A 56265-nucleotide genomic window follows, 5' to 3' on the forward strand; every position below is an offset into this window, starting at 1 on the left:
GCTGGTGACCCTGGAGGACCGGCTGCGCAACCGCTTCGAGTGGGGCCTGATCACCGACGTCCAGCCGCCCGAGCTGGAGACCAGGATCGCGATTCTGCGCAAGAAGGCGGTCCAGGAGCAGCTGAACGCGCCGCCGGAGGTGCTGGAGTTCATCGCCTCCCGCATCTCGCGCAACATCCGCGAGCTGGAGGGGGCGCTGATCCGCGTGACGGCCTTCGCCTCCCTCAACCGCCAGCCGGTGGACCTGGGCCTGACCGAGATCGTCCTGAAGGACCTGATCCCGGGCGGCGAGGACGCGGCCCCCGAGATCACCGCGACCGCCATCATGGCGGCGACCGCGGACTACTTCGGCCTGACCGTGGACGACCTGTGCGGATCCTCGCGCAGCCGCGTCCTGGTGACGGCCCGGCAGATCGCGATGTACCTGTGCCGCGAGCTGACGGACCTTTCGCTGCCGAAGATCGGGGCGCAGTTCGGCGGCCGCGACCATACGACGGTGATGCACGCGGACCGCAAGATCCGGGCGCTGATGGCGGAACGGCGGTCCATCTACAACCAGGTGACCGAGCTGACGAACCGCATCAAGAACGGCTGACGCGGGCTCAGCCAGGGGCTGGCCAGAGCTTTTGAGGGCGCCCCGGGACGTACGTGCTCCCGGGGCGCCCTTCGTCGTTCTGCGGGCTCCGTGCGCCGTACGGGACGGCCCGCGCTACCGGCACCGCCCTGAATTCTTCGCCCAGACGCTCCAGAACGCTGCGACTCCGTCCCTCGACCGCCTCGAAACCCGCCTCCAAATCCGCTCCGGAACCCGCCCCGAACCCCCACCGGACCGTCCCGAAACCCGTCCCGCCCGCATCCCAAGCCTGTGGAAGCCCCCGGCTCTGTTCGATTCCGAGTCAGGTCACGGCCACACTCCACAGATTGGCCAAGATTCTTCCGTCCACATGCTGGGGACTGGGAAGTTATCCCGGTGGCTTCCACAGGCAGACCGGTCGACGGGACATCTGCCGAGGTCAGCGGGGTGTGGATTTGTGGCAAACAGTGATCCACAGGCTGTGGACAAAGCATTCGTCCACAACGGGCGGGACGCGTTGTCCACTGCCCGCCCACAGGTGGCCCGCCCTTGTCCCCAACTTCTCCACACCCCTGTCCACTGTTCGGCAAGGCAACACCCGGCCTCACCGGGGCGAGTGAAAGGCGTCACACCAAGGTGCCGGATTGGGCTGTGGGGAACCGGGGTAAAGCTGGGGACAGGACTGGGGAGAAGTAGGGGTCCCCTGTGCATCGGGTGTGCATGAATCCCGGCGGTCCACAGATACGGCCGGTTGTCCACGGCTGCCGCCCACAGGCCCGGTGGACAAAAAAACCGCGTTGACCTGCGCTGATTCAGTTGTCCACGGTTTCCACAGGCCCTACTACTACGACCACAGATAGCTACCGGGGAACTCGTTTCGAATCGGGTGCTGTGCACAACTTGGGGATCGGTCGTCCGGCGCCTCTCGATCCGACTTGACCCCGAGCCGCACCGACTGTCGGTGGCGTGCGTCAGACTGGTCTCCGGCGACCCAGCCGACGAAGAAGGCCAGCAGGGCGAAAGCCAGCAACAGCAGGAGGCGGTTTCCGGTGAAGATCCGGGTGGAGCGCGATGTACTCGCGGAGGCAGTGGCCTGGGCGGCCAAGAGCCTCCCGGCCCGTCCGCCGGTGCCCGTCCTCGCGGGCCTGCTGCTCAAGGCGGAGGAAGGCAGCCTGAGCCTCTCCGGCTTCGACTACGAGGTCTCGGCGCGGGTCTCCGTCGACGCGGATGTGGAGGAGGAAGGCACCGTCCTGGTCTCCGGCCGCCTGCTGGCCGACATCTGCCGCGCCCTCCCCAACCGCCCGGTGGAGATTTCCACCGACGGTGTACGGGTGACCGTCGTCTGCGGCTCCTCCCGGTTCACACTCCACACCCTTCCTGTGGAGGAGTACCCGGCACTGCCGCAGATGCCGACCGCCACCGGCACGGTGCCCGGCGAGGTCTTCGCCTCGGCCGCCGCCCAGGTCGCCATCGCCGCCGGCCGTGACGACACCCTCCCGGTGCTCACGGGCGTACGGATCGAGATCGAGGGCGACACCGTCACGCTCGCCTCCACCGACCGCTACCGCTTCGCCGTGCGCGAGTTCCTGTGGAAGCCGGAGAGCCCGGACGCCTCCGCGGTGGCGCTGGTGCCCGCCAAGACGCTCCTGGACACCGCCAAGTCGCTCAGCAGCGGCGACAGCGTCACCCTGGCGCTGTCCGGCTCGGGCGCCGGTGAAGGCCTGATCGGTTTCGAGGGCGCGGGCCGCCGTACGACCACGCGCCTGCTGGAGGGCGACCTCCCCAAGTACCGCACGCTCTTCCCCACCGAGTTCAACTCGGTCGCCGTGATCGAGACCGCCCCGTTCGTCGAGGCCGTCAAGCGTGTGGCCCTGGTGGCCGAGCGGAACACCCCGGTGCGCCTGAGCTTCGAGCAGGGCGTGCTGATCCTGGAGGCCGGTTCCAGCGACGACGCACAGGCTGTGGAGCGGGTGGACGCGGACCTGGAGGGCGACGACATCTCCATCGCCTTCAACCCGGGCTTCCTCCTGGAGGGCCTGTCGGCGATCGACTCCCCGGTGGCCCAGCTGTCCTTCACCACCTCGACCAAGCCGGCGCTGCTCAGCGGCCGCCCGGCCAAGGACGCCGAGGCGGACGACACGTACAAGTACCTGATCATGCCGGTGCGCCTGTCCGGCTGACCTGCCCACACCGTCCCCTGTCGCGGGTCTCACGGGTGCGCCGCCGGCGTGCCGCGCGGGGCCCGCGACCGGCTGGTGCGCCTGTGCGGCTGAACCGGTTGCCCGGTCGGCCGATGAGCGCTTGAGCCCACAGTTGTGCACGCACCGGCGGGCGTAGGCTCGGAGACAGGTCAGGCATGGAAACGAACGACTAGGTGCAAAGAGGGTCTCTGATGGAGCTCGGTCTCGTCGGTCTCGGCAAGATGGGCGGCAACATGCGCGAGCGCATCCGCCGCGCAGGCCACACCGTCATTGGATACGACCGCAACCCGGACCTGGCTGATGTCCACAGCCTCAAGGAACTGGTGGACGGGCTCAAGGGCCCGCGCGTCGTGTGGGTCATGGTGCCCGCAGGCGAGGCGACCCAGGCGACGATCGACGAGCTGGGCGAGCTGCTGTCCGCCGGCGACGTCGTGGTGGACGGCGGGAACTCCCGCTGGACCGACGACGAGAAGCACGCCGAGGAGCTGCGCGCCAAGGGCATCGGCTTCGTGGACTGCGGCGTCTCGGGCGGCGTCTGGGGCCTGGAGAACGGCTACGCGCTGATGTACGGCGGCTCCGCGGAGGACGTCGCCAAGGTGCAGCCGGTCTTCGACGCGCTCAAGCCCGAGGGCGAGTACGGCTCCGTGCACGCCGGCAAGGTCGGCGCGGGCCACTTCGCGAAGATGGTCCACAACGGCATCGAGTACGCCATGATGCAGGCCTACGCCGAGGGCTGGGAGCTGCTGGAGAAGGTCGACTCCGTCACCGACGTGCGCGAGGTCTTCCGCTCCTGGCAGGAGGGCACGGTCATCCGTTCCTGGCTGCTGGACCTGGCGGTCAACGCGCTGGACGACGACGAGCACCTGGACAAGCTGCGGGGCTTCGCCGCCGACTCCGGCGAGGGCCGCTGGACCGTCGAGGCCGCGATCGACAACGCCGTACCGCTGCCCGCGATCACGGCGTCGCTCTTCGCGCGCTTCGCCTCGCGCCAGGACGACTCGCCGCAGATGAAGATGATCGCCGCGCTGCGCAACCAGTTCGGTGGCCACGCGGTCGAGAACTCGAAGAAGTAAGTAAGCAAGCAAGCCAGGTAGCCGGGGGAGGTCGGCGCGCCACATGCACGTATCGCATCTCTCGCTCGCCGACTTCCGCTCGTACGCCCGGGCCGAGGTTCCGCTCGACCCGGGCGTCACGGCTTTCGTCGGTCCCAACGGGCAGGGCAAGACCAACCTCGTCGAGGCGGTCGGCTATCTGGCCACCCTGGGCAGCCACCGGGTCTCCTCCGACGCCCCGCTGGTGCGGATGGGCGCCGAGCGGGCGATCGTGCGGGCCGCGGTCGTGCAGGGCGAGCGGCAGCAGCTGGTCGAGCTGGAGCTGAACCCCGGCAAGGCCAACCGTGCCCGTATCAACAGGTCCTCGCAGGTCAGGCCGCGTGACGTGCTGGGGATCGTACGGACGGTGCTGTTCGCGCCGGAGGACCTGGCGCTGGTCAAGGGCGATCCGGGCGAGCGCCGCCGCTTCCTGGACGAGCTGATCACCGCCCGGTCGCCGCGGATGGCGGGCGTGCGCTCGGACTACGACCGGGTGCTCAAGCAGCGCAACACGCTCCTGAAGAGCGCGGCGCTGGCCCGGCGCCACGGCGGCAGGCAGATGGACCTGTCGACCCTCGACGTGTGGGACCAGCATCTGGCCCGGGTCGGCGCGGAGCTGCTCGCCCAGCGCTTGGATCTGATCGCCGCGCTCCAGCCGCTGGCCGACAAGGCGTACGAGCAGCTGGCGCCGGGCGGCGGCCCGCTGGCGCTGGAGTACCGCGGCTCGGCCGGCGACGGCATGGGCGGCGCCACGACACGGGAAGAGCTGTACGGGCTGCTGACCGAGGCGCTCGGCGCCGCCCGCAAGAACGAAATCGAGCGCGGGGTGACGCTGGTCGGCCCGCACCGCGACGACCTGCAGCTCAAGCTGGGGCAGCTGCCCGCCAAGGGGTACGCGAGCCACGGGGAGTCCTGGTCGTACGCGCTGGCGCTGCGGCTGGCCTCGTACGACCTGCTGCGCGGCGAGGGCAACGAACCGGTGCTGGTGCTCGACGACGTCTTCGCTGAGCTGGACGCCCGGCGTCGGGAGCGGCTGGCGGAGCTGGTGGCGCCCGGCGAGCAGGTGCTGGTGACGGCGGCGGTGGAGGACGACGTGCCGGGCGTGCTGTCCGGGGCCCGCTTCGCGGTGGCGGAGGGCGTCGCGGAGAAGGTACGGCCGTGAGCGGGCGACGGAGCCGGTGATGAGCGGCGAGCAACCGGGACCGCCCTCCGAGGAGCCCTCGGAGCGGCCGGCCGGCGCCGACCAGCCGAAACCCCCTGAGCTGTCCGGTATCGACCTGGCCCGGCAGGCGCTGGTCGCCGCCAAGGAGCAGGCGAAGGCGCGGGGCGCCGCCGCGCAGCAGAAGAAGCAGGCGCGCCGCGGCGGCCTGCGCTCGGGCGCGCGCGCCGACGGCCGCGACCCGCTGCCGCTGGGTGCGGCGATCAACCGGCTCATCACGGAGCGCGGCTGGGAGACCCCGGCCGCGGTCGGCGGCGTCATGGGGCGCTGGCCGCAGCTGGTGGGTCCGGAGGTGGCGCAGCACTGCGAGCCGCAGAAGTACGACGAGGACGCGCGGGTGCTGACGGTGCAGTGCGACTCGACGGTGTGGGCGACGCAGCTGCGGCTGCTGGCACCGCAGCTCGTGGCCCGTCTGAACCAGGACCTGGGCCAGGGCACGGTAAAGCTGATCAAGGTGCTGGGTCCGGGCGGTCCGGCCCGGCGGTACGGGCCGCTGCGGGCGCCCGGCAGCAAAGGTCCCGGGGACACGTACGGCTGAGACGTACGGGTGGTACGGGTGAGACTCCGCTCACCGTAGCCGGAGGTTGACAGCCCGAAGCGCTGAACGCCCCTTAGAGCGTCCTGGGGGCCCACCGCAGATATGGGGAGTCGGCCAACGGCATCTCAGGGCGGCACATGACGACTCAGGCGCCCGCAAACCCCCATTAGTGTCGGCGCTACCGGTAGACTGGTAGCAATCCCGCCCACTCGCGGAACATGTCGAACGACGCAGCCGCCCTGCTTCTGATGGAGGCGGCTCGTGCTGTGCCAGAAAGGGCGCTTCGTGGCCGACTCCGGCGACCTCAACGAGAACAACACGGCTTCTACTGAAGAGGGGGTTCCTGCCGGCGCCAGTGGCGACTCTCCGGAAGAGAAGTCGTACGACGCCAGCGCGATCACCGTCCTCGAAGGTCTGGACGCGGTCCGCAAGCGTCCGGGCATGTACATCGGCTCGACCGGCGAGCGTGGTCTGCACCACCTGGTGCAAGAGGTCGTCGACAACTCGGTCGACGAAGCGATGGCCGGGCACGCGGACACCATCGATGTGACGATCCTGCCGGACGGCGGCGTGCGCGTCGTCGACAACGGCCGCGGCATCCCCGTCGGCATCGTCCCGTCGGAGAACAAGCCGGCCGTCGAGGTCGTGCTGACGGTGCTGCACGCGGGCGGCAAGTTCGGCGGCGGCGGTTACGCGGTCTCCGGCGGTCTGCACGGCGTGGGTGTCTCCGTCGTCAACGCGCTGTCGCAGAAGGTCGCCGTCGAGGTCAAGACGGACGGCTACCGCTGGACGCAGGATTACAAGCTGGGCGTGCCGACGGCGCCGCTGGCCCGCAACGAGGCCACCGAGGAGACCGGCACGTCGGTCACCTTCTGGGCCGACGGCGACATCTTCGAGACGACCGAGTACAGCTTCGAGACGCTCTCGCGCCGCTTCCAGGAGATGGCGTTCCTCAACAAGGGCCTGACGATCACGCTCACCGACGAGCGCGCGGCCCATGTGGACGAGGAGGGCAAGCCGCTCTCGGTCCGGTACCACTACGAAGGCGGCATCGTCGACTTCGTGACGTACCTGAACTCGCGCAAGGGCGAGGCCATCCACCCCACGGTCATCGACATCGAGGCCGAGGACAAGGAGCGCCTGCTCTCCGTCGAGGTCGCGATGCAGTGGAACACCCAGTACACCGAGGGGATCTACAGCTTCGCGAACACCATCCACACGCACGAGGGTGGTACGCACGAGGAGGGCTTCCGCTCGGCGCTGACGGGTCTGATCAACCGTTACGCCCGGGACAAGAAGCTGCTGCGGGAGAAGGACGACAACCTCACGGGTGAGGACATCCGCGAGGGTCTGACGGCGATCATCTCCGTCAAGCTGGGCGAGCCGCAGTTCGAGGGCCAGACCAAGACGAAGCTGGGCAACACGGAGGCCAAGACCTTCGTCCAGAAGGTGGTCCACGAGCACCTGTCGGACTGGCTCGACCGCAACCCGAACGAGGCCTCGGACATCATCCGCAAGGGCATCCAGGCGGCGACGGCCCGCGTGGCGGCCCGCAAGGCCCGCGACCTGACCCGCCGCAAGGGCCTGCTGGAGACGGCGTCGCTGCCCGGCAAGCTCTCGGACTGCCAGTCGAACGACCCCACCAAGTGCGAGATCTTCATCGTCGAGGGTGACTCCGCCGGCGGTTCGGCCAAGTCGGGTCGCGACCCGCAGTACCAGGCCATCCTGCCGATCCGCGGCAAGATCCTGAACGTGGAGAAGGCGCGGATCGACAAGATCCTGCACAACAACGAGGTGCAGGCGCTGATCTCGGCTTTCGGTACCGGTGTCCACGAGGACTTCGACATCGAGAAGCTGCGCTACCACAAGATCATCCTGATGGCGGACGCCGACGTCGACGGCCAGCACATCAACACCCTGCTGCTCACCTTCCTCTTCCGCTTCATGCGGCCGCTGGTGGAGGCCGGGCACGTCTACCTCTCCCGCCCGCCGCTCTACAAGATCAAGTGGGGCCGCGACGACCACGAGTACGCGTACTCGGACCGGGAGCGCAACGCCCTGATCGAGCTCGGCAAGCAGAACGGCAAGCGGATCAAGGACGACTCCGTCCAGCGGTTCAAGGGTCTGGGCGAGATGAACGCCGAGGAACTGCGGGTGACGACGATGGACGTCGACAGCCGGGTGCTCGGCCAGGTCTCGCTGGACGACGCGGCGCGCGCCGACGACCTGTTCTCGGTGCTGATGGGGGAGGACGTCGAGGCCCGGCGCTCCTTCATCCAGCGCAACGCCAAGGACGTCCGCTTCCTCGACATCTGAGCCCTGTCGGCCCTCCCCCGCCCGGTGCGGGGCCCCAGCAGCCGCAGCTCGAAAGGATTTTGAACAGCAATGGCCGACGAGAACCCCCCTGTGACCCCGGACGGCGTGACCGCCGAGGGCGCGGCCCCCGCCATCGAAGGCGTGGGCATGCGCGTCGAGCCCGTCGGGCTCGAAACGGAGATGCAGCGCTCCTACCTCGACTACGCGATGTCCGTCATCGTCTCGCGCGCGCTGCCGGACGTGCGGGACGGCCTCAAGCCGGTGCACCGCCGCGTCCTGTACGCGATGTACGACGGCGGGTACCGCCCCGAGAAGGGCTTCTACAAGTGCGCCCGCGTCGTCGGCGACGTCATGGGTACGTACCACCCGCACGGTGACTCCTCCATCTACGACGCGCTGGTCCGCCTGGCCCAGCCGTGGTCGATGCGGATGCCGCTGGTGGACTCCAACGGCAACTTCGGCTCGCCGGGCAACGACCCGGCCGCGGCCATGCGGTACACCGAGTGCAAGATGAAGCAGCTCTCCATGGAGATGCTGCGGGACATCGACGAGGAGACCGTCGATTTCCAGGACAACTACGACGGCCGCAACCAGGAGCCGACGGTCCTGCCGGCGCGCTTCCCGAACCTGCTGATCAACGGCAGCGCCGGCATCGCGGTCGGCATGGCGACCAACATCCCGCCGCACAACCTGCGCGAGGTGGCCGCCGGTGCCCAGTGGGCGCTGGAGAACCCCGAGGCGTCCAACGAGGAGCTGCTGGACGCGCTCATCGAGCGCATCAAGGGCCCGGACTTCCCCACCGGCGCGCTGGTGGTGGGCCGCAAGGGCATCGAGGACGCGTACCGCACGGGCCGCGGCTCCATCACGATGCGCGCGGTGGTCGAGGTCGAGGAGATCCAGAACCGCCAGTGCCTGGTGGTCACGGAGCTGCCGTACCAGGTCAACCCGGACAACCTCGCGCAGAAGATCGCCGACCTGGTGAAGGACGGCAAGATCGGCGGCATCGCCGACGTCCGTGACGAGACCTCCTCGCGTACGGGCCAGCGCCTGGTCATCGTCCTCAAGCGGGACGCCGTCGCCAAGGTCGTGCTGAACAACCTCTACAAGCACACCGACCTGCAGACGAACTTCGGCGCGAACATGCTGGCGCTGGTGGACGGCGTGCCGCGCACCCTGTCGCTGGACGCGTTCATCCGCAACTGGGTCAGCCACCAGGTCGAGGTCATCGTCCGGCGTACCAAGTTCCGGCTGCGCAAGGCCGAGGAGCGGGCCCACATCCTGCGCGGTCTGCTCAAGGCGCTGGACGCGATCGACGAGGTCATCGCCCTCATCCGGCGCAGCGACACGGTCGAGGTGGCGCGCGAGGGCCTGATGGGCCTGCTGACCATCGACGAGATCCAGGCCAACGCGATCCTGGAGATGCAGCTGCGCCGGCTGGCCGCCCTGGAGCGCCAGAAGATCACCGCCGAGCACGACGAGCTCCAGGCGAAGATCAACGAGTACAACGCGATCCTCGCCTCGCCGGAGCGCCAGCGCCAGATCATCAGCGAGGAGCTGGCGGCGATCGTCGAGAAGTTCGGCGACGACCGGCGTTCGAAGCTGGTGCCCTTCGAGGGCGACATGTCCGTCGAGGACCTGATCGCCGAGGAGGACATCGTCGTCACGATCACCCGTGGCGGCTATGTGAAGCGGACGAAGACCGACGACTACCGGTCGCAGAAGCGCGGCGGCAAGGGCGTGCGCGGTACGAAGCTGAAGGAAGACGACATCGTCGACCACTTCTTCGTCTCCACCACCCACCACTGGCTGCTGTTCTTCACCAACAAGGGCCGGGTCTACCGGGCCAAGGCGTACGAGCTGCCGGACGCCGGCCGGGACGCGCGCGGCCAGCACGTCGCCAACCTGCTCGCGTTCCAGCCGGACGAGCAGATCGCGCAGATCCTGGCGATCCGCGACTACGAGGCCACTCCGTACCTGGTGCTCGCCACCAAGGGCGGCCTGGTGAAGAAGACGCCGCTCAAGGACTACGACTCGCCGCGTTCGGGTGGTGTCATCGCCATCAACCTCCGCGAGACGGAGGAGGGCGCGGACGACGAGCTGATCGGCGCCGAGCTGGTCTCCGGCGAGGACGACCTGCTGCTGATCAGCAAGAAGGCGCAGTCGATCCGGTTCACCGCCACGGATGAAGCGCTGCGTCCGATGGGACGCGCGACCTCGGGTGTCAAGGGCATGAGTTTCCGCGAAGGCGATGAACTGCTCTCGATGAATGTGGTGCGGGCCGGTACGTTCGTCTTCACCGCCACCGACGGCGGCTACGCCAAGCGCACCTCGGTGGACGACTACCGGGTGCAGGGTCGCGGCGGCCTCGGCATCAAGGCCGCCAAGATCGTGGAGGACCGGGGTGAGCTGGTCGGCGCCCTGGTGGTCGAGGAGACGGATGAAATTCTCGCCATCACGCTCGGCGGTGGCGTGATCCGTACGCGGGTCAGCGAGGTCAGGGAGACGGGCCGTGACACCATGGGCGTCCAACTGATCAACCTGGGCAAGCGCGATGCCGTGGTCGGCATCGCACGTAACGCCGAGGCCGGACGCGAGGCCGAAGAGGTCGACGGGGTCGAGGAGACCGAATCGGCCGACGAGGCGGCGGGTACCGAGTCCGCGGTGGCCGAGGGCGGCGAGCCCGCGGCGGAGTAACGCGAGGAGTAGGTCGTGAGTGGAGCCACGGGCGCTGCGGCGGGTGGGTCGGGGAACAAGAGAGGTTCCCGGTCCGGACCCGCGACCGTGACGGAAGACAGCGCTCGTGGCTCCGCCACTGACGCCGGCACCACGTCCGAGGGCTCCTACCAGGGGGGAACCGTGACCGACACGCGTCAGCCGCATCCGCAGAAGCCGCAGTCCGCGTCCCAGCCGCAGCCCCAGCAGAAGAAGGCGCCCGGCGCTCAGGGCGGCGGCACCCAGGGCGGGCAGCAGCCGTATCAGCCGCCCCAGGCGTACCGTTCGGGAGCGGGGCAGGGCGCGGGGGCGCAGCAGGGTGTGCGCCGGCCGCGTACGGGAGCCCGTACGACGCCGCGTACGCGCAAGGCCCGGCTGCGCGTCGCCCGCGCCGACCCGTGGTCGGTGATGAAGGTCAGCTTCCTGCTCTCCATCGCGCTGGGCATCTGCACCATCGTGGCCGTCGCGGTGCTGTGGATGGTGATGGACGCGATGGGCGTCTTCACCACCGTCGGCGGCACGATCAGCGAGGCGACGGGCTCGGGCGACGGCGGCGGCTTCGATCTCCAGACGTTCCTGTCGCTGCCGCGGGTCCTGCTCTTCACATCGGTCATCGCGGTGATCGACGTGGTGCTCGCGACGGCGCTGGCCACGCTCGGCGCCTTCATCTACAACATCTCGGCCGGGTTCGTGGGCGGCGTCGAGCTGACCCTCGCCGAGGACGAGTGACGGTCGCGGGCGTCCTGGAGGGGGCCGTGCCGCGGCCCCTCCCGGGAGGTTCTCCCAGGCTCCGGGGGGACGATTTTGGGAACGCCTCTGAAGTGCGCTAATCTTTCGGTGCAGCGCGGGGCTATAGCTCAGACGGTTAGAGCGCTTCCCTGATAAGGAAGAGGCCACAGGTTCAAGTCCTGTTAGCCCCACCAGCGCGAAGAGGTCCTACTGATACCAGTAGGACCTCTTTCGCGTTCCGGGGTGGTGCGCAGGTGTTCGGGGTCGGCCGGGCAGGCGGTCGCATTGGTCGGGCCCTAGGTCACCGATCGGTATCGGCCGGTGTGTATCATCGGCCCTCAGAGGTCCCCTACGTCAACGAAAGACGAGGTCGCGCGGTGAAGAAGCTCCTCCTGGTCGCACTGGCCGCCATCGGCGGGCTCCTCGTGTACCGCCAGATCCAGGCGGATCGCGCCGAGCAGGATCTGTGGACGGAGGCGACCGACTCCGTGCCCGCAGGTTCGGGTGTGTGAGACGCAGAGCAGTTCGTAATCCAACGTACGTACCCCGGCCACCGCGCGACGGTGACCGGGGTTTCGTGCGTCCGGGGGCGGGAGGCCGCGCGGCGCGGCCGTCCCTGCGGGTTTGCCATAGCACATAAATAGCTTGCAAAAGCAAATGTGGTGAGAGGTGGCTCGTGGTGAGGGGGCTTGGGCGCTCTCTTGGGCGCACGACGACGGGCGGGTTCGCCGGGCGGCTGGCTTCCGTACTGGTGCCCGTACAGCTGTCCGTGCTGGTGTGGTCGGCGGCCGCGTGGGCGGCGCCACCGGGGCCGTCCGGGTCTGCGGGGCCCTCCGGGCCGACGGCGGGTTTACCGGGCGACCTGCCCGCATACAGAACGGCGGCCGGCGCCCGGGCCGTACAGGGCACGCCCGGCCCCGCGAACGCGCCCCGGATCGGGCCCGGGACGTACACCGACACCCTCGCCCGCGGCGACGAGAGGTTCTACGCCGTGCGCCTGGACGGTGAGTCCAGCGCCTACTTCTCGGCCGTGGCCGCGCCGCGTCCCGGTACCGAAGTCGCGGACCACACCGACAGTTTGAAGGTCGTCCTTCAGGACGCCGACGGCAGCACGTGTGCGCCGGGCGGCAGTACCTCCTTCCGCGGCCGCGGCATGGCGTACCCGATCGCCGACTACGCCACCCGCCGTATCGACGGCCCGCGGGCCAACTGCCGACAGGCGGGCACGTACTACCTGGTGGTCAAGCGGACGGGCCGGGTGCAGACCGGCGGAGCGGCCCGCTGGCCCGTCGAACTGCGCGTCCAGCGCGAACCCGGCCTCACCGGCTCCCCGCCCGCGCAACCCGGCCCCCGCACCTGGTCCACCGCGACACCCGTGCCGCTCACCGGTGGCACCACGAAGGAAGCCCGGGGCGGCACCGGCTTCAACGACGCGGGGGCGGTCGGCAAGGGCGTGTGGCGCGACCGGATCAGGCCGGGGGAGACACGGTTCTACCGGGTGCCGCTGGACTGGGGGCAGCAGCTCAACGTCAGCGCCGAACTGCCACAGGCAGCGCTGTCCGGCAGCGGCACGGGTGTGGCGGGGCGCGGGGTCGCGGGCTCGCGCCTGGTGGCGAGCGCGCTGGGGCTGGGCGTCTACAACCCGGCGCGCGGCCCGGTCAGCGACACCCGGTTCGTGCCGTACGACGGAAAACCGGCCGCGGCCAAGTTCCTCACCGCTCCTGTGGACTACGGGAACCGCTACAACGCCACCGCCCCGGTGAACGCGATGCGCTTCGCCGGCTCGTACTACCTCGCGGTCTCGCTCCACCCGGACGCCGCTAAGTACTTCGAGCACGGCGCGCAGTTCACGCTGCGGGTGGACCCGCTGGGCCGGCCGCAGCGGGCGCCCGGCTACCGCGAGAACGCCGCCGAGTTCTCCGTCACGCCACAGGAACGGGTGGCGGCCGACGCGGGCATGACGCCGCAACAGGCCACGCACAACGGCACCTTGCGGCTGGTGGGGTACGGAGGCATCAGCACGGGGACGGTGTTGCTGCTGGCACTGGGGGTGTGGACGGTGGTGGCGCGGCGCGGCGGCGGCCGGGGCGCGGGACGTGGCGGGCCCGACGGGCCGGCCCGACCGGTCAGCTGACGGACAAGGCCCAGACGCCGACCGCGATACACAGCAGCGCCACGAGGACCACCGGCACCGCGACCTGCGGCGGCGGCCCCGGACGCCGCTGCGTACGCGCCCGGTGCCTGCGGGCCGGAGCGCGGTCGGCGGCAGGCGTGGACGGCTGCGGGTGACCGGGGGTGTACGGGCGGGTGTCCGGGGGCGGGGCGGGGCGCTGTGGCGTGGGTAAGCCCGCGGAGGGCGGGGCCAGGGGGAAGCTGCCGGTGTCGGACATGTGCGGCGCGGGTGCCGGTGGCGGGGTCGAGGGCACCGGAGGTACGGGTGTGGACGGCGTGGCCGGAGCGTCCGGCGCGTTCGGAGTGACCAGGGCGTCGGGCGCGGGCGGGACTTCCGGCTGCGCGCCCTTCGGGTGCAGCGGTCCGTCCGGTCCGTACCCGGCCGGCAGCGGTCCGATGTGGTCGAAGACCTCGACGATGTCGTCCTCGACGGTCGTTTCCGGCAGCAGTTCGGCCGCCGCGAGAAGCGCCTTGCGCGCGCCCGCGGCCGTCTTGAAGCGCAGGTCCGGGTCCGGTTGCAGCAGGCTCGCCAGCACCTGCCACAGCGGCTCGGCGACGTCCTCCGGAGCGTCCGGCGTGCCGTGCTGCGCGAAGTGCTCGATCAGGCCCTGGGCGTCCGGCTTGGAGCCGGTGAGCAGGTGCACGGCGACCAGGCCGACCGCGAAGAGGTCGCCGGGGAAGTCCGGCTCGGCGCCCAGCATCTGTTCGGGGGCGAAGTAACCGGGCGTGCCCACCACGTAGTTCACGTCGGTCAGCCGCGGCTCGCCCTTGCGCATCGCGATCCCGAAGTCGGACAGCCGCACGTGCGGGCGGCCGGTGCCGGTGGACTCCAGCAGGACGTTGGCGGGCTTGATGTCGCGGTGCACGATGCCCTCGGCATGGACGGCCGTCAGCCCCGACAGCAGCTGGTCGAGCAGTACGCATGCCAGGCGCGGCGGCAGCGGCCCGTAGTCGCCCACCAGGTGCGCCAGCGACCCGCCGTGCACCAGGTCCATGGTGAACAGGACCTTGTCGTCGTCGGCGGCCCAGCTCGCGGGGGCCAGCACGTGCGGGTGGTCGATGCGTACCGCCTGCTCGCGTACAAAGCGCAGCAGCGTGTGCGCGTCGCTCTGCTGCAACACCTTGGCCGCCACATAGCGGCGGCGCCGCTGGTCCCAGGCGCGCCAGACGGCGCCCACACCGCCCCGTCCGATCGGGTCGATCAGTTCGTACCGACCGGCGAAGACCTCACCCATTGCGCCCCGTCCGCCTACCGAACCACCGAACTGCCCGCCTACCGGAGGCCGTCGCGTGCGCCGCCCCCGGCTGCCCGCCGCCTGAGAGCCCGTGCCTAGCCCTGGTGGGCCTCGTAGTGGGAGACCGCGTCGGCGGTACGGCCCGCGCCGTAGACCCGGAGGAACTCTGCCAGTTCGGGGTGGGTCGGTGCGAGGGTGTTCGCGGCGTCGATGATGTCGCCGGCGGCCGAGACGGAGCGCAGCAGCGACTGGATCTCGCGCACCACCCGCCGTACGGTCGTCGCCCCGGTGGACGACGTGGCCTGCGCGGTGTTGTTGAGCACCGAGCCGCCCGCGGTCTTCTTGATCTCGTCCATCCGGTCGGTGGCCTCGGCGGCGCTGACGCTGCCGTCCGCGACCTGACCGGCCAGTTCCTGGAGCGCCTGGACACGCTGGACGACGGCCGGGTTCCCGATCTTCGCCCGCTGGCCGCTCATGAGCTGTGACAGCATGGGCGCGGACAGCCCCAGCACGGACGCGAGCCGGGCCTGGTTGAGGCCGAGATCGTCGATGAGACGGCGGAACAGCGCCCCGAGAGGCTCCCCGTACCAGCTCCGCTGCAGCTCCCGAGCGCGCGCGGTGGCTTCTTGCTGTGCTGCGTCCATGGCGTCTCCCCTGTCTCCCCGATCGCGCTTCGCTGCCGCGAATCTCGCGAAGCATCCTACGGAGACCACCTGCGCCGAGCGATACCCGGTCGGGAAACCCTTCGGGCACCGGGTACCCTGGTTCGCGACGGGGCCTTAGCTCAGTTGGTAGAGCGCTGTCTTTGCATGGCAGATGTCAGGGGTTCGACTCCCCTAGGCTCCACAGAGGAAGACCCCTCTGATCCGCGGAAACGCGGTCAGAGGGGTCTTTTTTGTCCTGTTTTCCGGGTAGCCGGTCCGGGAGAGCGACCTCGTCGGGTGCTTGCCGTCAGGCGATTCTGGCCGGTGCGCCCGCGTGTTCCGTCGGCTCGTCGGCCAGGGGGAGCCGCGACTTGGGGCCGGCCGCGCGCCAGGGCAGCTTGCCCTGCGTCACCGCGAGCACGGCGCCCAGCACCAGTACCAGTGCCCCGGTGCCCTGGAGCCAGCCGAAGGACTCGTTCAGGAGGAGGGTGGCGCACAGCGTGTTGATCACGGGCACGTTGAACATCATGAGGGAGGCCTTGGCCGGGCCGACGGTTCCGACCCCACGGTAGTAGAGGAGGTTCGCCACGGCAGCGGCGCCGATCGCCAGGAAGACGGTGTTCAGCCAGACGCTGGTCGGCAGTTCGCCCCACGCCACGTCGACCGCGTCGGGCGCCGCGAGGACGCCGAGGAGCACGGCACCCGCGCAGGTCGCGTACGTCGTGGCCTTCAGCGGCTCGACGCCCGCGAGGACGCGCGGCCCCACCAGGGTGTAGGACGCCCAGCACACCGCGCTCAGGAGGAAGAGGGCGTCGCCCAGGAGACGGGACGAGCCACCGCCTCCTCCGCCGCCGGCTCCGATGAAGAAGATCGCCGCGCCGGTGAGCCCGAGGGCCAGGCCGGTGACGCGTGCCCAGGTCGCCTTCTCCTTGCCGGTCACCAGCAGGAACGCGCTCGTGAGAACCGGGCTCATGACAGGGATGAGAATGCCGGCGTCCAGGGAAGGAGCGAGCGAGAGGCCCCAGAAGAAGAAGCCGTTGTAGGCGAAGACCCCCAGCACACCGGCGGCTGCCGCGAGCCATCCGTTGCGGGCCGGTACGCGCGTCGTACGGTTGCCGAACACCGCTACGGCGAGCAGCAGGGCCAGCGCACCGCCGCCGAAGCGCAGGAAGGCTCCCACGGAGTGCGGCACGTGCTCCACAACCGACTTGGAACTGGAGAAGGAGCTTCCCCAGAGCACCATCGTCACCATAAGCAGCGGATACGGATTGCTGATCCTACTTATCGTTCCCATGCGCCGACCCTGCCCGAGGGGGCTTGCCCATGACTTGAACGCTCGTGCGCGGCCACAATAGGTTCATGCGGAACGTAGACGGCTGGGTGCGGTACTGGCGGGACGGGTCCCGCCCGCTGGAGGCCATGCACGCGCACTTCCACGATCACGTGTACGCGCCGCACAGCCACGACACCTACTCCTTCGGCATCACGGACTTGGGCGCGCAGACCTTCCGCTGCCGCGGCGCGCACCACATCAGCGGCGCCGGCATGGTGATGGCGTTCAATCCCGACGAGGTCCACGACGGCCAGGCCGCAGCGGAACTGGGCTATCAGTACCGCATCGTGCACATCGGCCCGTCCGTGATGCGCGAGACCCTCGGCGACGCGGCCGGCGACGAGACCTCGGGGGCGATGCCGCTGTTCGTCCGCCCCGTGCTGACGGACCCCTTGCTCACCGGGGCGCTGGCCCGCCTGCACGAGGCGCTGGTGAACGGTGCCGGCGACCTGGCTAGGGAGGAACTCCTGACGGCCACCGTCCTCGCGCTCGCGGAGCGGGGCGCGACCCGGGCGCCACGCAGGAGGGCGCTGGAGGGCGAGGCGCGGCGCCGGGCGGCCCGGCAGGCGCACGCCCTGCTGAACGAGGTCTTTCTCGAACCGGTGTCGGCGGAGGACCTGGCGGCGGCGGCCGGGTGCAGCCGCTTCGCGCTGTACCGGGCCTTCCGTTCGGAGTTCGGCATGGCGCCGAGCGACTACCAGCGTCTTCTGAGGCTCCGTAGGGCCCGGCAGTTGCTGGCCCACGGCCTGTCACCGGCGGATGCCGCGGCATCCGCCGGTTTCTCCGACCAGGCTCACTTCAACCGGTGGTTCAAGCGCGCGTACGGAATCACTCCGGCGATCTACCAGCGCGCTGTTCACTGACCCCTTCGACGCCTGACAGCGCGAGGGGCGCGGGTCCTCGGGGGATCGCGCGTACGCAGGCCCGGTGGCCACGTCTTCCCAGGCCAACGGCCCGTGCCGCAGGCCCTTGGGCGGGGCTGCGGCACGGGCCGGGGTCTTCCTGGGGCGGCGAGCGGCCGGGGGATCAGGCGGTGGGCCCGCCGCGTTCCTCCGCTTCGGCCTCGGCCTGCTTGGCCTGGACCTCCGGGTCGAGGGCGGCGGCCTCCGCGGTGCCGTCGACCGCGGTGAGGGTGGCGCGCTCGCTGACCTCGGTGGGGGCGGGGGGCTCGACCAGCCAGTCCGGGTTGGCCTGCTTGTCCCACCACTTCCAGGCGGCGAAGGCGCCGCCCGCGAGGATGCCGACCACCGCGAGCCGCTTGGCCGCCTTGCCGGCGCGCCGACGGCGGTTGTGCTTCTTGACGAGCTTCTCGATCTCCTTGGCCGACACCTGGCCGCGGAGGGCGGCGAGGGCGGCGGTGCCGCGGGACACGGCCTGTTCGCGGACCGGCTCGGCCGCGGCGCGTGCGCTGTGCACGGCGTGCTCGACGCGCGGGGCCGTGTAGTCGGCAGCCTGGCGGGCGGCCTCGCGGGTGCGCTTGGCGGCCCGGCTCGCGGCCGCGTCCACCTTCGGGGGCAGGGCGCCGCGCGCGTGCTCTATGTGTGGCTGCAGACGGGCGTCGTACTGGCTGCGTGCCTGGTGAGCGGCCTCGGCCACCTTGGGTGCCAGTCGTGTGCGGGCCTCGTGCGCATAGTGCACGGCGGTGTCCTTGGCCGTACCGGCATACGGAGCCACCACCTCCGCCGCGTGCCGCACGCTGTCCTTGGCCGAACTGGTCGCCGCGCGCACGCTGTCCTTGCGGGTCACGGGATCCTCCTCCTCGGTGGCGTGTCCGGGGGGCTCGGGGGTTGTCCCCCAATGTCTGCTGTGTCGCCTGTCCACCCGATGCAAGATCATGCCTGCACACGCGTCATACGGCATGTGCGAGCAGGCATCCGGGTCATTGAGGACCCTTACGGAGCCTTGTGATGACAATGCCACGCTTTGCCGGGTCGTGCGCCGGTTCGGCGGGTACTGGTCACGGAAACGGCGGCCGGAACGTGGAGCGGTGTCCGGGTACGGCGCGGGCGTTCGTGCGAGGATCGGGACTCGTCAGTGCAGACTTATGGAAGGTAGATCGTGGCTGAGCAGCTCTACGCCACCCTGAAGACCAATCAGGGCGACATCGAGATTCGGCTCCTGCCGAACCACGCGCCGAAGACGGTGAAGAACTTCGTCGAGCTCGCCAAGGGCGAGCGCGAGTGGACCCACCCGGAGACCGGCAAGAAGTCCACGGAGAAGCTGTACGACGGCACGGTCTTCCACCGGGTGATCAGCGGCTTCATGATCCAGGGCGGCGACCCGCTGGGCAACGGCACCGGCGGCCCCGGGTACGAGTTCGCGGACGAGTTCCACCCCGACCTGTCGTTCAACAAGCCGTACCTGCTGGCCATGGCCAACGCCGGGCCGGGCACCAACGGCTCGCAGTTCTTCGTCACGGTCTCCCCGACCACCTGGCTGACCGGGAAGCACACCATCTTCGGCGAGGTCACCAACGACGCGAGCAAGAAGGTCGTGGACGCCATCGCGGCGGCCCAGACCAACCCGCGCACCGACCGCCCGGTCAACGACATCGTGATCGAGTCGGTCGTCGTCGAGAGCCGCTGAGGCACGGACGGCCGGCCCCGCGGCCCCGGCGCTCGGGCGAGCGGGAACCATTGCGCCCTGCCCGGTCGTAGATCGGGTGGGGCGCGCACCGTGTTCGCGCGGTGCCGCGCGAACGACGAGGACGAGGGACCGAGGGGACCATGGACCAGGCGCCAGGCAGCCCACAGGAGCCGCGGGACGCGCAGCCGGGCGATGCCGCGCCGCCCGGCTGCTACCGCCATCCGGACCGCGCCACCGGCATCGGCTGTACGCGCTGCGAGCGGCCCATCTGCCCCGAGTGCATGGTCAGCGCCTCGGTCGGTTTCCAGTGCCCGGAGTGCGTACGCGGCGGCAGCGGTACGGGCCGTACGGCGCAGGCCGCCACCCCCCGCACGGTCGCGGGCGGCTCGCTGACCGCGGACACCCGCCTGGTCACCAAGATCCTGCTCGGCATCAACGTCGCGGTGTTCGTCGCGGTGCTGGCGGTGGGCCGCGGCCTGGTCCAGGACCTGGAGATGATCGGCGGGGCCTTCGTCCCCGAGGAGGCGAAGTTCATCGGCGTCGCCGAGGGCGAGTGGTACCGCCTGCTGACGGCGACGTTCCTGCACCAGGAGCCGATGCACATCATCTTCAACATGCTCTCGCTGTGGTGGCTGGGCCCGGCGCTGGAGGCTGCTCTCGGCAGGGCCCGCTACCTGGCGCTCTACCTGCTCTCGGCGCTCGGTGGCAGCGCGCTGTCGTACCTCCTCGCCGCCCAGAACGAGCCCTCGCTGGGAGCGTCCGGCGCGATCTTCGGGCTGCTCGGCGCGACGGCCATACTGATGCGCCGCCTGAACTACGACATGCGGCCGGTGCTGATCCTGCTCGCGCTGAACCTCGTCTTCACGTTCGTGTGGCACAACATCGCGTGGCAGGCGCACATCGGCGGCCTGGTCGTGGGCGCCGCGGTGGCGTACGGCATGGTGCACGCGCCGCGTGAGCGCCGGGCGCTGGTGCAGGGCGCGACCTGCGCGGTGGCGGCCCTCGCGATCGTCGCGGTGGTGTGGGTGCGGACCGTTCAGCTCCTGGGGTGAGCGGAGCCGGGTGCTTCGCGCACGGCCGTTCGGGGCGAGTTGTCCACAGCGCGTGGCGGATCTTGTGCATCGCGTGGGCAATGCGTGGTAGGGGCTGCGCTGATCAGCGTTTCCCCAGGAAGGGCCAGGGGTCGGGACACGCCGGACGGCGGGCTGCCGGTCACACCGGCGTCAACGGCCGGGAAGTTATCCACAGATCTTCTGAAGTTTTCCCCGGCTGTGGATAACCGTGTGGATGGCCTTGGGCAGGGCTTGCGCGCCTGCCCGACAGCCGTCGTAGGAACCGGCTACTTCCACTGGGTGGACACGCCGAAGCCCACCGCGATGAAGCCGAAACCGCACACGATGTTCCAGTTGCCCATCGCCTTGACGGGCATGTCGCCCGAGGTCACGTAGAACAGCACGATCCACACCAGGCCGATCAGGAACAGTGCCAGCATCACCGGGGCGACCCAGCCCCGGCCGGAATTCAGTCGCAGATTGGTCGTCTGCTTCGCCGGCGGCGGCGTGAAGTCGTCCTTCTTGCGGATCCGTGACTTCGGCACGAGGAACTCTCCTGTCGATGCTCTGCGTGACCGCACCGGGTGGCGGGTGATACGGAATGCGGGCCGGGCGGGGAGCGACGGGGAGCGGGTTGTTCCCCCCGGGCGTCCGTTAGCGTAGTGCTTCCGCGGCGTCGTAAGGAGCAAGGGTACGTTGAGCACTTCCGCTGACTCCCCCGGCCACCCGCCGCGCCGCCGCCTGCGGCCGGTGCGCCTGCTGACCCTGGCCGTCTTCGCGCTCGCCGGCCTGATCTTCTGGCTCAGCTTCGACACCGCCCGCGGCACGGACCTGCGCTCCGACGACTCGATGCTGCGCCTGTCCGACCTCATCCAGGAACGCAGCCACAAGAACGGCGCCCACGACGAGCGCAACGCCGCGCTGCGCGACGAGGTGGACGCCCTGGCGCAGGGCGACAGCGGCAACTCCGAGGCCGACGACGCCAAACTGGCGGCGCTGGAGAAGAACGCCGGCACCAAGCCGGTGTCCGGCAAGGGGCTGACCGTCACCCTCACCGACGCGCCGCCGAACGCCACCGCCAAGATCCCCGGCGTGCCAGAGCCGCAGCCCAACGACCTGGTCATCCACCAGCAGGACCTGCAAGCCGTGGTCAACGCCCTGTGGCAGGGCGGTGCCAAGGGCATCCGCGTCATGGACCAGCGGCTGATCTCGACCAGCGCGGTGCGCTGCGTCGGCAACACCCTCATCCTCCAGGGACGCGTCTACTCGCCTCCGTACAAGGTCACCGCCGTGGGTGACCGCGACGCGCTCAGCAAGGCGCTGACCGCCTCGCCGGCCATCCAGAACTACATGCAGTACGTGAACGCCTACGGCCTCGGCTGGAAAGTCGACCAGCACGAGGCGGTGACTCTGCCCGGTTACTCCGGCACAGTGGATCTCCACTACGCACAGCCTGTGAAGCCGTGACCCGCCGGCCGCCCGCACCGGCGACGGCGGCCGGGGAGGGGGCGGTCCGGGATGACGGTACGGTCCGGTGCGCGGCGGCGGCCCGGCGGCCGGGGGCGCTCCGGCGGGCGGGCGCCGTCCGCCACGACGGCGCGGCTGGTCGTCCGGGCGTTCAGCGAGGTGTGCGTCACCGCCGGCACGCTGATCGTCCTGTTCGTGGTCTACGTCCTGTTCTGGACGGGCGTGCGGGCCGACAGCGCGATGGACGGTGAGATCGGCAGACTCCAGGACCGGTGGTCCGCGGGGCCGGTCGCGACCGGCACGCCGGAAAGTCCGGAAGGGCAGCCGGGCCGGGCCGCGCGACAGCTCCCGTACGAGAACGGCACGTCCTTCGCCGTGATGTACATCCCCCGCTTCGGCGCCGGCTGGAGCAAGCCCGTGCTGGAGGGCACCGCGGTGGACGTACTGAAGAAGGGCCTGGGGCACTACGACCGGACCGCGCGCCTCGGCGAGACGGGCAACTTCGCGGTCGCCGGGCACCGGCGTACCTACGGCGACCCGTTCAAGGACTTCCCCGACCTGCGGCCGGGCGACGCGGTGGTACTCACGGACGGCACGACGTGGTTCACGTACCGGATCGACAAGCGGCCCTACAAAACGCTGCCCACCGACGTCGGAGTCATCGACCCCGTACCGCGCAAATCCGGATACAACGGGCCGGGTCGTTACCTCACTCTTACGACCTGCGAGCCAGAGTGGGGCCACAGCCACCGGCTGATCGTCTGGGCCCACCTGGATTCCACCCAACCCGTGGAGCGCGGAAGGCCGTCGGCTTTGACCGGCTGACCCCCCGGCCCCCGGCCTTGCCCTTTAGTCTGGTGGGGCGATCGACATCGATCGACACGGTCATCGTCATCGGCAAGTAGGGACAGCGACAGCATGTACGGCTGGATCTGGCGGCATCTGCCGGGCAACACATGGGTGAAGGCGCTGCTTTCGCTCGTGCTCGCGCTGGCGATCGTCTACGTGCTCTTCCAGTACGTCTTCCCGTGGGCGGAGCCGCTGCTCCCCTTCAACGACGTCACCGTCGACCAGGGGATGGGCGCCGTCCGATGACCACACGGATTCTCGTCGTCGACAACTACGACAGCTTCGTCTTCAACCTCGTCCAGTACCTCTACCAACTGGGTGCCGAGTGCGAGGTCCTGCGCAACGACGAGGTCGAGCCGCGCCACGCGCAGGACAACTTCGACGGCGTGCTGCTCTCCCCGGGGCCCGGCGCTCCCGAGCAGGCCGGCGTCTGCGTCGACATGGTCCGGCACTGCGCCGGCACGGGCGTGCCGGTCTTCGGCGTCTGCCTCGGGCTCCAGTCGATGGCGGTCGCGTACGGCGGCGTCGTGGGCCGGGCCCCCGAGCTGCTGCACGGCAAGACCTCCCTGGTCTCCCACGAGGGCGCGGGCGTCTTCAAGGGGCTGCCCACCCCCTTCACCGCCACCCGCTACCACTCCCTGGCCGTGCAGCCCGGCACCGTCCCCGACGAGATGGTGGTCACCGCCTGGACGGGCGACGACGCCGAGACCGGCGTGGCGATGGGCCTGCGGCACCGCGAACTGCCCGTGGAAGGGGTGCAGTTCCACCCCGAGTCGGTCCTGACGGAGTGGGGCCACCGGATGCTCGCCAACTGGCTGGTGGAGTGCGGCGATTCCGGTGCGGTGGAGCGTTCGGCGGGGCTTGCCCCGGTGGTCGGCAAGGTCGGCGCGTGACGTCCCTCCGCCCCGAACGCGAAGGGAGGTCCTACGAGCCGCAGCGTGACGCCGACGGTTCGTACGACCGCGAGGCGTTCGAGGCGGCCGTCGGGCAGCTGGACGACCCTCTGACGGACCCCCTCCCAGGCCGCCCGCCCGTACGGGAATCGCGGCCCGAGGCTGACCAGGCCGCCCGACCGGCGCCGCGGCGGCCCGCGGCTGCCGGCGGTGGGTCGCCCTGGTTCCGTCCTCACCAGGCCCCGAGCCGCCCGGCTGCCGCCGACCCGATACCGGCGCCGGACCCGGCCCCGGCACCGGATCCCGCCCCGATACCGGATCCCGCCCCGGAGATCGCTCCGCTCCCGGGCCCGGCCCCGGAACCGACGGCCGACGACGAGACCATGGCGCTCCGGCAGGCCGAGGAGACCGGCACCGGACGTACCGGAGCGGACGCTGTTTCACGTGAAACCGACGCAACCGAAGCACCGGTGGCGACAGCGACGGCAGCGGCAGCGACACCTCCGGCAACCGGCGGCCGCGCCGCACGCCGCAAGGCCGCCCAGGAGGCCGCCAAGCGCGGCAACAGGCGCAAGGGACGCGGCAACCGCACGGACGCCGCCACGGCGTCCTCAGCGGCCGCTGAGGCGCCTTCGGTGCCCATGTCGCGGCTGGAGGCCCGCCGGGCCGAGCGGGCCCGCAAGGAGAGCCCCAGCGTCATCGCGAGCCGTGCCGTGGGCGAGGTGTTCATCACCCTCGGCGTCCTGATGCTGCTCTTCGTCACCTACCAGCTGTGGTGGACGAACGTCCTGGCACACCAGCAGGCGGGCGGGACCGCCAGCAACCTGGAGCACGAGTGGGACGAGGGTGGCGCGGACCGCAAGCCCGACGCCTTCTCGCCGGGACAGGGCTTCGCGATCATGTATATCCCCAAGCTGGACGTGAAGGTCCCGATCGCCGAGGGCATCAGCAAGCCCGCGGTGCTGGACCGCGGCATGGTCGGCCACTACGACAAGAACAGCGTGAAGACCGCGATGCCCTGGGACAAGCAGGGCAACTTCGCGGTGGCCGGGCACCGCAACACCCACGGCGAGCCGTTCCGGTACATCAACAAGCTCAGCAAGGGCGACAAGATCGTCGTCGAGACGGGCAGCACGTACTACACGTACACGATGGAGAGCATCCTCCCGCAGACCTCGCCGCGGAACATCGCGGTGATCGGCCCGGTCCCGGCCGGCTCCGGCTTCAAGGGCCCCGGCCGCTACCTCACGCTCACGACCTGCACGCCGGAATTCACCAGTACCTACCGGATGATCGTCTGGGGCAAGATGGTCGAGGAGCGGCCGCGGAGCAAGGGCAAGCCGGATGCGCTCGTCAGCTGAGCGAACGTAAAAGGGGTACCGCGGTGACTGCCACCGGACACGACGAGGACACCGGCCCGGCGGCGGCCGAGGCGACGACCGTACCGCCACGCCGCCTGCGCGGGCGCGTCGCCGCCGTCGTCAGCGTCATCGGCGAGCTGCTGATCACGGTGGGCCTGATCCTGGCCCTGTTCGTCGTCTACTCGCTGTGGTGGACGAACGTCCTCGCCGACCGCGAAGCGCACAAGCAGGGGGACACGGTGCGCCGCAACTGGGCGCAGCCCCCGAAGGGCCCCGGCGCGCTGGACACCAAGGACGGCATCGGCTTCCTGCACGTCCCGGCGATGAAGAACGGCGAGGTGCTCGTCAAGAAGGGCATCGGCTCGGACGTCCTGAACGAGGGTGTCGCCGGCTACTACACCGAGCCGGTCGAGTCGGCCCTGCCGCAGGACAAGGAAGGCAACTTCACGCTCGCCGCGCACCGCGACGGCCACGGCGCGAAGTTCCACAACATCGACAAGCTCAAGAACGGCGACGCGATCGTCTTCGAGTCCAAGGACACCTGGTACGTCTACAAGGTCTACGCGTCGCTGGAGGAGACCTCGAAGTACAACGTGGACGTGCTGGACGACATCCCCAAGGAGTCCGGCAAGCGCCAGGCGGGCCGCTACATCACCCTGACGACCTGCACGCCCGTCTACACCTCGACCTACCGCTACGTCGTCTGGGGCGAGCTGGAGCGCACCGAGAAGGTCGACGCCAAGCGCACCCCTCCGAAAGAACTGCGCTGAGGACGGCACCGGCCTCCCCTCCACTGCCCAAGGCGAAAGCCCCGGCCCCCCAGAAGGGGGCCGGGGCTTTCCCGTACGGCGGCTGCCGGTCAGTGCTTCTTGTGCCAGCCCCACCAGCTGCTCGGGCCGCCCCAGCTGTTGCCGTCGTCACCGCTGTCGTCACCGGTGGGAGCGCCCACCGTGGTGAGCGTCACCGTCGTGGACTTGGGGTCGGACGGGGTGTTCGGCTGCGGGTCCTGGGTGACCACGCGCGCTTGGTCGTCCTGCGAGCTGCCGTTCGCGAACTGGATGTTCGTGAAGCCGGCGTCCTGCAGGGCCTTCTTGGCGTCCTTGACGGCCTGGCCGACGACGCTGGGCACCGGCTTCTGCTCGCCGGCCTTGCCGACGGTCAGCGTGATCGTCGAGCCCTTCCTGGCCTGCGAGTTGCCCTCGGGGGACTGCTGGATGACCTTGCCGACCTGGTTGGGGTCGGAGGTCTCCTGCTCGGTCTTGGCGACCTGGAAGCCGAGGTCGGTCAGCTGCTTCTGCGCCGCGGCGAAGTCCTGGCCGGTCACCGGCGGCACCGTGGCCGTGGGCGACTTCTTGGCGACCACCAGCGTGATCTTGGACTTCTTGGTGCCCTCGCTCTGGCCCTTGGGGTCCTGGTCGACGACCGTGCCCTCCGGGCGCTCGGAGACCCGCTCGGTCTTCTGGACGTCCTCGAAGCCCTTGCTCTTCAGCTCGTCCTTCGCCTGGTCGAACGTCAGGCCGCGGACGTCGGGGATGGTGACCTTCTCCGGCCCGGTGCACATCGTCACCGTCACCGTCTCGTCCTTGCCGATGTCCTTGCCGGCGGCCGGGGACTGCTTGGTGATCTGGCCCTTCTCGACGTTCTCGCAGGCCGTGCTGCCGCCCTTGGCGACCTTGAAGCCGCCGTTGACGCCGGCCGCCTTGGCCTGCTCGAAGGTCTTCCCCGTCAGCTCCGGCACCTTGACGTCGCTGCTGGTGTTCTGGCCGTTGAACATCGCCTTGCCGATGAAGATCGCACCGGCCAGTACGAGGATGCCCGCGACGACCAGCATGATCGTCGAGGTGTGCTTCTTCTTCTGGCCGCCGGCACCGCCCCGGCGCCGGTCGGGCCGCTCGTCGTAGCCGTAGCCGCCGTCGTCCGGGTTCATCGGCGGCAGCATCGACGTCTGGCCCGCCGGGTCCTGCGGGCGCAGCATCGCCGTCGGCTGGTCCTGGTCGTAGCCGACCGCGCCGAGGGCCGCGGTCGCCGCGACGGGCTGGCCGTCGAGGGCTGCCTCGATGTCGGCGCGCATCTCGTCCGCCGACTGGTAGCGGTAGTCGGGGTCCTTGACCAGCGCCTTGAGGACGATGGCGTCCATCTCGGGCGTGATCTCGGGGTCGAAGTTGCTCGGCGGCTGCGGCTCTTCGCGTACGTGCTGGTAGGCGACGGCGACGGGCGAGTCGCCGACGAACGGCGGCCGCACGGTCAGCAGTTCGTAGAGCAGGCAGCCGGTGGAGTACAGGTCGGAGCGGGCGTCGACCTGCTCGCCCTTGGCCTGCTCGGGCGAGAGGTACTGCGCCGTGCCGATGACCGCGGCGGTCTGCGTCATCGTCATGCCGGCGTCACCCATCGCACGGGCGATGCCGAAGTCCATGACCTTGACCTGGCCGGTGCGGGTCAGCATGACGTTGGCCGGCTTGATGTCGCGGTGGACGATGCCGGCCCGGTGCGAGTACTCCAGCGCCTGGAGCACGCCGATCGTCATCTCCAGCGACCGCTCGGGCAGCAGCTTGCGGCCGGAGTGCAGCAGTTCGCGCAGGGTGGAGCCGTCGACGTACTCCATGACGATGTACGGGATGGAGACGCCGTCGACGTAGTCCTCGCCGGTGTCGTACACGGCGACGATCGACGGGTGGTTCAGCGAGGCGGCCGACTGGGCCTCACGGCGGAACCGGGCCTGGAAGGACGGGTCGCGGGCGAGGTCGACCCGCAGCGTCTTCACAGCGACGGTGCGGCCCAGGCGGGTGTCATGGGCGAGGTAGACCTCGGCCATGCCACCGCGGCCGAGCACCGAGCCCAGCTCGTACCGGCCGCCGAGGCGACGCGGCTCTTCCATAAGCTTCTCCAGCCCTCTCCGTCAGTCCCGACCGCACCCGTGTGTGGTCCGGCGGTGTGCTGTTCGGGCATACCGTACCCGGCACGCCATGCGGGGCCCGGTCGCGACCGGCACCTGATATCCGACCGGTATTGGCGTGACCGGGGTCACTTCTTGCCGTCGAGTACCGCCTCCATGACCTTCTTGGCGATGGGGGCGGAGAGCTTGCCGCCTGCGATGTCGTCGCGGAGCGTGTCCGAACTCTCGATCACGACGGCGACGGCCACCGGCGTGCCCTTGGAGGTCTTGGCGTAGGAGATGAACCAGGCGTACGGGTTGTCCTTGTTGTCCTCGCCGTGCTGGGCGGTGCCGGTCTTGCCGCCGACGGTGACGCCGTCGATCTGGGCGTTGGTGCCGGTGCCGTTCTTGACGACACCCTCCATGATCTCCTGGAGCTTCTGGGCGTTCTCCGGCTTGACCGGCTGGCTCATCGCCTCCGGCGTGTGCTGCTGCACGACGTTGAGGTTGGGGGCCACGAGCTTGTCGACCATGTACGGCTTCATCAGCTTGCCGCCGTTGGCGATGGCCGCCGTGACCATGGCCATCTGCAGCGGGGTGGCGCGGTTGGAGGCCTGGCCGATGCCGGCCATCGCGTTCTGCGGCCGGTTGTCGGTCGGGTAGACGCTCTCGGCGGCCCGCACCGGGGTGTCGACCTCGGCGTTGTTGAAGCCGAACTTCTCCGCCTCGGCCTTCATCTTCTTGTTGCCGAGATCGGCGCTGATCTTGCCGAAGACGGTGTTGCAGGACCAGCGCAGCGCTTCCTTGAGACTGGCGTTCTCGCAGGGGATGTTCCCCTCGTTCTTCAGCGGCTGGTGCGCGGTGTCCGGCAGGTAGTACGGCAGCGGCGACTCGGTCTTGGCGTTGACGTCGGTGTAGAGACCGTTCTCCAGCGCGGCGGCGGCGGTGACGACCTTGAACGTCGAGCCCGGCGGGTAGGTCTGGCGCAGCGCCCGGTTGAGCATCGGGTCGTCGGGGTTGTTCTGCTTCAGCAGGCCGTTGTACGCCTTGGCGTCCTTGTCGGACATGCCGGCGAAGGTGGAGGGGTCGTACGACGGGGTGCTGGCCAGTGCCAGGATCGCGCCGGTCTCCGGGTTGATCGCGGCGACCGCGCCCTTGTTCTTGCCCAGCCCCTCGTACGCGGCCTGCTGCGCCTTGGCGTTCAGGGTGGTGACGACGTTGCCGCCCTTTTGCTTCTCGCCGGTGAACATGTCGACCGTACGGCTGAAGAAGAGCTTGTCGTCGGTGCCGGACAGGATGCTGTCGTTGAGCTTCTCCAGCTGGTTGGAGCCGAACGCCTGGGACGCGTAGCCGGTGACCGGCGCCCACATCGGGCCGTTCTTGTACGTCCGCTTGTACTTGAAGTCGCCGCTGTCGTTGGTGGTCGAGCCGGTGACGGCCTTGCCGTCGACGATGATGTTGCCGCGCGGCTGGCTGTAGCGCTCGATGGCCACGCGCCGGTTGTTCGTGTCGTTCTTCAGCTCGTCGGCCTGGACGAACTGCACCCAGTTGACGCGGATGAGTAGGGAGAGAACCAGCAGCCCGCAGAAGATCGCAACGCGGCGCAGAGGCTTGTTCACGGGCGGACCACCTGGGTCATCTCGGCGTCGGTGGAGGGGGCGGGGGCCGGGGCCGGCCGGCGCGCGGTGTCGCTGATGCGCAGCAGCAGCGCGACCAGGGCCCAGTTCGCGATGACGGACGAGCCGCCCTGGGCGAGGAAGGGCATCGTCATACCGGTCAGCGGGATCAGGCCCGTGACGCCGCCGGCGACGACGAAGACCTGGAGGGCGAAGGCTCCGGACAGGCCGATGGCGAGCAGCTTGCCGAACGGGTCGCGGGCGGCCAGCGCCGTACGGATGCCGCGCTCGATGAGCAGGCCGTACAGCAGCAGGATCGCCATCAGGCCGGCGAGGCCGGCTTCCTCGCCGACGGTGGCGAGGATGTAGTCGCTCTTGGGGGCGATGCCGCCGATCAGGCGGGAGTAGCCCTGGCCGAGTCCCGAGCCGAGGATGCCGCCGGAGCCGAAGGAGTACATGGCCTGGGCGGTTTCGGTGACGCCGCCGTTCAGCAGCTCCAGGGGGTTGAGCCAGTTGTGCACACGGGTCTGCACGTGCGACTCGAAGGTGGCCACCGCGACCGCGCCGGCGCCGCTGAGCAGCAGGCCGAAGACGATCCAGCTGGTCCGTTCGGTGGCCACGTACAGCATGACCACGAACAGGCCGAAGAAGAGCAGGGACGTACCGAGGTCGGTCTCGAAGACCAGGATCATCAGGCTCAGCGCCCAGATGACCAGGATCGGCCCGAGGTCGCGGCCGCGCGGCAGGTACAGGCCCATGAAGCGGCGGCTGGCCAGCGCCAGCGCGTCCCGTTTGACCATGAGGTAGCCCGCGAAGAAGATCGCGATGACGATCTTGGCGAACTCACCGGGCTGCAGCGATCCGACACCGGGGATGGTGATCCAGATGCGGGCGCCGAACTTGGCCGGGAAGAAGATCGGGGAGATCAGCAGGATCAGCGCGACGACCATCGAGATGTAGGTGTAGCGCTGCAGGACGCGGTGGTCCTTGAGGAAGATCAGCACGCCGAGGAACAGCGCGACGCCGAGCGTCGACCACATCATCTGCCCGGGGGCCAGGGCGCCGCCGAGCTGCTTGGTGGTGATCTGCGGTTCCTGGTCCAGGCGCCAGATGAAGACCAGCCCGAGCCCGTTCAGCAGGGTCGCGATGGGCAGCATCAGCGGGTCGGCGTACGGGGCCCACTTGCGGACGACGAGGTGGGTGACGCCGGCCAGCAGGCCCAGGCCGAGGGCGTAGCCCAGGATGCCGGCCGGGACCGAGCCCTCCTTGGCCAGGCCCACGTTGATGTACGCGAACACCGGAATGAGCACCGCGAAGACGAGCATGGCCAGCTCGGTGTTGCGGCGGCTCGGGGCACCGATGGTGCCCACGGTGGTCGTGGTGGTGGTACTGCTGCTCATCAGATCTACGGCCCCCTACGCCCTCACTGCTGGGTGCTGCAATTTTTTTCCAGCTTCTGCTGCTCCTCGGAGGGGGGCGTCTGGCTGGGTGTGGGTGTCGGGGTCGCCTGCGGCGTGCCCGCCTGGGTGCCGGGCTTGCCGGCCTTCTTGTTCTTGCGGGCTTCTTCCTCGGCCTTCTTACGGGCCGCCGCCTCGCGCTCCGCCGCCTCGCGCTCGTCCTTCGTCCGGCAGGCGTTGGCCTGCTTGCCCAGTTCGGTGACCTTGTCGATGGCCTGGTTGCGGCTGTCGACGGCGATGGTCTCCTTGACCTGGTTGCGCTGGTAGGCGGGGAGGTACTTGAGTTCGATCTCGGGGTGGTCCTCGTCGACGTTGTTGAGCTTGATCCAGGCGAGGTCCTGGCTGATGCCCTGGTACAGCGCGACGTGGTCGTCCTTGGCGCCGACGAAGTACTGCGTCTGCGTCCAGCGGTAGCCCGCGTACAGGCCGCCGCCGACGACGGCCAGCGCCAGTACGGTGATCAGCGACCGCTTGATCCACTTGCCGCGGCGGCGCTCCGGCTTGAGGTAGTCCTCGTCCATGAACGCGCCGAACGAGCCCTGCGTGGGGCCCGTGATGTCGTTGTCGCCGCTGCCCGGCGGGCCGAAGGCGCCGCCGCCCGGCGCCGCCTGCGAAGCGTCCCGGTGGCGGCCCAGCTCGGCGGCGCGGGCGGCCGGGGTCTGCATCGTGCTGGGGTCGCTGAGCTGGTTCTGGTTCTCGGCGACCGCTCCGACGACGACCGGGGTGTCGTTCAGGTGGCCCGCGAGGGTGTCACCGGCGTCGACGTCCAGGACGTCGGCGACGATGCAGGTGATGTTGTCGGGGCCGCCGCCGCGCAGCGCCAGCTGGATCAGTTCCTGCACGGTCTCGTGCGGGCCCTGGTAGCTGGCGAGGGTGTCTTCGAGGGTCTGGTGGCTGACCACGCCGGAAAGGCCGTCCGAGCAGATCAGGTAGCGGTCGCCGGCCCGTACCTCGCGGATCGACAGGTCGGGTTCGACGTGGTCGCCGCTGCCCAGCGCGCGCATCAGCAGGGAGCGCTGCGGGTGGGTGGTGGCTTCCTCCTCGGTGATCCGGCCCTCGTCGACGAGCCGCTGCACCCAGGTGTGGTCCTGCGTGATCTGCGTCAGGACGCCGTCGCGCAGCAGGTAGGCGCGGGAGTCGCCGACGTGTACGAGGCCGAGCCGCTGGCCGGTCCACAGCAGGGCGGTCAGGGTGGTGCCCATGCCCTCCAGCTGCGGGTCCTCCTCGACCATGACGCGCAGCTGGTCGTTGGCGCGCTGTACGGCCGTACCGAGGGAGGTGAGGATGTCGGAGCCGGGGACGTCGTCGTCGAGCTGGACGAGGGTGGAGATCACTTCGGAGGAGGCGACCTCGCCGGCGGCCTGGCCGCCCATGCCGTCGGCGATGGCGAGCAGGCGCGGGCCGGCGTAGCCGGAGTCCTCGTTGCCCTCCCGGATCATGCCCTTGTGCGATCCGGCGGCGAAGCGCAGTGACAGACTCATACGCACCTCGCCCGTCGGCTCGGGGTACATCCGCACGGTGCCCACCCTCCGGTCGGGAGCACGCTCGGGTCCGTCGAGTGGACCGCCGCGGCTCGCTCGCTCCGCTCGCTCATTGTCGTACTACTTCCGCAGCTCGATGACGGTCTTGCCGATGCGGATCGGGGCTCCCAGCGGAATCGGTGTCGGGGTCGTCAGTCGGGTCCGGTCGAGATACGTGCCGTTGGTGGACCCGAGGTCCTCGACGATCCACTGGCCGTCACGGTCCGGGTAGATCCTGGCATGCCTGCTGGAGGCGTAGTCGTCGTCCAGCACGATCGTGGAGTCGTGCGCGCGTCCCAGGGAGATGGTCTGGCCCTGGAGGGCGACGGTCGTACCCGTCAACGTGCCCTCGGAGACCACCAGCTTTGTGGGGGCACCGCGGCGCTGACGGTTGTTGCCGCGGCCGCCCTCCTGGCGGCGCTGCTGCGGTGGTGCGGCCTGCTGGCGCTGCTGCGAACGCGCCTCCTGGCCACCGCGGCGGGCGGCGCCGCGCTGCGTGACACGCGTGCCGAACAGATCGCTGCGGATGACCTGGACGGCCACGATGACGAACAGCCACAGTACGGCGAGGAAACCCAACCGCATGACCGTGAGGGTCAGCTCTGACATTGCCCCCGCTTCACCCTTCGGCTTGCCGGTAAACGATGGTGGTACTGCCCACGACGATCCGCGAGCCGTCGCGGAGCGTAGCGCGGGTGGTGTGCTGCCCGTCCACCACGATGCCGTTGGTAGAACCCAGATCCTGGATGGTCGGGGGTGTGCCGACGCGGATTTCGCAGTGCCGCCGGGAGACTCCCGGGTCGTCGATCCGTACGTCGGCGTCGGTGCTGCGGCCCAGGACGAGCGTGGACCGCGAGATCTGGTGGCGGTTGCCGTTGATCTCGATCCAGCGCCTGGTCTGCGCGAACGGCTGCGGCCCGGCGCCGGGCGGGGCCGACCGGGGGGCCGGCTGGGCGGCTCCGGGCGGCGAGGTGGGCATGGGGGGCGGGCCCACATGACCGCCGGGGCCGGACGGGCTGCTCCTGGGTGCGGTGGGCCGCTGGGCCGCCGCGGCGGCACCCGGGTGCTCCTGGGACGTGCTGGACGCGAGGGTGCGGCTGCGGACGCGGTACAGGCCGGTGTCGAGGTCGTCGGCCTTCTCCAGGTGCACCTTGATCGGGCCCATGAAGGTGTAGCGCTGCTGCTTGGCGTAGTCGCGGACCATGCCGGAGAGCTCGTCTCCGAGCTGCCCGCTGTACGGGCTGAGCCGCTCGTAGTCGGGGGTGCTCAGTTCGACGATGAAGTCGTTGGGGACGACCGTGCGGTCGCGGTTCCAGATGGTGGCGTTGTTGTCGCACTCGCGCTGGAGAGCGCCGGCGATCTCAACTGGCTGCACCTCGGACTTGAACACCTTGGCGAAGGTGCCGTTGACGAGACCTTCGAGACGCTGCTCGAAGCGCTTCAGTACTCCCACGGGGCACCTCCTTCCTCAGTCTTCGTCAGGTCGGTCTTCGACAGGGTCGTCCTGATACTGCTTACTGATCGTATCCACGCGCCGGGAAAACGGCTGGTTCCCCTTTCCCGCCTTGAGGACGAGTGTCGCCCCTCACAAGGTTGCTCACTCCTGCTTGCTGCTGCGTCACTCCGGTGCCACCGCGTTGATCTGCGGCGTCACCGTGGTGGTCCTGCCGTGTCACCGGTCGCGTTCACCGGGCCGTGTCACCGCGATGGCTTCGCGATGCGACCGCGCCGGCGTTGCGATGGCACTGCGATCGTAGATGTGCCCCGCTCACAGTGTCCCGCAACCGCCGTGTTCGCCGACCGCCCGGGGCGCAGTCGCGACGGCCCGGTCCGGTACGTGGCCGGATGTGTGTCCACAGGCTTCGTGGCGGCGGCGATAAGGGGGTGCGGCGGCCGGCCGTGCGGCGTCGAAGAGGGGCGCGGCCGGACCGCCGGGTGCGGCTGACCGGACTGCCGGCGAGGTTCGTGCGGGTCCCCTGTACGGAGTCGTGAGCGGGCTCCGGAGAACGGATGTGATTGCACCCCTGCCAGCGTGCTAATGTTCTGGATGTCGGAAGGCGCTCGCACAAGGCCCGGACGGAACAGCCCGGATCACGTGAGAGAATCGAACGACACACCCAATGCGCGGGTGGCGGAATAGGCAGACGCGCTGGATTCAGGTTCCAGTGCCCGAAAGGGCGTGGGGGTTCAACTCCCCCCTCGCGCACAGAGAAGACCCCCCGGTCCGGATATCCGGACCGGGGGTCTTTTGTCGTTCCGGTCGGGAGACTTTCGTAGCCCTTCCCGCGAGGGCGGGCCGGTCGGACGCCGTCGCGCGGCCCGTTCCGGGAAGAGAACGGTGAGTGCTACGTCACATCGGTGACGGCCGGCCCGTGACCGGTACGGAAGCGAGGCCGCGGCGACGTTGCCGCGACGGGCTGCCCACCCGGTCCGGCTCGGCTGGCGCACCGTGCTCGGCGGGCCGCGCGCCGCGTTCGCGGTGGCCACGTTCGCGGGCGCGGCAGCGCTGGCCGTCCGTGCCCTGACCGTGCGGGACTCCACCGCGCGGTACGCGGTGGTCATCCTGCTCATCGGGCTGTGCGGGGTCGCGGTCGGCATGGTCGTCCAGCCGCGCCATGTCCTGGTGCACCCGGTCGTGGCCGACGACGAGGTCTCGCTGACCGCCGACGTCTCATGCGGGTCGAAGACGCCCGCGACGTCGCCACACCCACCGTGGTGCGGTGCCTGCCGGGCGCCTCGGTGTTCGGCACCTCGCTTGGCTGGTGGAACGCCGCATGGCTGGCCTTCGTCGCACTGGGCGCCAATTACGCTCGCCTTGACCACCCTGCGGACCGAACGGAGCTCCACGGTGGCACAGCACGTCACGAGCGCCCGGTGAGGACGTTGATCGTCATCGACCCGGCCTCCCCCGTCCCGCCATTCGAGCAGCTCCGCGCCCAGCTCGCCCGGCAGATCCAGGACCGCACGCTGTCCGTGGGCACCCGGCTGCCGACCATCCGCCGCCTGGCCGCGGACCTCGGCCTGGCCGCCAACACCGTCGGCCGGGCCTACCGGGAGCTGGAGGAGGCAGCGCTGATCGAGACCCGCGGATGACCGGCCATGAGGGTGGGCCGTGCGGGTTCGGTGGTGTGTCTCGTACGGCCGGTTCGCCGTACGGCCGGGGCCTCGCGAAGCGATGACCCTCGCGCATTGAATGATGACGGGTTCGCCGTTGTTCCCGAGGGCGGCCGCGCGTTGGCTGGGATGCATGACGACTGTCGGGCAAGCGACGGGCCGGGGCGGCGAGTCGGGGCGCGGAGCGGGCCGGGGCTGGCCCGCGGTGGTGGCGCTGGCCGCGGCCACGTTCACGGTGGTGACGTCGGAAATGCTGCCGGTGGGGCTGCTGACGCCCATCGGGAGCGCGCTCGGGGTCACGGACGGCACGGCGGGCCTGACACTCACGGTGACCGGGGTGGTCGCGGCGCTCGCGGCCCCGGCGCTGACGCTGGCGGTGGGCCGGACGGACCGGCGGATCGTGCTGTGCGCGCTGATGGCGATGCTGGCGGTGGCCAACCTGCTGGCCGCGTACGCGCCGGTCTTCGGAGTGTTGCTGGCGGCGCGGGCGCTGGTGGGGCTGGGGATGGGCGGGGTGTGGGCGCTCGCGGCGGGGCTCGCGGTGCGGCTGGTGGTGCGGCGGTCGGTGGGCGCGGCGACGTCGCTGATCTTCAGTGGCGTGGCCGTGGCGTCGGTGCTCGGGGTGCCGGCGGGCACGCTGACCGGGGAAATCGGCGGCTGGCGTGCGGCGTTCGGCGTGGTGGGCGTGCTGTCGGCACTGGTCGCGGTGGCGCTGGCGGTACTGCTGCCGCCGCTGCCTGCCGAGAGGGCGGTACGGCTGGGCGGGGTGCTGCGGCTGTTCCGTGACGCGCGGGTGCGTACGGGGCTGGTTGTGGTGGCGTTGCTGGTGGCGGGGCATTTCGCCGCGTACACGTACGTCCGGCCTGTCCTGGAGGAGGTGTCCGGGGCCGGGCCCGAGCTGATCAGCACGCTGCTGTTGGTTTACGGAGTCGCCGGGGTGGCGGGCAACTTCTTGGGCGGCGCGGGGGCGGGGCGGTCGCCGCGTGGGACGTTGCTGGTGCTCAGCGGGGCGCTGGCGGGGGCGGTGTTGCTGGTGCCCGTGGTGGGAGCGGGGGTGCCGGGGGCGGTGGCGCTGCTGGTGGTGTGGGGGCTGGCCTACGGAGGGGTGTCGGTCAGTACGCAGACGTGGCTGATGGTGGTGGCGCCCGAGGCCAGGGAGGCGGCGTCGGCGCTGTTCGTGGGGGTGTTCAACGCGGCGATCGCGCTGGGCGCGTTCGGCGGGGGGCGGGCCGTGGACGGTTGGGGGCTCGTGGGGGTGCTGTGGCTCGGGGGCGCGCTGGCCGTGGGCGCTTCGGTGGCCGTGGGCGCGGGGCGCGGGCCGGGGGCGACGGGCCGGGGACGGGATTAGCGACTTTCGTCGCGACGGGGAGCGACGAACGGCGACTGCGCGGGCGGGGCGGGTTTTCCTACGCTCAGTACGTGAACATCACGGGGAAAGCGCAGGTGGTGGCCCGGGGGGCGGCGGCCCGGGCCGCGGGCGGGCGGCTGTGGCGGCGGCTGTCCCGGCCGGAGCAGTGGCCGCCGTACCGAGTCGTCGGCGAGGTGCTGCTGGCCCTGCTGCTGGGGCTGGTCGCGCTCGGTTCGGAAAAGCTCTTCGGCAGCAGCGAGGCGCACACGTGGGCCGTGACGGTGGCGGTGATGGTGATCTCGCCGCTGCGCCGCGCCCTGCCCGGCACGGTCCTGATCGGCTCGGCCGCGCTGAGCTGGCTGTTCGTGGGCATATCGGCGCTGCTGATCGTGGCGGGCTGGTCGGCCGGCCGGCGGATCGCGGGCAGTGCGCGGGCGCTGGTGGTGTTCGCGGTGGCGCTGGTCCTGAGCATGGCGGTGCCCACGGTCCAGGACTTCCCGCTGGTGTCGCCGGAGAAGCTGATGCTGTTGGCGGTGTCGTTCCTGGCGATAGTGGCCATGCCGGGCATAGCGAGCCGCTACTGGTCGCAGCACCGCACCTTGGTGGACACGCTCCACACGCAGCGTACGCAGCTGCTGCGGGAGAACGCGATGATCGCCCGTCAGACGCGGCTGCGGGAACGGCAGCGCATCGCGCAGGACATGCACGACAGTCTGGGCCACCAGCTGACGCTGATCGCCGTGCACACGGGCGCACTGGAGGTGGACTCCGAGCTGAACGGGCGGCAGCGGGAGGCGGTCGGCGTGCTGCGGGGCGCTTCGGTGGCGGCGATGCGCGAACTGCGCGAGGTGGTCGGCCTGCTGCGCGACGAGACCGAGGACGCGGCCGGCGGGCATCCGGTGATCGGTTCCGGTGCGGCGCCGGACGCGGGGCAGCGCGGGGTGGCCCAGGTGGACGGGCTGGCCGAGGCCTCGCGCAGCGCGGGGGCGCGAATATCCGTAGTCCGCTCCGGGGAGCCGCTCGCGCTCGCGCCGGCCGTCGACCGGGCCGCGTACCGCATCGTGCAGGAGGGGCTGACCAACGCCCACAAGCATGCGTCGGGGGCTCCGGTGACGGTGTCGCTGCACTACGAACCCGACTCGCTGCTGGTCGAGGTCGTCAACGGGCCGGTGCCACCGGACTCGGCCGACGGGCCCGAGGTCAGCGGCGGCCAGGGGCTGACGGGGCTGCGGGAGCGGGCCCGGCTGGTCGGCGGCATGGTGCACAGCGGTCCGTTGCCGGACGGCGGATTCCGGCTCGCCGGGGTGCTGCCGTACGGGCCGGTGACGCTGGCCGCCGCGCAGGCCGAGACGCCGGAGCCGCCGCTGCCCGCGGTGGGCCCGGTCGCGCCGTACGCGCCCGGCGGGGCCGTGGACCCCCACCGCGGGCGTTCCGCGGTGCGGCTCGGCAAGGACGGCCAGCCGGTCGTCGACTGGTCGCAGGTGTACGCGCCGCCGGACGCGGGTGCCTTCCGCGGGGAGACCCGGCGGAACGGGTTCGCCGTGGGGTGCGGTCTGGCGGCGGGCGTGGTCGTGGTCATGGGCGTCGTGACCACTTGGGGAATGGTGGAGCTGTTCAAGGCGGTCCAGGACGGCTCGGTGGCGCCTGGCACCTACGAGGAGGTGGAGGTCGGCAGCGCGGAGGCCGAGGTGCGCGAGCGGCTGCCTCCGGGGTCGTTCATGAGCAGCGGCCTGAACGACCAGGGGCCCGCCAAGCCGAAGGGCGCGCGCTGTGAGACGTTCTCGTCCACGGAAACGTCCCAGGACTGGGGGGAGGAGCGGGCGTTCCGGTTCTGTTTCAAGGGCGGGAAGCTGGTGGAGAAGCGGACCTTCGTGGGGAAGGTCTGAGGGCGGCCGGACGGACCGGCGCGTGAACGGGGGGATGATGGCGCAGTCCGTGGGAACAACCGACCGAGCCTGTGCGGGAGTCCGAGTGATCAGGGTGATCGTCGCCGACGACGAACCGCTCATCAGGGCCGGCATCCGGATGATCCTCACCTCCGCCGCGGACATCTCGGTGGTGGCCGAGGCGGGGAACGGCAAGGAGGCCGTCGAGGCGGCGCGTGGCCGCGGCGCCGACGTGGTGCTCCTGGACATCCAGATGCCGGTCATGGACGGGCTGACGGCGCTGGCGGAGCTGCGCCGGGTGGCACCGTCCGTACGGGCCCTGATCCTGACGACGTTCGGGGAGCGGGAGAACGTCCTGCGTGCGATGGGCGAGGGAAGCGCGGGCTTCCTGCTGAAGGACTCCGCTCCCGACGAACTGATCCGGGCGGTGCGTGCCGCGGCCGACGGCCACGCCTACATGTCGCCGGTGGCGACCCGTCATGTGGCGGATTCCTTGGCGGCGCACGGCAGCGGCCCCGGCGGGGGGAGCGGTGCGGCGCGCCGCGGCGAGGAGGCCAGACAGCGGCTGTCCGTCCTGACGGCACGGGAGATGGAGGTGCTGTCGCTGCTCGGCGAGGGGCTCTCGAACGCCGACGCGGGTGCGCGGATCCATATGAGCGAGGCGACGGTGAAGACGTACGTCAGCCGGATCCTGGCGAAGCTGGAGTGCGAGAACCGGGTGCAGGCGGCGCTGCTGGCCCGTGACGCGGGCCTGGGGACGTGAGCCCCCGGGGCCGGCCGTAGCGGGAGGGGGCTGTGGGGACGCCGGACCGGCCGTACGTCCCCAGCTCTCGCGAGGCCGGGTGCCCCGGGGCGGCCGTCAGGCGGCGAGGCGCTCGGCGAGGGCCTTGGCCTTGGTGACGGCCTCATGGAGGGCCTTCTCGCGGGAGGCTTCGTACAGCGGCACCAGCTCCGCCATCGCCGGGTTGGTGGGGGCCGCCGTCAGCTCCGGGACGATGAAGTCGACCTCCATGCCGAACATGGTGCCGAGCACGGCCTCCAGGTAGTTCTGGACGTAGTCGAAGCCTTCGCGGGGCGTGCCAGGGGCGTACGAGCCGCCGCGGCTGGTGACGATGGTCACCGGCTTGCCCTTGAGCGAGGACTCCTCCCCGGTGACCCGGCCCATGATGATCACGTGGTCCAGCCATGCCTTCAGCGTGGAGGGGATCGTGAAGTTGTACATGGGGGCGCCGATGACGACGGCGTCCGCGTTCTCCAGCTCCTCGACCAGTTCGATGCGCCGCGCGAGGGCGGCCTGCTGCTCGGGGGAGAGGTCGGCCGGGTCGCCGAAGGCGGCGGTGAAGCCCGGGGCGTCCAGGTGGGGCAGCGGGGAGGCGGCGAGGTCGCGGTAGATGACGGTGCCGTCCGGGTGCTGCTCCTCCCATGCCTTGCGGAAGGTGGTGGTCACCGCGCGGGAGGCGGATCCGTCACCGGCAGACAGGGAGGAGTCGAGGTGCAGAAGAGTGGCCATGATGCGGTCCTTCGTTCGCGGCCGGGGCACGGCCTGGCGAGAACTCCGTATGTTCCTATGTTTAGCACAGTAGCTTACTTTTTCGCAGTACCCAACGAGAAACCAGTACGCTGGTCGCATGGCGGAGCGCGGCGAAGAGGTATGCAGGCAGGTGGACACCGGCATGGCCCGGGTCTTCGGACTGTTCGGCAAACGCTGGACCGGCATGATCGTGTCCGTACTCCTCGCCGGGCCCGAGTACTTCGCCGGGCTGCGGCGGGCGATCCCCGGCATCAGCGAGCGCATGCTCTCGGACCGGCTCACGGAGCTGTCCGTGGCCGGCCTGGTCGTGCGTGAGGTGGACGGAGGCCCGCCGCTGCGCGTCTCGTACCGGCTGACCGAGGCGGGGCGGGCGCTGGAGCCCGCGCTCAAGGCACTGGGGCGGTGGGCGGAGACGTACCTCGCCGACGGCGGGAGCTGTCCGGAGCGCTTCCGCAAGTAAGGAGCGCCGGCGCCCGAGGTGCGGTTGGGGCGCTCGGGGCTGTTGTCAGCCGAGCCGTTCCTGGGCCGCGTTGTAGCGCAGCAGGTACGAGGCGAAGCGCTCCAGGTCCGCTGCGTCCCAGTCGGCGAGCCGCTCGTGGAACGCCTGGCGGCGGCTGGCGGTGACGTTGGCCAGCATCTGGGCGCCCTTGGCCGTGGGGTGCAGCACCTGGACGCGGTGGTCGTCCGGGTCGACGCGGCGCTCCACGAAGCCGAGCTTCTCCAGTGCGGAGATCTGCCGGCTGACCGTGGACTTGTCCAGGAGGTAGTGCGCGGCGAGGTCGGTCGCCCGGCATCCCTGCTGGTCGTCGAGGTGTGCCAGCAGCGTGTAGGAGACGAGCGACAGCTCGGGGTGCATACGGGCGGCGGTGGCGCGTGCCCGGCGGGCGAACGCGGTCATCTCCTGCTGGATGGTCTCGACGGATTCGTCTCTGCGGGGCACGGGAGTTGCCTTTCGTTGAAGTAGTTGTATAGTACAACGTGAAATGTGAGTTGTATAAGCCAACTACTCTGTACGGCTCCCCGACGCTGAGCGACTAGCTTGAGAAGGCACCACCCATGAGTTCGGTCCGACGTCCCGACCACCAACACCGCCCCGATCACCGCGCCGACCTGCGGCATGTCCTTACCCACCTGGTCACCCCGCTGCTGATGTGCATCGGTATGGGCCTGGCCTACCTGGGCGCGTTCGCCAACCCCTCGCCGCACCACCTGCCCGTCGCCGTGGTCGGCTCGGGCTCCGGCGCCCAGGTGCTCGCCCAGTCGATCAACGACAAGTCGGACGGCGCCCTGGACGTACACACGGTCGGCAGCCGGGCCGAGGCCGTGGACCAGCTCAAGCACCAGGAGATCTTCGGCGCGTACGTCATGGACACGCACGCCTCCCGGGGCGGCGCGCAGTCCACCGCGGGCGGCACGGCGAAGGCCGCACCCGAGCTGGTGGTCGCGACGGCCGGTTCCGACACCACCGCGACCGTGGTGCAGAAGATCTTCACGCCGATCGCGGCACAGCAGGGCGTGCCGCTGAAGGTCACCGACGTCGCCCCGCCGGCCGAGGACGACCCGACGGGCCAGGGCATCTTCTTCCTGATGGTCGCGGTCAGCATCGGCTCCTACGCCTCGGTCGCGGTGATCGGCGGCGCCGGTGGCGTACTGCCGATACGGATGCGGGCGATGCTGGCGGTCGGCACCTCCTTCGTGGTCGGCATTCTCGGCACGCTCTTCGCCGGGCCGGTCTTCCACATCGTCGACCACGGCCTGTGGGGGCTGTGGAGCATGGCCTGGCTGTACTCGGCGGGCATCCTGCTCATCGGCACCGGGCTGCACACGTTCCTCAAGCGCTGGACCACGCTGGGCGTGATGGCGCTGTTCGTGATGCTCAACTTCACCTCGGCGGGCGGCGTCTTCCGCCCCGAGATGCAGAACGGTTTCTTCGCGTCTCTCCACGCGTTCTGGAACGGTGCGGGCTTCGTGGAAGGCACCCGTAGCCACGTCTACTTCGACGGCAACGGGCTGGCCGGGCACGTCTGGACGCTGGTGCTGTGGCTGGTCGTGGGCTTCGCGGTGGTCGGCGTGGCAGCGCTGGCCGAGGCGCGCCGGCGGCGTGCGGCCGCGAGCGCCGCGGCGAACGCGACGGCCGTCGCGGCAGCCGCGGTGGCGGCGACGGTGCCGGAACGCCGCCCGGCCCACGATGCGGCGGCCGGGGACGGCACGAGCGGGGAAGCGGCCGAAGAGGAGATGGAAGAGGCGGTCGGCGTCTGAAGCGAGGCCGCTCGAAACGGCGCCACCAGCCCTCCAAGCTCAGTTACCCAGAGTTATCCACAGGCCCTGCCGCGAGGCGGGGCCTGTCTGTACCGTCGTGCACACGCGGCGGGAACAGCGTGCGGAGGCCGGCGGCCGACCGGGCGCCGGCATCGGCCCGGCGCGTGCGGACGCCAACACCGGCACTGATCGGTGCAGGGGACGAAGGGGGAGGTGGCGCGCGATGTCGCGGTTGCCGTACGTACCGGGATTCGCGAAGCCGGATGCGCGGGGGCCCGCGCCGAAGGCGGTCGGCAAGGCACTGCGGGAGCGGACGCCGCGCTCTGGGCACGGCCGGTTCACGCCCGATGCCGGGCGGCCCGACGCGGTGACCATGGTCGAGGAGTCCAACGCCGGCCGGCTTCCCGAGCTGACCCGGATACGGGTCGGCCGCATGGCCGCAGACCCCTTCGCCTTCTTTCGCGGGTCCGCCGGCTTGATGGCGTACGACCTGACATCCACCCCCGTGACCGGCATCGGAGCGCAGCTATGCGGTGACGCGCACGCCGCCAACTTCGGTCTCTACGGCGACGCTCGCGCCAAGCTCGTGATGGACCTCAACGACTTCGACGAGACGCTGTACGGGCCCTGGGAGTGGGACCTGAAACGGCTGGCGGCCTCACTGGTGCTGGCCGGCCGGGAGGCCGGTGCGAGCGAGGATCAGTGCCGGGAGGCGGCCCGGGACGCGACCGGCGCGTACCGGCGCACGATGCGGTTGCTGGCGGGCATGCCGGCCGCCGACGCCTGGAACGCGATAGCCGACGAGCGCCTGGTCTCCCACACGGACGCCCGGGACCTGCTCGGCACGCTGGAGCGGGTGGCGGAGAAGGCGCGCAGGAACACGAGCGCGCGGTTCGCGGCGAAGTCGACGGAGGCGATACCCGGGGGCGGCAGGAAGTTCGTGGACGCTCCACCCGTACTGCGGCGCATATCGGACGCGGAAGCCGCCGCGGTGGCTGCCTCGCTCACCGACTACCTGGACACCCTGCCGGAGGACCGGCTGCCGCTGCTGGCCAGGTATGAGGTGCAGGACGTGGCGTTCCGCGTGGTGGGCACGGGAAGCGTCGGATTGCGCTCGTACGTGGTGCTGCTGCTGGATCACCGCGGTGAGCCGCTGGTGCTCCAGGTGAAGGAGGCGCGCAGCTCGGCACTGGCCCCGTACGCGGCGAAGGCGGGTTTCCCGGCCCCCGCGGTGCCGCACGAGGGCCGGCGGATCGTCCTCGGACAACGCCGCATACAGGTCGTCAGCGACAGCTTGCTGGGCTGGACAACAGTGCACGACCCGGAGGCCCCACCGGCCGCGGGCACCCCTTCGAACGGCGGAAAGGGGGCGGGGAGGCCCTATCAGGTGCGTCAGTTCCGGAACCGTAAAGGCAGCGTCGACCCCACCGCCCTCGCCGACGATCAGATTGACGACTACGCGCGCATGACGGGTGCGCTGCTGGCCAGGGCTCATGCGCACAGCGCCGACCCGCGTGTGGTCGCGGGCTACTGCGGGAAGGGGGCGGCGTTGGACGAGGCGCTGGCCGATTTCGCGGTGGCTTACGCGGATCGTACGGAGGCCGACCATGCGGAGCTGGTCGCGGCGATCAAGAGCGGGCGGACAGCCGCGGAGACGGGGGGCTGAGCCGAGGCGGGGGTCGGAGCGGGGCCGGGCCGGGCCGTAGGGTGGCCGGGTGACGAACTCGCAGGCGGAGAACGCGCAGGGCGGCCAGGACGCACACGCCGACCACGGGCCGGCGGGCTACACGGGCCCCGCCGACCACGGCGGGCAGGGCTATGGGCAGCAAACTCAGGATGTTCGGGGTGGTGAGGCCCCCGGCAGGCCCCAGAGTCCGGGGCCTGGTGGCCCCGGCCCGCAGGCGCAGGGACCAGGGGCCGAGGATCACGGGCGTTCCGAGGAGCCCCGGGAACCGCAGGAGCCGGCGAACCGGCGGCTGGCGCGGGCCGTGGAGGCGGCCGAGCAGGCGCTGATCGAGTTCGAGATCGCGGTGGAGACCTTCCGGGTGGAGGTGGAGAACTTCTCGCGGCTGCACCACCAGCGTCTCGGCCCCATGTACGCGCGGCTGGACGAGCTGGACGCCCGGATCGCCGAGGCGGTGGCGGCTCGTACGGGTGATCCCGAGGACGTACGCAAGGCCAGGGAGGCGCGGGCGGCGGTGCTGCCGATGCCGGACGTGGAGGAGCTCTTCCACGGGTGGATGGGCTCGGAGGGCCTGTATCCGGAGGCCGAGGCGATGCTCACCGAGCAGTCGGTCCGGCCGCCGCAGAAGGTCCGCCCCAGCGAGGAGGCCCGTCGGGTCTACCGCGACCTGGTGCGCAAGGCTCACCCCGACCTGGCGCGGGACGAGGCCGAACGCGAGCGCAGGGACGCCTTCATCGTGCGGGTCAACGCCGCTTACGGGGCCGGGGACGAGGCCGCGCTGCGCGAACTGGCCCGCGAGTGGGAGGCCGGGCCCGCGCCGCAGGAGCAGCGGCTGAGCGAGAGCGAGGAGCTCTACGCCCGGCTGGAGTGGTTGGCCGCGCGCAAGGAACTGCTGGCGGCAGCCGCCGCCGAGCTGGAGGAGAGCGCGATCGGAGCGATGATCAAAATGGCGCCCCAGGACCCGGACGGGCTGCTGGACGAGATCGCCGAGAAGCTGCTCGCGGACGTTGCCGAACGCGAGGCGTACCTTGCCCAGCTGGTCGGGTAGCGTCGGGTCCATGCACTTTGGTTCTCTGCCCACGGTCGGTGTCGACGCTCTCACGTCCGAGGACTTCCTCCTGGACGTACGGGAGAACGACGAGTGGGAGGCGGGGCACGCCGAAGGCGCCCTGCACATTCCGATGAGCGAGTTCGTCGCCCGGTACGGCGAGTTCACGGAGCGGGTGCCCGACGGCGGCAAGGTCTACGTGCTCTGCCGGGTCGGCGGCCGGTCGGCGCAGGTGGCCCAGTACCTGATCCAGCAGGGCATCGACGCGGTGAACGTCGACGGCGGCATGCAGGCGTGGGAAGCCGCGGGCCGGCCCGTGACGGACGGCAAGGGCGGGGCGGGCACCGTCGTCTGACCCGGGCCGTGCGGCCGCGGTTCACCTGAGGGTGCGCGTCGGCTGATCAGCCCAAGGCGTGGGCCGCCAGCAGGTCGCCCAGCGCTTCTTCGTGAGCGGCGGCCGGGCCCAAGGACAGTTCGAGTTGCTTCGCCCAGGCGTGGTAGCGGTGCAGTGGGTAGTCCGTGTCCGCGCCGAAGCCGCCGTGCAGGTGCTGGGCGGTCTGTACGACACGGCGTACGCCTTCCGAAGCCCAGATCTTGGCCACCGCCACGTCTCCCGCGGGCGGCAGCGCGCCGTTCGCGCCGCTGCTGATGCGCCAGGCGGCCTGCCACAGGGTGGCTTCCATGGCGCGGAGGTCGATATAGCGGTCGGCGGCCTGGACGGCCACCGCCTGGAAAGTGGCGACGGGGAAGCCGAACTGTTCGCGCTTCGCGGTGTACGCGCTGGTCATGGCCAGTACGGCCTGGCCCAGGCCGAGAGCCAGCGCGCAGGTGCCGGTGGTGAGGAGGTTGCGCAGCCCATCCCAGGCGCCTGGGTCGGTGATCATCTCTTCGGGGGCCGTCCGGACGGAGGCCAGGCGGACTTCCGCGAGGCGTTCGCCGCTGGTGGAGACCTGGTCGTGGAGGCTGACGCCGTCCCGGTCGCGGGGTATGAGGGCGAGTACGGCGGTTCCGTCGCCGGTGTGGGCGGGGACGAGAACGCGGTCGGCGCTCTGCGCCCAGGGCACGGCGGTCTGTACGCCATCGAGCACCCACCCGGAGTCGTCCTGCCGGGCGTTCACCGCGAGTTCGGCCGGGTCGTGCCCGGTGCGGCCACTGGCGGCGACGGTCAGGACCAGTTCGCCGCGGCCTGTCCTGGGCAGTACGTCGGCGCGCAGCCCGGCATCGGCGTACGTCTGCACCGCGAGCGCCGCTGCGCTGTTCTCCAGCAGCGGTACGCGGGCGAGTACTTTGGCCGACTCGCGTAGTACGAGGCAGAGTGCGATCGCGTCCAGGCCCGCACCGCCGTGCTCGGAGGCGAGCAGCAGACTCAGCAGGTCGGCTTCGGCCAGCTTGCGCCACAGGGGCCGGTCGAAGTCGTCGGCAACGGCTCCGGCGGTGAGCGCGGGGCTGGGCACGCCGTCCGGGGCCACGTCCGCGAAAACGGCCTGTGCCGTCTCGACGGCCGCCTGCTGCTCCTCGGTGAAGGTGAAGTCCACTGGCCTGTCCTCCCGCGTGCCTCACGCCCAAGACCTGACGAGGCGTCAAGGTAGAACAGGTTGCAGGAATTGTGAATGGGGTCAGCGGTCGAAGTCCAGCTCCACCTTTTCCGTCACGGGATGCGATTGGCAGGCCAGCACATAGCCCGACTCGACTTCCTCGGCCTCCAACGCATAGTTGCGGTCCATCCGTATCTCGCCCGATACGAGGAACGCGCGACAGGTGCCGCACACGCCTCCCTTACAGGCGTACGGGGCGTCCGCGCGGTTGCGCAGCACCGTCTCCAGCAGCGATTCACCGTCCCGCACCGGCCAGCTGCCCGCGCGGCCGTCCAGGGTCGCGGTCACGGTGCTGTGCGCGGGCGTGCGGAGGGCTGGGGTGGCGCCGAGGGAGGAGGCCGCGTTCCCGGTGGGGGCGGACTCGGTGGTGGCGGGCTCGATGGCGGCGGGTTCGGCTACATCGTCCGCTACGTGGAATATCTCTTCGTGGATACGGTTGCGGGGGACGTCGAGCCCGCGCAGGGCCCGTTCCGCTGCCTGTACGAGGCCGTAGGGGCCGCACAGGTACCAGCCGTCGACGGCTCCCACGGGCAGCAGGGCGGGCAGCAGCTCCCGCAGCCGCGCCTCGTCGAGGCGGCCTGACGGCAGGCCCGACTGCTGCTCCTCGCGGGAGAGGGCGGAGACGAGCTGGAAGCGGTCGGGGAAGCGGTCCTTGAGGTCGGCCACTTCTTCCAGGAACATCGTCGAAGCCGCCGTGCGGTCGCTGCGGACCAGACAGAAGCGGGCGTCAGGCTGCCGGGCCAGCAGCGTCGAGACGATGGACAGCACCGGTGTGATGCCGCTGCCGCCGACGATCCCCACGAACCGGCCGGGCCGGGGCTCCAGCACGAACCGGCCGGCCGGCGCCATGACCTCGACCGTGTCGCCTGCGGACAGCTCCTTGAGCGCGTACGTCGAGAACGCGCCGTCCTCGACCAGCCGGATGCCCACCCGCAGCGTGGGCTCGTCCGAAGCCGGGGTGCAGATCGAGTACGTACGGCGGATCTCCTTCCCTTCCACCGTCCGGCGCACCGCTATGTGCTGGCCGGGGACGTGCCGGAAGGTCTCGCGCAGCTCGGGCGGCACCCGGAAGGTCACGGCCACCGCGTCGTCCGTGAGCCGTTCGATCTCCGCGACCCGGAGCGGGTGGAACATCACAACTCCTTGAAGTGGTCGAACGGTTCACGGCAGGTCTCGCAGCGGCGCAGCGCCTTGCAGGCGGTGGAGGAGAACCGGCTGAGCAGAGTGGTCTCGGTCGATCCGCAGTGCGGGCAGCGGATGGCCAGGTCGACCGGCACGGGGCCGCCGCCTGGGCCGGTGGGGCGGGGCGGGGCGATGCCGAACTCGGCCAGCTTCCGGCGGCCCTCGGCTGTGATCGCGTCGGTCGTCCAGGGCGGGCTGAGGACCGTGCGGACCGCTACCCGCGGTATGCCGTTCTCCTGGAGGACGCGCTCTATGTCGGCGGACATGGCCTCGATGGCGGGGCAGCCCGTGTAGGTCGGCGTGAGGTCCACCTCCACCTGCCCGGGGCCCGTCATCCGCAGTCCGCGCAGGACGCCCAGTTCGGCGAGGGTCACGACCGGCAGCTCCGGGTCGGGTACGGAGCCGGCCAGTTCGCGCAGCCGTTCTTCGAGGGTGGTGGTCACCATGTCGCCCCCGGGTGGCTTCGGTGCAGGTGCTGCATCTCGGCGAGCATGCGGCCGAACGGCTCGGTGTGCAGCCCCTGGCGCCCGGCGCCCGCGGTCCAGGCGCCACGCTGCGGGCCTTGGGGGACGGAGAGGGTGGCACGCGCCAGGATGGTTTCGACGCGCGTGGACCAGTCGTCGTGCAGGGCGGTCAGGTCCAGGTCCAGTCCCGGTACGGGCTCGAAGAGCTCGCCGGTGAAGCGCCACAGCGTGTCCAGGCCGCGCTGCATGCGTTCGTGGCTCTGCTCGGTGCCGTCTCCCAGGCGCAGGGTCCACTGCTCGGCGTGGTCCCGGTGGTAGGCGACTTCCTTGACCGCCTTGGCCGCCAGCGGAACCAAGGGGCCGTCGCCCGCGGACAGTTGTCCGTACAGGAGTTCTTGGTACGTGGAGAAGTACAGCTGACGGGCGATGGTGTGGGCGAAGTCGCCGTTGGGCTGCTCGACGAGCTGGAGGTTTCGAAAGGAGCGCTCTTCGCGCAGATACGCCAGGTCGTCCTCGTCGCCGGCGAGCGAGAGCAGGACGCGGGCCTGGCCGAGGAGATCCAGCGCGATGTTGGCGAGGGCCACCTCCTCTTCCAGGACGGGGGCGTGTCCCGCCCACTCACCCAGCCGGTGGGAGAGGACGAGGGCGTCGTCCCCGAGGGCCAGCGCCGGGGCCGTGTCCGCTGCGGTCCGTACGGGCTTCACAGGTGCTGCACCCCGTCCGGGATCTCGTAGAAGGTCGGGTGGCGGTAGGGCTTGTCGGCGGCCGGTTCGAAGAACGAGTCTTTCTCGTCGGGGGAGGAGGCGGAGATCGCGGCGGAGGGCACCACCCAGACCGAGATGCCTTCGGAACGGCGGGTGTACAGGTCGCGGGCGTTGCGCAGGGCCATGGTGGCGTCCGGGGCATGGAGGCTGCCGGCGTGGGTGTGCGACAGGCCGCGCCGGCTGCGCACGAAGACCTCCCACAGCGGCCAGTCGGTGGGGCCCGCCGAAGCCCCTGCCGGGGCGCCTGCCCGGCCGTCCTTGCCGGCTTCCGTGCCGGCCTGTCCCTCCGGACCGGTCGTGCTCATCGGTTTCCCTCCCCGTGCTTGGCCGCGTACGCGGCGGCGGCGTCCCGCACCCAGGCGCCGTCCTCGTGGGCCCGGCGCCGCTGGGTGATCCGCTGTTCGTTGCAGGGCCCGTTGCCCTTGAGCACCTCGCGGAACTCGTTCCAGTCGATGGGGCCGAAGTCCCAGTGGCCGCGCTGCTCGTTCCACGACAGGTCCGGGTCGGGGAGCGTGAGGCCGAGCGTCTCGGCCTGGGGCACGCAGATGTCCACGAAGCGCTGGCGCAGCTCGTCGTTGGAGTGCCGCTTGATCTTCCAGGCCATGGACTGCGCGGAGTGCGCCGACTCGTCGTCGGGCGGGCCGAACATCATCAGCGACGGCCACCACCACCGGTCGACCGCGTCCTGCGCCATGGCGTGCTGCGCTTCCGTGCCGCGGCTCAGGGCCAGCAGGAGTTCGTACCCCTGGCGCTGGTGGAAGGACTCCTCCTTGCAGACCCGGACCATGGCGCGGGCGTAAGGCCCGTACGAACAGCGGCACAGGGGGACTTGGTTGGTGATCGCGGCGCCGTCCACCAGCCAGCCGATGGCTCCGACATCGGCCCAGGTCAGCGTCGGGTAGTTGAAGATGGAGGAGTACTTCTGGCGGCCGGAGTGCAGTTTGTCCAGCAGCTCGTCGCGGCTCGCGCCGAGGGTCTCCGCCGCGCTGTACAGATACAGGCCGTGTCCGGCCTCGTCCTGCACCTTGGCCATCAGGATCGCCTTGCGGCGCAGCGACGGCGCGCGGGTGATCCAGTTCGCCTCCGGCTGCATGCCGATGATCTCGGAGTGGGCGTGCTGCGCTATCTGGCGCACGAGGGACGAGCGGTAGGCGTCCGGCATCCAGTCGCGCGGTTCGATGCGCTCGTCCGCGGCGACGGCCGCGTCGAAGTCCGCCTGCCAGTCCGCTTGGGACTCCCTGCCCGGCGCAATCGTCGTCATGTGATCCCCCAGCCTCCCGACCGACCGATCGTTCGGTTCAATGGTGTGGCCGGGCGTGCGGGGTGTCAAGCCTGTGGATAACTCAGGGGAGGGTGTGCCGGGTGGGGCCGCCTAGGTACGGTTCCCGGGCGGTGAAAAGCCGCACGGGATCTGGGAACGGGGCAAGAATGCAGGTAAACGGGGACGAATCGCGGCCACCAGCCGCGCTCTCGCTGCCGTCACGCATCGTGACGACCGTGGCGGCAGGCGCGGTGGCGCTGGCCGTCGCGATCCACTTGGCGATGATGTTCCTGCACGTCGCCCCGCCGAACACGCTCAGCAAGCAGCACGGCCCGCTGGTCAACGACTACGTCTTCCCGGAGTACGAACAGAACTGGAAGCTGTTCGCGCCCAACCCGTTGCAGCAGAACATCGCGGTGCAGGTGCGCGCCCAGCTGCGTACCCGGTCCGGCGACCCGGTGACCACCGGATGGAGCGACCTGACCGCCGCCGACGGCCAGGCCCTGCTGCACAATCCCATGCCCAGCCACACCCAGCAGAACGAACTCCGCCGCGCCTGGGAGTTCTTCCTCAGCACCCACGACGCGCAGAACCGCGGCGGCGGCATGCGCGGCGAGCTGTCCGAGCAGTACCTGCGGCGGATCGTCATGCAGCGCATGAGCGCGCAGTGGGCGGCGCGTGGCACGGTCGAGCAGATGCAGGTCCGCTCGATGACGACGGCCGTCAGTCCGCCGCCGTGGGGCACGGAGAAGATCAGCGACAAGCCCAGGTACCGCGAGCTGCCCTGGTGGCCGGTCACCGCAGGCGACCTGCCCGAAGGAGCGACGATCCAGTGACAGCGCACAGGGTGCCTCCGCAGACGTCCGAAGCGGCGTCGGAAACGGTGCCGCAAACGGCAGCGGAAACGACCTCGGGAACCGGAACGGCCGCGGCCGCGGAGTCCGGCGCCCCCACCGCGTGGCCCACCGTGGTCGCGCCCGCCGGGCAGCCCCCGAAGCAGCGGGCCACCGGGGAGACACGGATAGAGCGGGCCTTCGGCCGCGCCTTCGCCCGCGTCACCGGCAGCGCCCTCGCCCCGTACCAGTCCGCCGTGCTCCGCATCGGGTTCGCCGCCACCTGGCTGTTCTTCCTGTTGCGGGAGTGGCCGCACCGGCAGGAGCTCTACGGCCCCACCGGCCCCTGGAGCGGGGACATGGCGCGCCGGCTGCTCGGCGACAACGGCGCCTTCTCGGTCCTGACCTGGTCCGACAGCCGCGGCTGGTTCGAACTCGTCTACGCCCTCGCCATCGTCACGAGCGCGCTGCTGCTGGTCGGCTGGCGCACCCGCACCATGTCGGTGCTGTTCATGGTGGGCGTGCTCTCGCTGCAGAACCGCAGCATCTTCGTCGGGGACGGCGGCGACAACGTCATCCACCTGATGGCGATGTACCTGGTGCTGACCCGCTGTGCACAGGTGTGGTCGCTGGACGCCCGCCGTGCGGCGAAGCGTGCGCGCACCGGTGCGACCGCCCTGCCCGAGCGCGACGCGACCGGCATCGTCCTCTGGGCGGTCCTCGGTCTCGCCCTCCTGGTCGCCCAGTCCCTGGGCCTGTCCAGCCTCTCCTGGTTCGGCCCCGGGCCCGTCCCCCACGTGGGCTGGGGCCTGGCCCTGTGGGCCCTGTGGCTCGCCCACGGCCTCTGGTGGGCGGTCCGGCGGTACGCGCCGGGCGAGCCGCGCACCGTGCTCGACATGATCACCAAGCTGGTGCACAACGGCGCCCTGCTGGTCATCGTCGTCGAGGTCTGCCTGATCTACGCCACCGCCGGCTGGTACAAGATCCAGGGTTCGCGCTGGCAGGACGGCACCGCGGTCTACTACCCGATGCACCTGGACTACTTCTCGCCCTGGCCCGACCTGTCCAGGGTGCTCGCGGACAACGGCCTGATGATCATGCTGATCACCTACGGCACCGTGATCGTGCAGGTCGCCTTCCCCTTCACGCTCTTCAACCGCCGTCTGAAGAACGTCCTGCTGGTCGTGATGATCACGGAGCACCTGTCGATCGCGTTCCTGCTGGGCCTGCCGTTCTTCTCACTCGCGATGATCACGGCGGACGCGGTCTTCCTGCCGACCGTCTTCCTGGTCTGGCTGGGCGCCCGGGTCTCCGCCGTACGCGACCGGGTACTCCCCCGGCGTACGGGCGGCGCGGCATCAGCGCCCACGGTGCCGGCGCCTGCCGGGCCGGGCGGTGCCGGGCAGGCGGCGGGTGTCCGCCCGTCGGACAGTTGAGATAGTGGGGAAATGATCGAGAACGGGACCGCGGACGATCCGGTACGGCGCTGGCGTGCGAGCGCCGGGGACCCGGCCGCGGTCCTTCTGGACGGCTTCCACGCCCTGAAGCACGCGCTGCGCTTCCACGGCGCCGTACGGCACGTGCTGACCAGCGACAAAGCCGCCCTGCTGGCGCTCGCCGACGAGCTGGCCGGGGACCTCACCGGCACGCTCGACACGCTGGCCGAGCAGGTGCCCGCCGCGACCCTGCGCACGCTGGTGCCGAAGGTCCACCCCACGGGCGTCGCGGCCCTCGCCCTGCGCCCCGACGCCGCGGCGAACCTGGCCAGGCTCCGCGAGACGCCGCGCCCCGCCCCCGTCGTCCTCCTGGAGAACCCGCGCAACCTGGGCAACATCGGAGCGGTCGTCCGCCTGGCGGCCGGCTTCGGCGCGACCGGAGTCGTCACCACCGGCTCGCTCGACCCCTGGCACCCCAACGCGGTACGCGGCAGCGCGGGCCTGCACTTCGCGAGCGCCGTGGAGCGCCTGACGCTGCCCGAGCTGCCGCCGGGGCCGGTCTACGCGCTCGATCCGGAGGGCGTGGACATCCGCTCCGTGACCTTTCCCGACGACGCGGTCCTGGCCTTCGGGTCCGAGCGCCAGGGGATCTCGGACGAGCTGCGGGAACGGGCGTCCGCGCTGGTCGCGGTGCCGATGCAGGCGCGGGTGTCCAGCTTCAACCTGGCCACGAGCGTCGCCATGGGCCTCTTCCACTGGATGTCGCGCACCACGGCGGCCCCGGCCGCCCCGGGCGGCATGACCGGGGCGACCGGGCCGGTGCTCCTCTAGGAAGCGTCCGGTCAGGCCTTCTCTTGAGCTGGCCTGCGCACCTCCACCGTCCGGAACCGGTTGGCCACGAACGCGCCGTCGCACAACGCCGCGTTCGCCGCCGGGTTGCCGCCCGAGCCGTGGAAGTCGGAGAAAGCGGCGGTCTGGTTCACGTACACCCCGCCGGTCAGGTTGAGGGAGAGCTGCGCGCACTCCTCAAGGCACGCCTCTTCCACCAGCTTCTCCACCTCCTCGGAGGTGGTGTACGCGCCGACCGTCATCGCGCCCTTGCCGCGGACCGTGTGCCGCAGCAGGTCCACCGCGTCCGCTGCGGAGTCGACGGCCACCGCGAAGGAGACCGGGCCGAAGCACTCCGACAGGTAGGCGGCGTCGGCGCCCGCGCCCTCCCAGAGCTTGCGCGCGCCGTCCATCTTGACCATCACGGGCGTACGGACCGTGGCGTCAGGGAATTCGGGGTTGGCCACCTCGCGGGACGGCAGGGCCACCTCGCCCAGCCCCGACGCGGCCTCGATCCGCTCCTTGACCTGCGGGTTGACGATCGCGCCCAGCAGGGCGTTGGCCCGCGCGTCGTCGCCCAGCAGCTTGTTCACCGCGCCGGCGAGGTCGCCGACGACCTCGTCGTACGACTTCGGTCCCGCGTCCGTGGTGATGCCGTCGCGGGGGATGAGCAGGTTCTGCGGGGTGGTGCACATCTGGCCGCTGTACAGGGACAGCGAGAAGGCGAGGTTGCCGAGCATGCCCTTGTAGTCGTCCGTCGAGTCGATGACGACCGTGTTGACGCCGGCCTTCTCCGTGTAGACGGCCGCCTGGGGCGCGTTGGCCTCCAGCCAGTCGCCGAACTCCGTGGAACCCGTGTAGTCGATGATGCGGACCTCGGGGCGCACCGCGAGGGTCTTGGCCAGGCCCTCGCCGGGCCGGTCGACGGCCAGGGCCACCAGGTCGGGGGAGAACCCGGCCTCGGCCAGCACCTCGCGCGCCACCCGGACGGTGAGCGCGAGCGGCAGCACGGCCCGCGGGTGCGGCTTGACCAGGACGGGGTTACCGGTGGCCAGGGAGGCGAACAGGCCCGGGTAGCCGTTCCACGTCGGGAAGGTGTTGCAGCCGACCAGCAGGGCGATGCCGCGGGGCACGGGCGTGAAGGACTTGGCCAGCTCCAGCGGGTCGCGCTTGCCCTGCGGCTTGGACCACGCGGCCTGGTCCGGGGTGCGGACCTGCTCAGCGTAGGCATACGCGACGGCCTCCAGGCCGCGGTCCTGTGCGTGCGGCCCGCCCGCCTGGAACGCCATCATGAACGCCTGGCCGCTGGTGTGCATCACGGCCTGCGCGAACTCGTGGGTACGCGCGCTGATGCGCGACAGGATCTCCAGGCACACCAGTGCCCGGGTCTGCGGCCCGGCGTCGCGCCACGCGGGCATCGCCGCGCGCATCGCGGGGAGCAGCACGTCCGCGTCCGGGTGCGGGTAAGCGATGTTCAACCCGATGCCGTACGGGGACACTTCCCCGCCCGCCCAGTCGTCGGTGCCGGGCTGGTCCAGCTCGAACCGCTTGCCGCGGAGCGCCTCGAAGGCGGCCTGGCCGTCCGCCGCGGCGTTCTCCCCGTAGGCCTTCGGGTGCTCGGGGTGCGGGGACCAGTACGCGCGGGTACGGATCGCCTCCAGCGCCTGGTCGAGCGTCGGGCGGTGCTTTTCGAGCAACTGCGCTGAGGTCAGTTCGACGGCCATCGAAGACCAACTCCTCGTCGAGCGGGGCTGGGGCAGGGGCTGGGAGCAATTTGGGCGACGGGGCTAGAGTAACCGAACGATCGGTCGGGGCAAGGGGGTCCGGCGAACCTGTGGACAACTCTGTCGGGGAGGATGAGCCGTCATGACAGCCATCGAAGCGGGCCGCACCGTCGCCGTCGTCGGCACGGGCACCATGGGCCAGGGAATCGCGCAGGTCGCGCTGGTCGCGGGCCATCCGGTGCTTCTCTACGACGCGGTGCCGGGCCGTGCCCTGGAGGCCGCCTCGGCGGTCGGGCGGCGCCTGGACCGCCTGGTGGAGAAGGGGCGGATGGAGCCCGCCGTACGCGACGCGGCCCGTGCGCGCCTCACCCCCGCCACCGCGCTGAGCGAACTCGCCGACGCCGCACTCGTCGTCGAGGCCATCGTGGAGGAACTCGGCGCCAAACAGGAGCTGTTCGCGGCCCTGGAGGACGTGGTCGGCGCGGGCTGCCTGCTGGCCACCAACACCTCGTCCCTGTCCGTGACCGCCGTCGCGGGCGCGCTGCGCCTTCCCGGCCGCTTCGTCGGCCTGCACTTCTTCAACCCGGCGCCGCTTCTGCCCCTCGTCGAGGTCGTCAGCGGATTCAGGACGGACCCGGCGGCGGCCACGACCGCGTACGAGACGGCCGCGGCCTGGGGCAAGTCCCCCGTACGCAGCGCCGACACACCGGGCTTCATCGTCAACCGCATCGCCCGCCCCTTCTACGCGGAGGCCCTGCGCCTGTACGAGGAGCGGGCCGCCGACCCCGCCACCATCGACGCGGTACTGCGCGAGTCCTGCGGCTTCCGTATGGGCCCGTTCGAGCTGATGGACCTCATCGGCCAGGACGTG

The 56265-nt window shown here is 70.7% G+C and carries 53 protein-coding genes and 3 tRNA genes (2 of these 56 running past the window's edge); 36 read left to right on the forward strand and 20 right to left on the reverse strand.

Features of this window, described 5'->3' with window-relative positions; genetic code table 11:
* The 11 genes from dnaA to ACH4K4_RS06000 all read left to right on the forward strand — a co-directional run.
* Positions 1-595, forward strand: the 3' portion of a protein-coding gene (gene dnaA, locus ACH4K4_RS05950) for a chromosomal replication initiator protein DnaA (RefSeq protein WP_398165097.1). Its footprint begins 1352 nt before the window's first position; only the last 595 of its 1947 coding nucleotides appear in the window; its start codon lies off the left edge, out of view; its stop codon occupies positions 593-595.
* Positions 596-1623: 1028 nt separating this feature from the next.
* A complete protein-coding gene (gene dnaN / locus ACH4K4_RS05955) occupies positions 1624-2754 on the forward strand; it encodes a DNA polymerase III subunit beta (protein WP_360125388.1) in 1131 nt (376 codons plus the stop codon).
* A gap of 212 nt (positions 2755-2966) precedes the next feature.
* The gene (gnd, locus tag ACH4K4_RS05960) at positions 2967-3848 is read left to right on the forward strand and encodes a phosphogluconate dehydrogenase (NAD(+)-dependent, decarboxylating) (protein WP_398165098.1); all 882 of its coding nucleotides are present in this window, start codon (positions 2967-2969) and stop codon (positions 3846-3848) included.
* A 43-nt stretch (positions 3849-3891) separates the two neighbouring features.
* Complete coding sequence (gene recF / locus ACH4K4_RS05965; protein ID WP_398165100.1) at positions 3892-5028, forward strand: DNA replication/repair protein RecF; 1137 nt, start codon at positions 3892-3894, stop codon at positions 5026-5028.
* Between the two features lie 19 nt (positions 5029-5047).
* Entirely contained in the window at positions 5048-5623 is a 576-nt protein-coding gene (locus tag ACH4K4_RS05970) for a DUF721 domain-containing protein (RefSeq protein ID WP_398165101.1), read from the forward strand.
* A gap of 285 nt (positions 5624-5908) precedes the next feature.
* The gene (gene gyrB, locus ACH4K4_RS05975) at positions 5909-7939 is read left to right on the forward strand and encodes a DNA topoisomerase (ATP-hydrolyzing) subunit B (protein WP_398165415.1); all 2031 of its coding nucleotides are present in this window, start codon (positions 5909-5911) and stop codon (positions 7937-7939) included.
* Positions 7940-8008: 69 nt separating this feature from the next.
* Complete coding sequence (gene gyrA, locus ACH4K4_RS05980; RefSeq protein ID WP_398165102.1) at positions 8009-10633, forward strand: DNA gyrase subunit A; 2625 nt, start codon at positions 8009-8011, stop codon at positions 10631-10633.
* Positions 10634-10648: 15 nt separating this feature from the next.
* Complete coding sequence (locus ACH4K4_RS05985; protein WP_398165103.1) at positions 10649-11380, forward strand: DUF3566 domain-containing protein; 732 nt, start codon at positions 10649-10651, stop codon at positions 11378-11380.
* A gap of 117 nt (positions 11381-11497) precedes the next feature.
* Positions 11498-11574: transfer RNA gene (locus tag ACH4K4_RS05990), tRNA-Ile, on the forward strand.
* A gap of 183 nt (positions 11575-11757) precedes the next feature.
* A complete protein-coding gene (locus ACH4K4_RS05995; RefSeq protein ID WP_003958712.1) occupies positions 11758-11892 on the forward strand; it encodes a DLW-39 family protein in 135 nt (44 codons plus the stop codon).
* A gap of 167 nt (positions 11893-12059) precedes the next feature.
* Positions 12060-13514, forward strand: coding sequence for a hypothetical protein (locus ACH4K4_RS06000; protein WP_398165104.1), 1455 nt, complete (start codon positions 12060-12062; stop codon positions 13512-13514).
* Here the strand turns inward: ACH4K4_RS06000 and ACH4K4_RS06005 are convergent.
* Both ACH4K4_RS06005 and ACH4K4_RS06010 read right to left on the reverse strand, forming a co-directional pair.
* The gene (locus ACH4K4_RS06005; protein WP_398165106.1) at positions 13507-14787 is read right to left on the reverse strand and encodes a serine/threonine-protein kinase; all 1281 of its coding nucleotides are present in this window, start codon (positions 14785-14787) and stop codon (positions 13507-13509) included. The two genes, ACH4K4_RS06000 and ACH4K4_RS06005, sit on opposite strands and share 8 nt — an antisense overlap.
* Before the next feature lie 95 nt (positions 14788-14882).
* Positions 14883-15431 (reverse strand): helix-turn-helix domain-containing protein, encoded by a 549-nt coding sequence (locus tag ACH4K4_RS06010; RefSeq protein WP_398165108.1) that lies wholly within the window; start codon positions 15429-15431, stop codon positions 14883-14885.
* A gap of 129 nt (positions 15432-15560) precedes the next feature.
* On the opposite strand from ACH4K4_RS06010, the gene ACH4K4_RS06015 reads away from it, so the two are divergent.
* Positions 15561-15633 (forward strand) — tRNA-Ala (locus tag ACH4K4_RS06015).
* Positions 15634-15738: 105 nt separating this feature from the next.
* Here the strand turns inward: ACH4K4_RS06015 and ACH4K4_RS06020 are convergent.
* Positions 15739-16725 (reverse strand): DMT family transporter, encoded by a 987-nt coding sequence (locus ACH4K4_RS06020; protein WP_398165109.1) that lies wholly within the window; start codon positions 16723-16725, stop codon positions 15739-15741.
* 65 nt (positions 16726-16790) lie between these two features.
* Between ACH4K4_RS06020 and ACH4K4_RS06025 the strand changes: the two genes are divergently transcribed.
* Positions 16791-17627, forward strand: coding sequence for an AraC family transcriptional regulator (locus tag ACH4K4_RS06025; RefSeq protein WP_398165111.1), 837 nt, complete (start codon positions 16791-16793; stop codon positions 17625-17627).
* A gap of 163 nt (positions 17628-17790) precedes the next feature.
* On the opposite strand, the gene ACH4K4_RS06030 is transcribed toward ACH4K4_RS06025, so the two are convergent.
* Positions 17791-18510 (reverse strand): DUF5324 family protein, encoded by a 720-nt coding sequence (locus tag ACH4K4_RS06030; protein ID WP_398165112.1) that lies wholly within the window; start codon positions 18508-18510, stop codon positions 17791-17793.
* A gap of 312 nt (positions 18511-18822) precedes the next feature.
* On the opposite strand from ACH4K4_RS06030, the gene ACH4K4_RS06035 reads away from it, so the two are divergent.
* Positions 18823-19350 (forward strand): peptidylprolyl isomerase, encoded by a 528-nt coding sequence (locus ACH4K4_RS06035; RefSeq protein WP_398165113.1) that lies wholly within the window; start codon positions 18823-18825, stop codon positions 19348-19350.
* Between the two features lie 140 nt (positions 19351-19490).
* Positions 19491-20402 carry a rhomboid family intramembrane serine protease gene (locus ACH4K4_RS06040; RefSeq protein ID WP_398165115.1) on the forward strand — a complete coding sequence of 304 codons (912 nt, stop codon included), beginning with the start codon at positions 19491-19493 and terminating at the stop codon, positions 20400-20402.
* A 287-nt stretch (positions 20403-20689) separates the two neighbouring features.
* On the opposite strand, the gene crgA is transcribed toward ACH4K4_RS06040, so the two are convergent.
* Positions 20690-20947 carry a cell division protein CrgA gene (gene crgA / locus ACH4K4_RS06045; protein ID WP_398165116.1) on the reverse strand — a complete coding sequence of 86 codons (258 nt, stop codon included), beginning with the start codon at positions 20945-20947 and terminating at the stop codon, positions 20690-20692.
* A 151-nt stretch (positions 20948-21098) separates the two neighbouring features.
* On the opposite strand from crgA, the gene ACH4K4_RS06050 reads away from it, so the two are divergent.
* The 6 genes from ACH4K4_RS06050 to ACH4K4_RS06075 all read left to right on the forward strand — a co-directional run bounded on the left by ACH4K4_RS06050 (position 21099) and on the right by ACH4K4_RS06075 (position 25742).
* Positions 21099-21869, forward strand: coding sequence for a DUF881 domain-containing protein (locus ACH4K4_RS06050; protein WP_360125413.1), 771 nt, complete (start codon positions 21099-21101; stop codon positions 21867-21869).
* Positions 21870-21920: 51 nt separating this feature from the next.
* Positions 21921-22694, forward strand: coding sequence for a class E sortase (locus ACH4K4_RS06055; RefSeq protein ID WP_398165117.1), 774 nt, complete (start codon positions 21921-21923; stop codon positions 22692-22694).
* A 93-nt stretch (positions 22695-22787) separates the two neighbouring features.
* On the forward strand, positions 22788-22964 hold the full coding sequence (locus ACH4K4_RS06060) for a hypothetical protein (protein ID WP_398165118.1): 177 nt from the start codon (positions 22788-22790) through the stop codon (positions 22962-22964).
* Positions 22961-23611, forward strand: coding sequence for an aminodeoxychorismate/anthranilate synthase component II (locus ACH4K4_RS06065; protein ID WP_398165119.1), 651 nt, complete (start codon positions 22961-22963; stop codon positions 23609-23611). Before ACH4K4_RS06060 ends, ACH4K4_RS06065 begins: the two co-directional genes overlap by 4 nt.
* Complete coding sequence (locus ACH4K4_RS06070) at positions 23608-24972, forward strand: class E sortase (protein ID WP_398165120.1); 1365 nt, start codon at positions 23608-23610, stop codon at positions 24970-24972. Before ACH4K4_RS06065 ends, ACH4K4_RS06070 begins: the two co-directional genes overlap by 4 nt.
* A gap of 23 nt (positions 24973-24995) precedes the next feature.
* Positions 24996-25742: a class E sortase gene (locus ACH4K4_RS06075; RefSeq protein WP_398165121.1), complete on the forward strand. Its 747-nt coding sequence runs from the start codon at positions 24996-24998 to the stop codon at positions 25740-25742.
* A gap of 89 nt (positions 25743-25831) precedes the next feature.
* Here ACH4K4_RS06075 and pknB read toward each other — a convergent pair whose 3' ends face one another.
* The 6 genes from pknB to ACH4K4_RS06105 form a co-directional block, all read right to left on the reverse strand.
* Positions 25832-27847, reverse strand: a complete 2016-nt coding sequence (gene pknB, locus ACH4K4_RS06080; protein ID WP_398165122.1) for a Stk1 family PASTA domain-containing Ser/Thr kinase — start codon at positions 27845-27847, stop codon at positions 25832-25834.
* A 146-nt stretch (positions 27848-27993) separates the two neighbouring features.
* Positions 27994-29463: a peptidoglycan D,D-transpeptidase FtsI family protein gene (locus ACH4K4_RS06085; RefSeq protein ID WP_398165123.1), complete on the reverse strand. Its 1470-nt coding sequence runs from the start codon at positions 29461-29463 to the stop codon at positions 27994-27996.
* The gene (locus tag ACH4K4_RS06090) at positions 29460-30860 is read right to left on the reverse strand and encodes an FtsW/RodA/SpoVE family cell cycle protein (RefSeq protein WP_398165124.1); all 1401 of its coding nucleotides are present in this window, start codon (positions 30858-30860) and stop codon (positions 29460-29462) included. Before ACH4K4_RS06090 ends, ACH4K4_RS06085 begins: the two co-directional genes overlap by 4 nt.
* A gap of 23 nt (positions 30861-30883) precedes the next feature.
* Entirely contained in the window at positions 30884-32398 is a 1515-nt protein-coding gene (locus ACH4K4_RS06095; protein ID WP_398165125.1) for a PP2C family protein-serine/threonine phosphatase, read from the reverse strand.
* A 120-nt stretch (positions 32399-32518) separates the two neighbouring features.
* Positions 32519-33046: an FHA domain-containing protein gene (locus tag ACH4K4_RS06100; RefSeq protein ID WP_030017036.1), complete on the reverse strand. Its 528-nt coding sequence runs from the start codon at positions 33044-33046 to the stop codon at positions 32519-32521.
* Between the two features lie 10 nt (positions 33047-33056).
* Positions 33057-33890: an FhaA domain-containing protein gene (locus tag ACH4K4_RS06105; protein WP_398165126.1), complete on the reverse strand. Its 834-nt coding sequence runs from the start codon at positions 33888-33890 to the stop codon at positions 33057-33059.
* Between the two features lie 669 nt (positions 33891-34559).
* Here ACH4K4_RS06105 and ACH4K4_RS06110 point away from each other — a divergent pair.
* The 6 genes from ACH4K4_RS06110 to ACH4K4_RS06135 all read left to right on the forward strand — a co-directional run bounded on the left by ACH4K4_RS06110 (position 34560) and on the right by ACH4K4_RS06135 (position 39548).
* Positions 34560-34643, forward strand: a tRNA-Leu gene (locus tag ACH4K4_RS06110).
* A gap of 198 nt (positions 34644-34841) precedes the next feature.
* Positions 34842-35315: a hypothetical protein gene (locus ACH4K4_RS06115; RefSeq protein ID WP_398165127.1), complete on the forward strand. Its 474-nt coding sequence runs from the start codon at positions 34842-34844 to the stop codon at positions 35313-35315.
* Positions 35312-35530, forward strand: coding sequence for a GntR family transcriptional regulator (locus tag ACH4K4_RS06120; protein ID WP_398165128.1), 219 nt, complete (start codon positions 35312-35314; stop codon positions 35528-35530). Before ACH4K4_RS06115 ends, ACH4K4_RS06120 begins: the two co-directional genes overlap by 4 nt.
* A gap of 154 nt (positions 35531-35684) precedes the next feature.
* Positions 35685-36899: an MFS transporter gene (locus ACH4K4_RS06125; protein ID WP_398165129.1), complete on the forward strand. Its 1215-nt coding sequence runs from the start codon at positions 35685-35687 to the stop codon at positions 36897-36899.
* A 71-nt stretch (positions 36900-36970) separates the two neighbouring features.
* Entirely contained in the window at positions 36971-38785 is a 1815-nt protein-coding gene (locus tag ACH4K4_RS06130) for a histidine kinase (protein ID WP_398165130.1), read from the forward strand.
* A gap of 85 nt (positions 38786-38870) precedes the next feature.
* Positions 38871-39548 carry a response regulator gene (locus ACH4K4_RS06135; protein WP_398165131.1) on the forward strand — a complete coding sequence of 226 codons (678 nt, stop codon included), beginning with the start codon at positions 38871-38873 and terminating at the stop codon, positions 39546-39548.
* A gap of 96 nt (positions 39549-39644) precedes the next feature.
* Here the strand turns inward: ACH4K4_RS06135 and ACH4K4_RS06140 are convergent, their stop codons facing one another.
* Complete coding sequence (locus ACH4K4_RS06140; RefSeq protein WP_398165133.1) at positions 39645-40295, reverse strand: FMN-dependent NADH-azoreductase; 651 nt, start codon at positions 40293-40295, stop codon at positions 39645-39647.
* Between the two features lie 118 nt (positions 40296-40413).
* On the opposite strand from ACH4K4_RS06140, the gene ACH4K4_RS06145 reads away from it, so the two are divergent.
* On the forward strand, positions 40414-40776 hold the full coding sequence (locus ACH4K4_RS06145; protein WP_398165134.1) for a winged helix-turn-helix transcriptional regulator: 363 nt from the start codon (positions 40414-40416) through the stop codon (positions 40774-40776).
* A 45-nt stretch (positions 40777-40821) separates the two neighbouring features.
* Here ACH4K4_RS06145 and ACH4K4_RS06150 read toward each other — a convergent pair whose 3' ends face one another.
* Positions 40822-41256 (reverse strand): MarR family winged helix-turn-helix transcriptional regulator, encoded by a 435-nt coding sequence (locus ACH4K4_RS06150; RefSeq protein ID WP_398165135.1) that lies wholly within the window; start codon positions 41254-41256, stop codon positions 40822-40824.
* 116 nt (positions 41257-41372) lie between these two features.
* Between ACH4K4_RS06150 and ACH4K4_RS06155 the strand changes: the two genes are divergently transcribed.
* The 4 genes from ACH4K4_RS06155 to ACH4K4_RS06170 all read left to right on the forward strand — a co-directional run bounded on the left by ACH4K4_RS06155 (position 41373) and on the right by ACH4K4_RS06170 (position 45662).
* Complete coding sequence (locus ACH4K4_RS06155; protein ID WP_398165136.1) at positions 41373-42575, forward strand: ABC transporter permease; 1203 nt, start codon at positions 41373-41375, stop codon at positions 42573-42575.
* Positions 42576-42798: 223 nt separating this feature from the next.
* Entirely contained in the window at positions 42799-44241 is a 1443-nt protein-coding gene (locus tag ACH4K4_RS06160) for a DUF2252 domain-containing protein (RefSeq protein ID WP_398165137.1), read from the forward strand.
* Positions 44242-44290: 49 nt separating this feature from the next.
* Complete coding sequence (locus tag ACH4K4_RS06165) at positions 44291-45307, forward strand: hypothetical protein (RefSeq protein WP_398165139.1); 1017 nt, start codon at positions 44291-44293, stop codon at positions 45305-45307.
* 10 nt (positions 45308-45317) lie between these two features.
* A complete protein-coding gene (locus ACH4K4_RS06170; protein WP_398165140.1) occupies positions 45318-45662 on the forward strand; it encodes a rhodanese-like domain-containing protein in 345 nt (114 codons plus the stop codon).
* 46 nt (positions 45663-45708) lie between these two features.
* Here the strand turns inward: ACH4K4_RS06170 and ACH4K4_RS06175 are convergent, their stop codons facing one another.
* From ACH4K4_RS06175 to paaA, 6 genes are all read right to left on the reverse strand, one after another.
* The gene (locus ACH4K4_RS06175; protein ID WP_398165141.1) at positions 45709-46842 is read right to left on the reverse strand and encodes an acyl-CoA dehydrogenase family protein; all 1134 of its coding nucleotides are present in this window, start codon (positions 46840-46842) and stop codon (positions 45709-45711) included.
* Between the two features lie 81 nt (positions 46843-46923).
* Complete coding sequence (locus ACH4K4_RS06180) at positions 46924-48036, reverse strand: 2Fe-2S iron-sulfur cluster-binding protein (protein ID WP_398165142.1); 1113 nt, start codon at positions 48034-48036, stop codon at positions 46924-46926.
* Entirely contained in the window at positions 48036-48530 is a 495-nt protein-coding gene (gene paaD / locus ACH4K4_RS06185; RefSeq protein WP_398165144.1) for a 1,2-phenylacetyl-CoA epoxidase subunit PaaD, read from the reverse strand. The genes ACH4K4_RS06180 and paaD overlap by 1 nt, the downstream gene beginning before the upstream one ends.
* Complete coding sequence (gene paaC, locus ACH4K4_RS06190; protein WP_398165146.1) at positions 48524-49252, reverse strand: 1,2-phenylacetyl-CoA epoxidase subunit PaaC; 729 nt, start codon at positions 49250-49252, stop codon at positions 48524-48526. The genes paaD and paaC overlap by 7 nt, the downstream gene beginning before the upstream one ends.
* Complete coding sequence (gene paaB, locus ACH4K4_RS06195; protein ID WP_398165147.1) at positions 49249-49617, reverse strand: 1,2-phenylacetyl-CoA epoxidase subunit PaaB; 369 nt, start codon at positions 49615-49617, stop codon at positions 49249-49251. Before paaB ends, paaC begins: the two co-directional genes overlap by 4 nt.
* Positions 49614-50573, reverse strand: a complete 960-nt coding sequence (gene paaA, locus ACH4K4_RS06200; protein WP_398165149.1) for a 1,2-phenylacetyl-CoA epoxidase subunit PaaA — start codon at positions 50571-50573, stop codon at positions 49614-49616. Before paaA ends, paaB begins: the two co-directional genes overlap by 4 nt.
* Before the next feature lie 167 nt (positions 50574-50740).
* On the opposite strand from paaA, the gene ACH4K4_RS06205 reads away from it, so the two are divergent.
* The 3 genes from ACH4K4_RS06205 to ACH4K4_RS06215 are packed head-to-tail and all read left to right on the forward strand — an operon-like array spanning position 50741 to position 53673.
* The gene (locus ACH4K4_RS06205) at positions 50741-51409 is read left to right on the forward strand and encodes a DUF5819 family protein (RefSeq protein WP_398165150.1); all 669 of its coding nucleotides are present in this window, start codon (positions 50741-50743) and stop codon (positions 51407-51409) included.
* A complete protein-coding gene (locus tag ACH4K4_RS06210) occupies positions 51406-52842 on the forward strand; it encodes an HTTM domain-containing protein (RefSeq protein WP_398165151.1) in 1437 nt (478 codons plus the stop codon). Before ACH4K4_RS06205 ends, ACH4K4_RS06210 begins: the two co-directional genes overlap by 4 nt.
* A gap of 12 nt (positions 52843-52854) precedes the next feature.
* Positions 52855-53673, forward strand: coding sequence for a TrmH family RNA methyltransferase (locus ACH4K4_RS06215; RefSeq protein ID WP_398165152.1), 819 nt, complete (start codon positions 52855-52857; stop codon positions 53671-53673).
* Between the two features lie 11 nt (positions 53674-53684).
* On the opposite strand, the gene paaN is transcribed toward ACH4K4_RS06215, so the two are convergent.
* On the reverse strand, positions 53685-55394 hold the full coding sequence (gene paaN / locus ACH4K4_RS06220; RefSeq protein ID WP_398165153.1) for a phenylacetic acid degradation protein PaaN: 1710 nt from the start codon (positions 55392-55394) through the stop codon (positions 53685-53687).
* A gap of 142 nt (positions 55395-55536) precedes the next feature.
* Between paaN and ACH4K4_RS06225 the strand changes: the two genes are divergently transcribed.
* Positions 55537-56265: the 5' end (the start) of a 3-hydroxyacyl-CoA dehydrogenase gene (locus tag ACH4K4_RS06225; RefSeq protein WP_398165154.1), read on the forward strand. The gene runs 783 nt beyond the window's last position; only the first 729 of its 1512 coding nucleotides appear in the window; the start codon lies at positions 55537-55539; its stop codon lies beyond the right edge, outside the window.

Origin of the sequence: Streptomyces sp. NPDC017529, assembly GCF_044329785.1 — a bacterium.
Taxonomy (GTDB): domain Bacteria; phylum Actinomycetota; class Actinomycetes; order Streptomycetales; family Streptomycetaceae; genus Streptomyces.

What these genes read in the sequence shown, in the direction of transcription:
- gnd (WP_398165098.1), top strand. Translation starts at nt 2,967, where the DNA reads ATGGAGCTCGGTCTCGTCGGTCTCGGCAAGATGGGCGGCAACATGCGC.
- ACH4K4_RS06065 (WP_398165119.1), top strand. Translation starts at nt 22,961, where the DNA reads ATGACCACACGGATTCTCGTCGTCGACAACTACGACAGCTTCGTCTTC.
- recF (WP_398165100.1), top strand. Translation starts at nt 3,892, where the DNA reads ATGCACGTATCGCATCTCTCGCTCGCCGACTTCCGCTCGTACGCCCGG.
- ACH4K4_RS06125 (WP_398165129.1), top strand. Translation starts at nt 35,685, where the DNA reads ATGACGACTGTCGGGCAAGCGACGGGCCGGGGCGGCGAGTCGGGGCGC.
- pknB (WP_398165122.1), bottom strand. Translation starts at nt 27,847, where the DNA reads ATGGAAGAGCCGCGTCGCCTCGGCGGCCGGTACGAGCTGGGCTCGGTG.
- ACH4K4_RS06155 (WP_398165136.1), top strand. Translation starts at nt 41,373, where the DNA reads ATGAGTTCGGTCCGACGTCCCGACCACCAACACCGCCCCGATCACCGC.
- ACH4K4_RS06060 (WP_398165118.1), top strand. Translation starts at nt 22,788, where the DNA reads ATGTACGGCTGGATCTGGCGGCATCTGCCGGGCAACACATGGGTGAAG.
- ACH4K4_RS06140 (WP_398165133.1), bottom strand. Translation starts at nt 40,295, where the DNA reads ATGGCCACTCTTCTGCACCTCGACTCCTCCCTGTCTGCCGGTGACGGA.
- paaN (WP_398165153.1), bottom strand. Translation starts at nt 55,394, where the DNA reads ATGGCCGTCGAACTGACCTCAGCGCAGTTGCTCGAAAAGCACCGCCCG.
- ACH4K4_RS06205 (WP_398165150.1), top strand. Translation starts at nt 50,741, where the DNA reads ATGCAGGTAAACGGGGACGAATCGCGGCCACCAGCCGCGCTCTCGCTG.
- ACH4K4_RS06160 (WP_398165137.1), top strand. Translation starts at nt 42,799, where the DNA reads ATGTCGCGGTTGCCGTACGTACCGGGATTCGCGAAGCCGGATGCGCGG.
- ACH4K4_RS06005 (WP_398165106.1), bottom strand. Translation starts at nt 14,787, where the DNA reads ATGGGTGAGGTCTTCGCCGGTCGGTACGAACTGATCGACCCGATCGGA.
- paaB (WP_398165147.1), bottom strand. Translation starts at nt 49,617, where the DNA reads ATGAGCACGACCGGTCCGGAGGGACAGGCCGGCACGGAAGCCGGCAAG.
- ACH4K4_RS06020 (WP_398165109.1), bottom strand. Translation starts at nt 16,725, where the DNA reads ATGGGAACGATAAGTAGGATCAGCAATCCGTATCCGCTGCTTATGGTG.
- ACH4K4_RS06215 (WP_398165152.1), top strand. Translation starts at nt 52,855, where the DNA reads ATGATCGAGAACGGGACCGCGGACGATCCGGTACGGCGCTGGCGTGCG.
- ACH4K4_RS06090 (WP_398165124.1), bottom strand. Translation starts at nt 30,860, where the DNA reads ATGAGCAGCAGTACCACCACCACGACCACCGTGGGCACCATCGGTGCC.
- ACH4K4_RS06040 (WP_398165115.1), top strand. Translation starts at nt 19,491, where the DNA reads ATGGACCAGGCGCCAGGCAGCCCACAGGAGCCGCGGGACGCGCAGCCG.
- ACH4K4_RS06055 (WP_398165117.1), top strand. Translation starts at nt 21,921, where the DNA reads ATGACGGTACGGTCCGGTGCGCGGCGGCGGCCCGGCGGCCGGGGGCGC.
- gyrA (WP_398165102.1), top strand. Translation starts at nt 8,009, where the DNA reads ATGGCCGACGAGAACCCCCCTGTGACCCCGGACGGCGTGACCGCCGAG.
- ACH4K4_RS06095 (WP_398165125.1), bottom strand. Translation starts at nt 32,398, where the DNA reads ATGAGTCTGTCACTGCGCTTCGCCGCCGGATCGCACAAGGGCATGATC.
- ACH4K4_RS06145 (WP_398165134.1), top strand. Translation starts at nt 40,414, where the DNA reads ATGGCGGAGCGCGGCGAAGAGGTATGCAGGCAGGTGGACACCGGCATG.
- ACH4K4_RS06100 (WP_030017036.1), bottom strand. Translation starts at nt 33,046, where the DNA reads ATGTCAGAGCTGACCCTCACGGTCATGCGGTTGGGTTTCCTCGCCGTA.
- ACH4K4_RS06025 (WP_398165111.1), top strand. Translation starts at nt 16,791, where the DNA reads ATGCGGAACGTAGACGGCTGGGTGCGGTACTGGCGGGACGGGTCCCGC.
- paaA (WP_398165149.1), bottom strand. Translation starts at nt 50,573, where the DNA reads ATGACGACGATTGCGCCGGGCAGGGAGTCCCAAGCGGACTGGCAGGCG.
- ACH4K4_RS06010 (WP_398165108.1), bottom strand. Translation starts at nt 15,431, where the DNA reads ATGGACGCAGCACAGCAAGAAGCCACCGCGCGCGCTCGGGAGCTGCAG.
- ACH4K4_RS05970 (WP_398165101.1), top strand. Translation starts at nt 5,048, where the DNA reads ATGAGCGGCGAGCAACCGGGACCGCCCTCCGAGGAGCCCTCGGAGCGG.
- paaD (WP_398165144.1), bottom strand. Translation starts at nt 48,530, where the DNA reads ATGGTGACCACCACCCTCGAAGAACGGCTGCGCGAACTGGCCGGCTCC.
- ACH4K4_RS06170 (WP_398165140.1), top strand. Translation starts at nt 45,318, where the DNA reads ATGCACTTTGGTTCTCTGCCCACGGTCGGTGTCGACGCTCTCACGTCC.
- ACH4K4_RS06180 (WP_398165142.1), bottom strand. Translation starts at nt 48,036, where the DNA reads ATGTTCCACCCGCTCCGGGTCGCGGAGATCGAACGGCTCACGGACGAC.